Source organism: Chryseobacterium ginsenosidimutans, from assembly GCF_039536845.1.
GTDB classification, from domain to species: domain Bacteria; phylum Bacteroidota; class Bacteroidia; order Flavobacteriales; family Weeksellaceae; genus Chryseobacterium; species Chryseobacterium ginsenosidimutans_B.
Genome location: NZ_BAAAZJ010000003.1, coordinates 1088786 through 1146456, shown reverse-complemented (window position 1 = coordinate 1146456; position 57671 = coordinate 1088786). Strand labels below are relative to the sequence as shown.

The following is a 57671-nucleotide window of genomic DNA, read 5'->3' as shown; positions in this document are numbered from 1 at the left end:
ACCTGCGATTTCGGATATGATAGATTCATAAAACATCATCATGTATGTCGACCGCCATTCAATATTCGTATAAACAAGTGTAAATTTTGTTTAAATCCTATCTCTTTTTTTTCGAATACAAAATGTAATAAGTACTTTTACTGTATCATCTTCAACTTTTGATATATTCGTTTATGTTTAAAAAAAATATCTCTGTTTTTGCCTTTCTTTTTATTTTAAATTCTTGTGGTATTCAGCAAAAAACATGGTCCGAGAATGGTTGGTATGCTTATATAAAAACAAGTTCTGAAAAACAGGAACCGTCAAAAGTATATGAGTTCTCTGATGGAATGATCAAAATGCATGGCGAAAATATTGGCTATCTGATGTCTAAAAAAAGTTATAAGAATTTTGAGCTTTCTCTGGAATACAGATGGAATATGGATGAGAAATACAATAAAGGAAAAGGCAAGAAAAACAGCGGCGTCATGTATAATATTCCTACAGATTCACCTGACAGGATCTGGCCTAAGGGAATTCAGTTTCAAATCAAAGAAAATACGACAGGAGATTTTATCTTCATGGATCAGGTCACTGCAAAAGTAAATGGAAAACTGGTTGAGCCGGGCGCAAGCGTTACTTCTCCAAAATTCTCAGAAAATGAAAAGCCTTATGGCGAATGGAATTCGATCGTGATCAAATCTGTTAATGGAAAAATTACACAATTTTTGAATGAAAAACTAGTGAACGAATGTGTGGAAGCCTCTTCTGCAGAGGGTCGGGTTTCATTAAATTACGAAGGTTCAGCTATTGATTTCAGAAATATCCGATTAAAACAAATCTCAGCAGAGTAAAATTACATTTCTTGCCTGTTGGAACAAATTTTTTGTGACTAAAGAAAACCTGTCCTCAATACGGCTTCATTTTATTCAACTGCTAAACCAAGGATTGTCAGCATCAGTTTATTAAAACATCTAAAAACAAGAAAAAATGAAAAAAGATGACGAAAAATACACCAATTTCAGAATAGCTATTTTCTAAAGAGTATGAAGATGTTTTTTCTCATTTTTACTATGCGTTTCAAACAACTATGATATTTAATTTTGGTGCAGGAACTTATTATTTCACAAAAAAAGGTCAATAGAATGTTCTATTGACCTTTTTATCTGATTTGATAATTACATTTCTTTTAGCCCATTGCTTTCTCATCTGTGAAAAACTGAAAACCGTCTTTTTTCTCGATAAGCTGTAATGGATATAATGTAGGATTGTATTCTCCGTTTAATACTTCATTCAATGCGTGTTTTTTCGACTCACCGAATGCTACAACCAAGATATTTTCAGCCTTATTAATTATCGGTGCTGTCAAAGTGATCCTGAACATTTCCTGTGGTTTCAGATAATATGCATCTACCCATTTTTCACTTTCGTTCAAAACATTTTCGCCCGGGAACAAAGAAGCTGTATGACCATCATCTCCCATTCCCAAAAGAATAAAATCAAAAATACCTTTCTCTCCAAGAATATCTTTAATCTGCTGCTCATATTCTTTAGCGTAGTCTTCAGGTTCAATACCGTCTTTATACATCGGGAAAATATGATCTTTATTAACGGGAACTTTATCAAGAAGTGCTTCAAACGTCATTTTTGCATTGCTTCTCTCATCGTTTAAAGAAACCCATCTTTCATCAACCCAGAAAAAATATACTTTATTCCATTCAATTTTTTCTGCATATTCCTGGGTAGCCAGCAAATTAAAAATGGCTTTAGGAGAAGAGCCTCCACTTAATGCAACAACAAAACGATTGTGTTTCCGAATAGCTTTTTGCGAAAGATCAACAAAAGTATCTGCTGCTTTTGTATATAATGTATTTAGATCATCAAATACTGTAATATTCATTTTCGTCTATTTAAATTTAAAAATTTTATACCCAGCTGTGACCTTGTCTTTCAACCAATGTAAAACTGTCTTCAGGTCCCCAACTTCCTGCTTCATAGTTTGGAAAAGCTGAATCTTTAGTATTTTCCCAGGTTTCCTGTATTGTTTTTACAACATCCCAAGCTTCTTCTACCTGATCCGAACGCATAAATAGGGTAAGATCACCCAAAAGTGCATCCAATAATAAGGTTTCATAAGCTTCAGGAGTATCTTCCTGACAGGCAAAATTGTCAAAGATCATCTCAACCGGCTTTAAAACCAAAGAAAGACCCGGTTTTTTTGCCATAAACTGAAGTCTGATATCCATCAACGGCTGAATATTGATAATCAATCTGTTTGCCGATAAAAGCTGTGAGCTCTCGGAAAATGTGGAATGTGGAAGCGGCTTAAACTGAATCGTAATATAAGAATGCTTTTCTTTCATTTTTTTCCCGGTACGAACGTAAAAAGGAACATCCTGCCATCTTTCATTATCCAGATAGAATTTTACGGCTGCAAAAGTTTCTGTATTGGAATCCTCAGCAATTCCGTCTTCCTGACGGTAGCCTTTGGCTTTCACTCCGTTTATTGTACCTTTTCCATACTGACCTCTTACAGCGTAATGATCAACCTTATCGGGAGAAATTCTGCGAATTGATTTAAGCACATCTACTTTACGATCTCTGATCTCGCCAGATTCCAATGAAGTAGGTGGTTCCATAGCAACCATACACAGGATTTGTAATAAATGATTCTGAATCATATCTCTTAACGCTCCTGTCTGCTCGTAAAAACTACCTCTTGTTTCAACACCAACCTCTTCAGCTACAGTAATTTGCACTGATTCTATGTGTTTACGATCCCACAAAGGTTCAAAAATCGAATTTCCGAATCTAAATGCCAATATATTCTGTACTGTTTCCTTTCCCAAATAATGATCGATACGGTAGATTTGCTCTTCTTCAAAAGTTTCAGCCAATAAACTGTTGAGCTCAATCGCTGATTGTTTATTGTGACCGAAAGGCTTTTCAATAATGATACGATCTTTCTGAGCATCAGAAGCTAACGCTGTATTTTTTATGTGATTTGATATCGTGGAAACAAAATTAGGACCGATTGATAAATAAAATAATCTGTTCCCTCTTTTTCCGTAAACAGTGTCAAACTTTGCTAATTTCTGATGCAGATCTTTGTAAGAATTTTCTTCATCCAACTGATGCTGAAAATAGGTAATATGAGCCTGAAAACCCGCCCAATCTTCTGAAGTTACCTTTTTTCTTGAGAAAAGTTCCAGATTTTCTTTGATATAATTTTTAAAATATTCATCGGTATTATCTGCTCTTCCTAATGCCACAATATTGAAACCTTTGGGCATTCTTCCATCGATGTATAAATTATAAAACGCCGGAAAAAGTTTTCTTTTTGCCAAATCTCCTGTAGCACCAAAAATAATTATTGTTGTTGGCTGCAAGGCTTTATTTTCACTCATTTTTCCTGATTTTAATTATTTATACTTTGCCAAGAAGTGTGAAAAACACCTTCTCTGTCGATTCGCTGATAAGTATGTGCACCAAAGTAATCTCGTTGAGCCTGAATCAAATTCACAGGAAGAGATTCTGTTGTATAAGCATCAAAATAGCCTAAAGCTGTCTGAATTCCTAAGCTTGAAATTCCGTTTGAAGCAGCAAAAGCAGCAGTTTTTCTTAATGAAGATATTTTTTCTTTTACGATAACGGAAATATCCTGATCCAATAAAATATTAGATAAATTTGAATCTTTTGAATAAGCCTCATAAAATTTCTCCAATAAAACCGAACGGATGATACATCCTCCTCTCCAGATTTTCACAACATCTTTTAATGGAATTTCAAATTGATACTCTTCGGAAGCCTTTACCAATAAAGCCAAACCTTGAGCATAGCTGATTAATGTAGCCAAAAACAGGGCCTCCCCTACTTCTTTAATGAATAATTCGATATTTTCCGGGGTTGTAATTTCTTTTTCAGAATATAATTGAGAAGCTTTAACTCTCTCATCTTTGTAAGCTGATAAAATTCTGGAAGTAACGGCAATATCAATGGTCGGTATAGAAACACCGATTTCCATCGCTTGCTCGGAAGTCCATTTTCCGGTTCCTTTTGCTCCTGCTTTATCTAAAATCTGATCAACAAGATAACCATTTGTCAGTGAATCTTTTTGCTTAAAAATATCTCTAGTGATTTCAATGAGAAAAGAATTCATTTCACCATTATTCCATTCTTTGAAAACTTCATATAGCTGATCGTTACTTAGGTTTGCTCCTCTTTTTAGTAAGTCATAAGCCTCACTGATCAACTGCATAATGGCATATTCAATTCCGTTGTGAACCATTTTTACATAGTTTCCGGCAGAACCTTTCCCCATATAAGCTGTACAAGCTTCATTATCTACTTTTGCAGAAATGGATTCCAACATCGGTTGAAGAAGATTGAAAGCTTCCAAATCTCCTCCAGGCATGATACTTGGTCCTGTTCTTGCCCCTTTTTCACCTCCTGAAACTCCCATTCCCATAAAATGAAGATCTTTTGATGCCAGATCGGTAATACGTCTGTCTGTATCTTTGAAATAAGAATTTCCTGCATCAATAACGATATCACCTTTGCTTAAAAGCGGAGTGATATTTCCTAAAACCGCATCTACGGGTTTTCCTGCAGGAACCATAAGAATTATTTTCCGAGGAGTTTCTAATGCAGATACAAAATCTTCTAAAGAAACGGTACCTTTTACATTCATGTTTGAGGTAGCTCCGCCTTCCAGTTCTTTTACTTTTTCTTCATCAAGATCAAATCCTGCGATCGAAAAACCATTATCAGCAATATTGTAAAGAAGATTTCGTCCCATTACTCCTAGGCCAATCATCCCGTAATTATATCTTTCCATTTTATTGATATTATGAATTCTATTATACGGAGTATAAAATTACGCAAATGCTAATTAGGAAAAAAATAAAAGGACAGAAAAAATTTCTTACTTTTTTTCATATTGCTCATTTATAAGGTGATAGTATTTTTGAGAAATTTGTAATATTATTTTTTCTCAACTTATATCGTATAGATTTTTCTTCTTCGAGCCGATATTTTTAAATTAATGTAAGAAATAAAAAATTACATTGAGCATAATCAAAACTTTCCACGAGATCAAAAAGGATTGTTCCTATAAATTTTTAAAAAATTCGCCGAAGAAAAACTTAATATAATCTAAGTAATTTGATTAATCAGAATTAACGTTTATTTCAAACTAAATATTTATCCACCCTAACAAACATTCATTAACAATTGATTTTTAATGAATTAGACTAATTTATAAAATTATTTTTGACTTGTGAAGCTATAAGCACATTTAACACTTATTTAAAATATAAAACTGAATATCAACACTTTAAAATAATTCATTAGTTATTGAATAATATTGTTAACCAATTTTCATTAACGGATATTAAAAAAAATTGTTACTTTTGCTCAAAGGAATAAAAATGTTTTTTACATTTTTATTTATTAATTTAGATACACAAATTATAAAACACTAAAAATCACCTCATGAGAAAAATAATTCTACTATTTATATGTTTGTTCGGTATTTCGGCTTTCGCACAGATTAAAGTGTTGAAAAACGAAACTTTGGTGGAAATTGGTAAAGATAATTCCGTAGGTTTATATAAAAAAGACGATAAGTTTACCATCAATTATCAGGATTTGAATACCGCCAACCTTAATACATTTAGATCTTTTTCTTTCCAGAATTTAAATAAAGATGTTTCCGGTTTATATGAACTTATCGCAAACGGATTTATTGATGCCCCTGAAAGCAATATTGTGCTGGAACTTCCAAATGACATTATCGAGCTGCATTTTGAGAAAAATTACGGAACACCGACTGTTCAGTTCATTCAATATATTAATAAGAACAAAAAATATGTTGGAAAATCACAGCTTCTGAACAAAAAGCAGATTGATAAAATCTTCGGCAAGGCAAACGGAAAATCTGCACTCTATGAGAAGCCTGCTACGATGAATAATATCAATTCTGCCAACCAGGCGACAAGTACAGCATCAACAGCTACTCCTGCAACGAACAGCAAGGACAAGAAATCAAAAAAATAATCAATATTTTTGAAATATTAACTCAACTCATTCCCCCGAATGAGTTTTTTTATTTTTATTTTTGCAAAAAGATCATTACAAATTATGTCTCTTCAAATAAATAATTTAACCAAAAAATTTGGTGAACAATCTGCACTGAACAATATTAATATTTCTATCGATAAAAACGAGATCATTGGTCTTCTCGGACCGAACGGAGCCGGAAAATCCACCTTAATGAAATCTATCGTCGGTGCTTTGAAAATAGATGAAGGCGAAATAATTTTTAATGACAAAAATATTACAGAAAATGAGATTGAAAGCAAGAAAAAAATAGGTTTTCTTCCTGAAAATAATCCGTTGTATCTGGAAATGTATGTAAAAGAATACTTACAATTCGTTGCGAATATTCATAAAATTCCGGCTTCAAGAGTAGATGAGGTTATCGAATTGGTTGGAATTACTCCCGAAAAGTCCAAAAAAATCGGGCAACTTTCAAAAGGTTACAAACAAAGAATCGGTCTTGCTCAGGCAATCATTCATCAACCGGATTTATTGATTTTGGACGAGCCTACAAACGGTCTTGATCCCAACCAGATCGTTGAAATCCGAAATGTGGTGAAAGAAATCGGTCAACAAAAAACGGTTTTGCTTTCGACACATATTATGCAGGAAGTTGAAGCGCTTTGTTCGCGTGTAATCCTTATTCACAAAGGGAATATTTTACAAGATTGTCCAATTGAAGAATTTAAAGGTAAATTTGAAAGTCTGGAAGAAGCTTTTGCAAGTTATACTGCTTAAAAATAAAAAATGCTCCATAGTTTTGGAGCATTTTTCTTTTTATCAATTAATTTAAACGCAAAGATTAATTATTCACACTTTTGATTTTTAGGAAGCAAAGGCAAATGGATTTGCTTCGGGAAGCTTGAAAATAGCTTCATCAAATCAACTTGTTGATTCTTCTTTGCTCACTTAAATGATATATTTAAAATAAAATCTTTGCGTTAAAAAAAATCAAGAATTGTTATCCGGTTTTTCTTCAACTACTGAAACCGTTTCTACATTTTTCTTTTGTATCTGTTCCAAAAGCTGAAGTCCCAACAATCCGCTGATTCCGCCGTTTGCAGAGTCTCCGTTTCCTCCGATCAACACTTCAGGCATAATTCTCACATTCTGACTGGCAATATTTTCCATGATTTTTAATTGAGTAAAATTATTTCCTCCCATTGCTTCTACAGACAATTTGTACGATTCGGCATTCGATTTACCAATTGCCAGAATTTTTTCTGCTTCTGCATTACCTGTCAATGAAATTTGTTCCGCGTTTGCTTTTGCCAGTAATTCAATTTTTTCTGATTCGGCTTTAGCAAGAAGTCTTGTTTTTTCAGCTTCACCGGTTGCCAAAAGTTTCAGTCTGTCCCCTTCAGCATTGGCTTGCAATCTTACAGAATTGGCATCTCCGGTAGCTTTTTTCACGGACGCATCGGCAATTCTTTCGGCAATCCAAACTCCCTGATCTGCTTTTACAATTTCCTTCTGCATATCGGCAACTGCTGTTTCTTTTTCCAAAGCCTGACGTGTTTCCTGAGCCAGCATTTCTGTTTCATAAGTAATTTTCTGTTCTTCAGCTAATTTTCTGTCCGTTAAGGTTTTCATTAAACTTTCCGGAGGAACGATTGCACCAATCAAAGTATCAACTGCGTTGACATTATATTGCTCCAAAACACTGCTGATATGATCTTTTGCAGACTGTTGTCTTTCTTTACGAGTTCCCAGAAAGGCAATAACGTCACTGTCCTGCGCAGAGTTTCTGAAGTAATTTCCAATGGTTGGTTCCAAAACCTGACTTACAAGATTAATCATATTTCCGAAACGGGCAATCACTTTTGGAGCTTCGTAAGTCGGAATATGAATGATCTGAGAAACATCAAGATTGAAAGGGAAACCATCTTTACTTCTCACTGTAATCGTTGAAAGGTTTTTGTCTAATTGGTGAGATTCACTTCTTTCGTAAGCCCAATTTAAGACTAAATTTGTCGTAGGTACAAGCTCAACCTTCATAATATAAGGATTGATCGGATATTTTCCGGGACCAATCGGTTCTGCCCAAACTCCTTTATGACTTTTTTCAACAATATTTCCGTGTTTAAAATCGACTCCGCTTAAATCTTTACCATCTTCACCAACATAACTGATAATCACACCAACATGACCAATCGGAATTTCCGTCATTTTCACCATTTCAACTTTTGTAAACCAAGGATTAAGGAAATAAGAACCCGCCAAAATCACCTGTTCCTGAAGACCTTTGTAACCTCCACTATTTAAAAAAGTATCAACATCCTGAAATTTATTATGATTTTGAATAATTTTACCCGCAATCTGACCTTCTTCTAAAGGACTTCCTTCCATTGTTGTAATAATTCCCACCGCATTATCGGGAATTTGAGTCATATCCGTTAATTCAATTTCAAATAATAACGTATTGATCCTGTAAGAACCCGGAGCAATAATCGCAGTTTGGCGACCTTTTCTCCCTCCATTTTTTAAAAAGGCTTCAGCATCCTGAAAAGAATCACAGTCAACTTTTCTACCGAGAATTCTTCCGGTTTCCAGTTCCATACCGTCTTTTGCGAGTAACAACCCTATTTTTCCTGTAGGAACTACAATGAAAGGTTGAAAATCAATAGAATATTGCCATATCCATTTTGCGAAATAGACTCCCGGAGCTAATGTCTGAGCCTGAAAACCAGCCTCTCCATTGGTTGCGATAATTCTTCCTTCCGGAAGTTCCTGCTTACCGACCAACACAAACTTTTTGGTGACTAATCCTATTTTGTCTTGGGGAACAATGATTAATCCAAAGAAAATTCTTAAAATGAATTTGTAAAAAATTGCGCACAAAAGTGCAATTACAGCCGGAATCATCCAGCCATGAAAACCTAATTCCATAGTTCGTTTGTTTTTATGTTTGATTAAATTTGAAACAGCGATTGCGCTCTATTTTTCAGAATATGAAAAAACAGAGTACGAATTATTTGATAATTCTTTCGAAAAAATTAAGAAACTGAAGGAGGAGAAGTATTAAAAATCGTGAATATGATTTCTGATACTTTTAAAAGAAAAAACTTAAAGTTAATTAGTTTCATTTCAATGGTAAAGGAAAGAGATCCTTTTGTGGTACAAATGTACGCAAGAAAAATATTCAGTTGTTTCGAAAAATGAAATTATTTTTTCACAAAAATTATAATCAACTGAAAATCAATATTATTATTTTTAAATGTCGATAATTTACACTTTCAAAACTCTATTTTTAGTAAGAAAAATATTGATTTAAATTGTAGAAAACAGTAATAATTGGCTTTAAATTTGATGAGATAAAATGTCAACAATAAACATTAAAAAAATGATTAAAAAACTTTTATTCGGAGCGATTTGTATTGCTCAGTTTTCATTAATTCAAGCGAATACTATTAATGAAAATCCAATTTCAAAAGTAAACTATCAAAAAGAACGAGTACCAAAATCGGTTATTATAAAAACTAAAAAATTTAAAATAAAAATCGATAAACAACCCAACGGAAAATATCTTTATCAATCCTGGAGCGTGAATGGAAAAGTAACTACAAAACCAAGCATGATTATTTCAGACGGAGAATTGATTCCTGATGGAACTGGTGGAAACTATTATTACGAATTTAATAATAACGGATATGTTTATCAGATCTGGAGAAATTATTTAACAGATTCTCCTAAAAAAGCACCTTATACTCTGATGGTAGATGATCAAAATGGAAAAACGATTGTAAACCAAGACGGGCAGGTCGTTAAGAATTAACAATAATCACCATTAAATTTCCGAATAATGTCGTTGTTTCTATTATTTTGGTAAATTCACATGATTTTTAAAATGATAGAAACACAATGACATTTACAATCAAATCAAACTTAATCGACGTAGTTTCTAAGGAAACTTATCCTGCAGAAATCGTCATTACAGACAATAAAATCAGTTCTATAAAAAAGATTTCAGAAACTCTGAACACTTATATTTTGCCCGGATTTATCGATGCTCACGTTCATATAGAAAGCAGTATGCTTGTACCTACAGAATTTGCACGCATCGCTGTAAAACACGGAACTGTGGGAACAATTTCAGATCCTCACGAAATCGCGAACGTTTTGGGTATTTCCGGTGTCGAGTATATGATTGACAATGCTCAGCAAGTTCCTTTTCATTTTTACTTTGGTGCTCCGTCTTGTGTCCCTGCAACCAATTTTGAAACAGCAGGAGCAATTATTAATTCTGAAGACATTGATAAATTATTAGACAGAAAAGAAATTGTTTATCTGGCTGAAATGATGAATTTCCCCGGAGTTATTTACAATGATGAAGAAGTTCATAAAAAACTGGCTTCCGCAAAAAGACATAATAAACCTATTGACGGTCATGCTCCCGGTTTAATGGGCAAAGAAATGAAAACTTATTTCAATTCAGGAATAACAACCGATCATGAATGTTTCGGCTATACAGAAGCCTTGGAAAAGCTTCAACACGGTGTAAAAGTAATGATCCGTGAAGGCAGCGCTGCGAAAAATTTTGATACATTAATTCCATTATTAAAAGATTTTCCGGAACAGATCATGTTTTGTTGTGACGATAAACATCCTGATAATTTAATTGAATCTCATATCGATGATCATGTAAAACGTGCTTTAAAACTTGGTCATAACCTGTATGATGTCCTTCGGGCTTCCTCTTATAACGTTGTAAAACACTATAATTTACCCATTGGTTTATTGCAAATCGGCGACAGCGCAGATTTTATTGAAATTGATAATCTTGAAGATTTTACTATCTTAAAAACATATATTGGCGGCAATCTGGTTGCTGAAAATGGTAAATCGTTTATTCCGTCTTTTGAAGCTCCTATCGTTAATAATTTTAATTGCAGCCTAAAACAGCCATCTGATTTTAAAATAAAAAGCTCAGGTGAAAAAATCCGTGTGATAGAAACTTTGGACGGACAGTTAATTACTAACGAAATTCATGCAGAATCATTGGTAATAAATGGTTACACGGAATCAAATCCAGATGAAGATATCCTAAAAATAGCTGTCGTAAACCGTTATCATGATGCACCAATCGCTACTGCTTTCATTAAAAATATTGGATTAAAAAACGGAGCCATAGCTTCCTGTGTCGCACACGATTGCCACAACATAGTGGTTGTCGGAACAAATGATGAGGATATGTGTAAAGCCGTCAATGCAATTATTAAAGCTAAAGGAGGAATTTCATTAGCAACAGAAAATGAAGAAATGGTTTTGGAATTACCTATTGCAGGAATTATGACCGATCTTCCTGCGGAAGAAGTTGCTGAATCTTACATTAAATTAGACAGACGTGCGAAAGAATTAGGGAGTAAATTAAGAGCTCCTTACATGAGTTTGTCTTTTATGGCTCTTCTGGTAATTCCTGAATTAAAATTGAGCGATAAAGGCCTTTTTAATGGAAAAAGTTTCCAGTTTACAGATGTATTTATAAAATAGTTTAAGACAAATTTCTCAGATAATATTTTTATTATTCTTTAATTCTGAAAAAAACTGGCTTTCAGCAAAGCTATCTTTTGCCGCATTATAACCGATATTATAAATCTGTTCCAATCTGTCTTTTTTTCTTTCAAAAGTTCCGTAGCTCGATAAATCCTGAGAAGAAATAAACCAGTCGCAATAATCAAATTTTATTTTTTCGATGCGATATGAGAGTAAATCGTAAGAACGTGAAACGATCGCTTTAATCGTCTTCAGGTCATTAATTTTAATATCATGTGGCGGAGACACAAAAACACCAATCAACCGATCACAATCGTCTCTTATGATATCTGCAGGGAAATTATTGAGAACTCCCCCATCACAAAACATTTCTTCGCCTAAAATATAGGGAGTCGTAATTCCGGGAATAGAACATGAAGCAATAACTGCATCGGTAACCAGAAAATCTTCATCAAAAATCTTTTCTGTTCCGGAAACAAGCTCTGTAGCGACAATTTTGATTTCTTTATTTAAATCTTTAATCTTCATATCCCGAAAAACCGGTTTCAGATAATTGGCAAAAATGACAGACGAAACCAAACCCGGCTGATTAAAAGCAAAATGTTTCCAGTTGAAGAAATACACCGACTGAAAGAAATCCAAAATTTCTTCCGGCTTTTTGCCGATAGCGTAAAGACTTCCTACGATAGATCCGGCGCTGCAGCAAGACAAAATATCTATATCAATATTTTTCTCGCTTAAGAATTTTAAAACTCCTGCATGTGCAATACCTTTGGTACCGCCTCCCGATAAAACAAGCCCTGTTTTTTCAAAGTTCATTGAATAAAAGTAAGAAAACAACCTGATAAAAATTGGTTAATTTTTCTAAATGTGATGATTTTAAAATTATTTTAACACAAATAAATTTATTATTAAATAATTTAATCTTAACGAATTTAAAAATAGCTATTTATTTTTTTGCTCAAGCATTTGTTTAAGCAAAGCGATTTGTTCATCTTTAGACTGGATAAGTTTCTCGTAAATCTCTTTATTTTCATTGTGAAAATGCTCGATTTTTCCGTAAGCATTTGCTGTTTCATTATCACTTTGATTAAAAACTGTTTGGTTTTTTAAATCTAATAAATCCGTGATTTCTGTTTCCAACAATTTAGAAATTGCAAAAAGTCTTTCTACAGTCAATTTCGTTGAATTATTTTCTATTTTAGCATAAGAAGCTTGGTTTATATCCAATTGATTTGCCATATATTCTTGGCTAAAACCTTTAAATTCTCTATACTTTCTAATATTTTTACTGATCATATCATTCATAATAAGAATAAATTAGTCGTAAAAATAATAAATTATTCCTAAAACACAATTTATAATTAATTTATTTTTTTCATTTTTACTCAAACAAAAAACACAAGTGCACAAAATGTTTTTTATAATTTAATTATTAATTTTTAGATTTCAATTAACTATGAAAAAGATTATCTTAGTTGCAGCTTTAGGAGTTGCAGGATTCGTAAGCGCCAAAGGCAATGAAAACGGAAACACTGAAAAAAAGGCAGAAAAAAAAGCTAAAATAGAGCAAAAAACACCGATTAAACAGTGTGGCGTAGCAATTACCTATTGGTCAGGTGGTCAGGTTGTGGGCTATCAAACAGTTTATTCTGATCAACCTAATCTAGCTAGCTGTCAAGCTTGGCAAACAGGAATACAAGTTGCACTTTGGGCAGCAGGATATTGGTTGACAACTCCATAAGTTTAAAATTAATTTACAACCCTTCTAATTCGTTAGAAGGGTTAACATAAAACATTCACATGAAAAAATTTATTTTATTCATTTTATTTATTATTTCAGGATTCTATTTCTCCCAGCAAATACATGTTAGGTATCTAAAAGTATTATCACCATTCACGACCACTCATGAAGATTTGTATATAAAAAACAATCAAATTTTTTCAGTTCAGGATTCGATCGTTGCACAAAATAGATTAACAGATGATTGGACAGTAACCATAAATTTAGATAATGGAAGAAAACCTAATAAACAATATTTTGTTTCAGATATTAATGACGAATCAGAAAGAAACATTTTCTTTACCTCAAGTGTAGATAAAAGAGACTTTTTTATCTTCGATAGAGTTCCAAAACCTGATTGGAAAATTGAGGAAAACCAAACAAAAAAAATTCTAGGTTATAACTGCATAAAAGCAACAGGAATTTTCAGAGGATCAAAAGTAACCGCATATTTTACAAGAGACCTTCCGTATTCTGCAGGACCTTTTAAATTTTATGGATTACCTGGTTTAATTTTAGACATTAGAACCGATAATAAAGATCATGATATATGGAAGGCGGAATCAGTTAATATTAATGATGAAAAATCAATTGTATATAAACCACAATTTTTGAATAAAGAAAAGATTAGTTTAAAAGAATATGTGAATGCCAAAGAAGCTCACATGAACAAGATCTTTGCAAAAGTGACTAATAATTTACCAAAAACAGACGCTAAAATTCAAGTAACAACGAATCAACGCTTTACAGTTGAACAAAAATATGAATGGGAATAAATCCAATCGGATTTAATTTATAAAATAAACCACAGATTTTTATCTGTGGTTTATATTTAAATCAATCTAATGAATCTTCAATTTTTTTCTCGTAATCAGTAAGCAGCTCGTAATATTCAGCATCTTTTTTTATTCTTTTATATCTTTCAAGTAAGTCAGGATATTTTTCAAGCCGTTCTTTCAGAACTTTATCCCTGCCTGATTTTTTAAGCAATTCTCTTTTATCAAGAGTGTAATATGTAGCTCCTGTATTACCGTAAATATTCACATTATATTCCTCTCTCAAAACTAAGATTCTTTTTCCCTGAAATAAAACTTCAAGCATTCTGCTTCCCAATTTCAGTTCGGGAAAACGATCCGAATTAATAAATTTTCTTATTTTTCTATCAAAATCAGTAATTTCAAGATATCTGATTGTTTCTACAGGAACTTTTGTTTTTACTTCATTATTTTCAGTTTTTATATTCTTTAAAAACGTATCTGCTGTGAAGTGGTTCTTTTTGAATGCATAGCTTCCAACAACGTAGGTATTAATTGTATCCTTTGAAGTTTTCAAAACATACTTTGCCGGAAGAGGATTATTAATGTATTCTGTTTCTTCTTGTGAAAATAAAAAAGTAAAACCAAGGATAGACAGTACAGTCAATATTTTTTTCATGAGTCATAGTTTATTAAAAAAGCCCAGATTAAATCTGAGCTTTAAATATATTATTTTTATTGAATTAAATTCTAATTATTAATATACTTTTCAAAAATTCTCGAGAAATCTTTCTGATTATATTTGTCGAAACTATTAGTGTTCCAAGCAAAAATATATTCGTTGATTGCCCTTAATTCCTGACTTTTCGAAACATTTTCCTGCTTTCCTGATGCTACACTTGTTATTGCTTTCTGGATGCTGTCATTAGAAAAATTCAACAAAGAATGATTGTGATGAACTTCCTGCTGAATCGCCAAAAGAGCTTTGTACAAGTCTTTCAGCTGATCGATCTGACCTTTTGCAACGCTTATCATCAAAGGAACATTTCCGATATTAAATGAAATTTCAACATCTAAATCAATCGTTCCTGCAGTTTGCAAAGCAATATTAGAAAAAGGAAACTGATAATATTCGTATCTCTTCAAAACTCTCTTTTTATCCAAAGCACTTGCTCCGTCGATATGAATTAATGCTCTGTTTGTGAAGCAATATTCATCTCTTTTAGATTTAATTAAGAAGAAAATTTTCTCATTATCTTCCGACAAAATATAATCATCAGAATCTACTTTATCATAATCCTGAGAAGGAATAATTTTACCAATATCTCCAAGTCCTAAAGCCTCTGCAGCTAATTTTTTAAACATAGTTTATTTTAATTTGTATTTTATTAAGTGAATAAAATTAAGAAAATAAGTGAGATAAAAGAAAAAAAATTATTGTAGAAAAAGAAAAAACCACAGACAAATCTGTGGTTTTAATAATATTTAAAATTGATTATCTCAAATTAAATGTGGATCACTTCACCGTAAGCAGCAGCAGCAGCTTCCATAATCGCTTCAGAAACCGTTGGATGCGGGTGAATTGACTTAATGATCTCGTGGCCTGTAGTTTCTAATTTTCTAGCAACAACGGCTTCTGCAACCATATCCGTAACACCTTCACCAATCATGTGGCAACCTAACCACTCACCATATTTAGCATCGAAAATAACTTTAACGAAACCGTCTGTATTTCCGTTTGCAGTCGCTTTTCCACTAGCAGAAAGAGGGAATTTACCAACTTTGATTTCGTAACCTTTCTCTTTTGCCTGCTTTTCTGTAAGACCAACAGAAGCAACTTCAGGGTGACAGTAGGTACAGCCAGGAATATTGCCATAGTCGATTTTCTCAACATGAAGTCCTTTGATTTTTTCAACACAAGTGATACCTTCAGCAGAAGCAACGTGTGCCAAAGCCTGAGTCGGGATCAAATCTCCGATCGCATAATAACCAGGAACCGAAGTTTCGTACCATTCGTTTACCAAAACTCTTCCTTTATCTGTCTGGATTCCCACTTCTTCAAGACCGATATTCTCGATGTTTGCAGCAATCCCAACAGCAGATAATAAGATATCAGCTTCAAGAACGATGTTTCCTTTTGCCGTTTTTACGGTAGCTTTTACGCCTTCTCCGCTTGTGTCAACGCTTTCCACAGAAGCATTTACCATAATTTCGATTCCTGATTTTTTCAGAGATTTTTCTAAGTGCTTAGAAACGTCTTCATCCTCTACAGGAACGATGTTTGGCATAAATTCAACAACAGTTACTTTCGTTCCCATTGTGTTATAAAAGTCAGCAAATTCTACCCCGATTGCTCCAGAACCTACAACGATCATAGATTTTGGCTGCTCAGGAAGAGATAATGCCTGTCTGTATCCGATTACTTTTTTACCGTCTTGAGGTAAGTTCGGTAACTCTCTGGAACGAGCTCCAGTAGCGATAATAATGTGAGTTCCTGTATATTCATTTACTTTTCCATCGTTATCTGTAACAGAAACTTTTTTACCTTTCTGAACTTTCGCAGTACCTAAAATGACATCGATTTTGTTCTTTTTCATCAAGAACTCAATTCCTTTGCTCATTTTATTGGCAACTCCGCGGCTTCTCTGAATTACGTTTGGAAATTCAAAGCTGCCTTCTACTTTATTTAAACCATAATCTTCAGCGTGATTGATATAATGAAAAACCTGAGCAGACTTCAATAAAGCTTTAGTCGGAATACATCCCCAGTTAAGGCAAATCCCTCCTAAGTTTTCTTTCTCGATAATTGCAGTTTTGAAACCCAATTGTGCCGCTCTGATTGCAGTAACATATCCACCAGGACCACTTCCGATGACAATAATATCGTAATTCATTAGTTTAAAATTTTTATGCGAATTTAAGGAAAAATATTGGATGTTCCATGTTTCCGGAAATTCATGTCACAATGCACTGTTAATAACAATTCATTTAATTTTAAACAAAAAAGAGAATGCAAAAAGCATTCTCTTTCAATTAATTTTATTTTAAATTAAAAATTTCGTAAAACTGAATGAATAGAATTAAACTATATCAATTTTAATAATTTCTAAGAAAACTCTGTTATTACATTTTTTTAAGCAATCTTTTCTGACTTTGATATTTTTCATTTAAAGCTCTCAACTGCTCCTGTTTCATTTTTTTAGTTGCAACAGGGTGGTTCAGAATTGCTTTCTTTTCTAGATTATATCTTTTGTCCAATTCACGTGATTTGATGTTGACCAACTCACTTTTTGAAGGATGTGGCGGCGGAGCAGGATGCTTTTGTGCCGAAACATTCATTGATAAGCTTACTAATAAAATTGTTGATATAAATAACTTTTTCATAACATTTCTTTTTTTGAATGATTTTAATCAATAACTCATTATTAATTAAACTTAATTCAGATTCAAAGTAAACATTACATATATCATACCAATATTGAAAAAAAACAATTTATTCCACCTCAATATTCTGTTTCAAAGGAAGGTTTTTAGAAGAATTTCCAACCATGATTCTGTACGTTCCTTTTTCTACGGTCCAATTCATTTTTTCGTCTAAAAACTGTAATTCTTTTACAGGAACCTCAATTGAAACTTGCTTGGATTCTCCAGGTTTTAACTCTACTTTTTGAAAACCTTTTAACTCAATAATCGGTCTTGAAACTGAAGCCAATAAATCTTTCACGTACAACTGAACAACTTCACTTCCCGCTTTCGAACCTGTGTTTTTAACCTGAACTTTAGCAACAATTGTTTCGTTTTCAGAATATTTTGTTTTATTCAATTGTAAATCTGAAATTTCAAAAGTTGTATAACTCAATCCAAAACCAAACGGATATAATGGTTCACCGCTCAGATCATAATAATCATTTCCGCGTCCTGTCGGATGATGATTGTACGTCAAAGGCAACTGACCTTCCTCAATCGGAAACGTAACAGGTAATTTCCCGGAAGGATTTTCTACTCCGAAAAGAACTTTTGCAATAGCATTTCCGCCCTCTTCTCCGGGATACCAAACATCTAAAATGGCTCCAACTTTATCTTTCCAATCGGTCGTTTTTATTGCAGAACCGCCGACCAAAACAACGGTTGTTGGTTTATTTAATTTTGAAACTTCCTGAATAAATTGTTCCTGATTTCCAGGAAGACTCAATGAAGATCGATCCTGAAATTCTCCTTCATGAATTCCCGCTGTAACGATGATGTAATCTGCATTTTGAGCTAATTCTAAAGCATCATTAAAATCTTTTTGGTAATCATTTAAACCATAATTCCAGATCAACTCGATGTTGGCTTCTCCTCTATTTTCATGGAATTCAACAACAATATCAGATTTTTGACCTTTCACAAAATCAATATCAACAGTTTTGGTTGAGTAACTCAACTTTTCCCAATTGTCGATCATTAATTTTCCATTTAAATACAATCTGAAACCGTCGTTTCCACGTAATCCAAGCTGATATTTTCCGGAATTTGGAGCCTCCAATTTTCCAGTCCAGCGAACACTGTAATTGTCGGGTTGCAGTTTTTCAGGATTTGGAGAATATAATGTCCATTTGAAATTTAATTGTTCGTCCTGTTTTTCAAAAGCGGGATTTCCTTTTAAATCTGAATTGGAAAAATAATTTCCTTTCAAACCTTTTTGATTTTCTGAAGATAAAAATTCGGTTGGAACGGTGGTGAAACTCTTCAAATTCCAGTCAATTCCTTTTGAATAAGTTATTCCAATATTTTTATTTTTAACGAAGTTTTTAATCCCATCTAAAATACTCACCTTCTTATTTCCCGGTCCGGAATAACCACCTAATCTTGCATCAACAGCATCAGTTCCGACCACTAAAATCTTTTTAACACTTTCAGAAATTGGAAGTGTCTGATGGTTATTTTGAAGCAAAACAAAAGATTCAATGGCTGTTTTTTCAGCTAACGGTTTGTGATTTAATTTTTTTAATTCTGAAATAGCTGCATCAGAGACGTAAGGATTTTCAAACAAACCTAGTTCAAATTTTGCTCTTAAAACTCTCGAAACCGCATCATCAATTCTTTCCTGAGAAATTCTTCCATCCAAAAATGGCGGAATAAACAATTTATAATGATTGTACTCTGTCTGGAAAATCACGTCAAGCCCTGCATTAATCGACTGTGCAGAAGCATCATCGTAATCTTTTGCCGTAAAATGCAACACATTTGCACCACCCACTGCACTTGCGTCGCTGATGATAAAACCTTTAAAATTCCAATCTTTTTTTAATTTTTCGGTCAGCAACCAATGATTGGCTGTTGAAGGTCTTCCGTCAAGCAAATTATAAGAAGTCATCACCGATCGACTTTTGCCCTGTGTGAAGGCTTTTTGAAAAGGAATCAAATGGGTCTCTTCCAGATATCTTTTGCTCCAATGAATTGGATATGAATCTCTTCCACCCTCGCCGACATTCGCTAAAAAATGTTTTGGAGTCGTTATAATTCCCTGATTTTCAAAAGAACTGACAAAATTCACCCCCATCACTGAAGTCAAAAATGGATCTTCACCGTACGTTTCCTCTGATCTACCCCATCGAACGTCGCTCGCTAAATTCACAACCGGTGTCAGAATCTGACGAATCCCTCTTAATCTTGATTCTTTGGCAATCGCTGTCGAAACTTCTTTCATCAACTCAGGATTGAAGGTTGCCGACAAACCGATCGCCTGCGGAAAAGCTGTCGCACCTTCACGCATCAATCCGTGTAAAGCCTCATCAAAAGGGATAATCGGAATACCCAACCTCGATTCTTCCACAAAATATTTCTGAATGGCATTGATCTTTTTGGCTAATCTTTCCGCATCTTCATTTGCGTTATATTTCAACAATTGTCCGGCAACGCCGCCGCCTTGATTTCCTGCACTTACCTGCAATCCAAAGATTCCGTGAGCATATTGATCTTCCGGAACATTGTCTAAATCTCCGGGAATCATGAAACACTGCCAGAATTTTTCTTCAGGTGTCATTCTTTTCAGCAAATCCTGAACTCTGGCTTCGACAGGTTGTTTGGGATCTTTGTATAAAGGTTTTTGAGCAGAAATGAATAGAGAACTCAATAATGAAATTGCTATGATTTTAAAACGAAATTTAAAGCACATAAATAATTTAATTTAATTACTGTTCTTTTGTCTTGAAACAAAAGAACCAAAAATTGCCTCCGTAAAGTCGGCGAATGTTATTTCAAGACTTGGAACTCTCAGCTAAAAATTAAAATTTAATCCTAAAATTCCCAAAACTTGCGCGAATTCAATATTCGTTCTTCGGATCAATATTGGTGTCGCGCTTCAAACAATGGGAATTTCTTAACGGATTAAGTTTTAATTTTCTTAACGCTTCGATTTCCTAGGTCGTTTTAAAGATGGTTTATAGTTACTGTGTAATTTGAATTACACTTGAATATTTTAATTGAGCTCTTTCTTTGGGTAAATTAATCTCAATAGAATTCCCTGATTTTTTCCACTGAATTTTATTGGATAATCCTAAAACTTTCAGAGATTTTGGTTTAAAATTTTCAGGAATTGAAAAAGTGAGCGTTGATGGAGCCTGATAATTTGTTTTTTCATCCAAGTGAAAAACATTTACCGTTTTTCCATCTTTGCTTTGTGTATAATAAAAATTTCCGTCGTGATAAGGTGTCACCGCTCTTGTCGCAAAAACAGCGGACTGATTTTTATCCATCCAACTTGAAATTTCATTTAATCTTTCATAAACAATGGTATCATAATCTCCGTTGGGTCCTGGAGCGATATTCATCAGGTAATTTCCACCTCTCGAAATTATTTTAACTAAAGTTTCAATGATTTTCTGAGACGATTTATAATTGTCATTCGGAACATAAGAAAATGAGTCACCCATTGTAATACAGCTTTCCCACGGAATCGAAAGTGCGTGTTCAGGAACTGCTTGTTCGGGCGTAACATAATTTTCCCATTTTCCGGGAACAGTGCGGTCTACAATGATAATTCCGGGTTGATTTTTCCGAGCCATGGTCCCGATTTTATCCATATCAATATCCTGTTCGACCTTTATGGTTCTCTGCCATTCCACTTTTGGATCGATGGTGTTAAATGGGCGAACCCAACCTCCATCCAACCAAAGAATATCAACTTTACCGTAGTTTGAAGTGATCTCGTTGAGCTGGTTAAATGTGAATTTTTTAAAATTGTTCCATCTTTCAGGATATTTTTTAGGATCGTAGTTCACATTTCTGTCTTTTGGCGGAAAATATGACCACCAATAATCATCAGAATGCCAATCGGGTTTTGAAAAATAAGCTCCGATCTTGAAGCCTTCTTTTCTAAATGTATTGAAAATCTCTTTCGTCACATCCGCTTTTGGATTTTTGGAAAAAGGAGTTTTTCGAGAAGTAATTTTATAATCAGACTGTTGCGTATCAAACATAGTAAACCCGTCATGATGTTTTGTTGTGAACACCACATATTTCATTCCTGCTTTTTTTGCTGCATCGGCCCATTTTTGCGGATTAAATTGAGTCGGATTGAAAGTCGTCTGAAGATTTTCATAGTTTTTCACGTATTCATTGTAAGATTTTCCGTGTTCGGGTTTTCGTTGCGTCCATGATTCGTCTTCAGGACAAAGGCTCCAACTTTCGACAATTCCCCATTGACTGTACGTTCCCCAGTGCATGAAAAGTCCGAATTTTAAATCCTGCCAGTTTTCAAGGTTTTGAACAACAAGCGGATCAGTCGGTTTTTGGTAACCTTCCGAAACATTGTGAGCCTGTGAAAAAAAAGTAGCTGATATAAGAAATGATGAAAGAAATATGGTTTTTGCTTTTTGTCTGATTAACATTGAAGTTTAGTTTTCGCTAATTTAATCATCATTTGTGAACTGGCAAACGGTTTATGCTTCGGAAAATTTTGATTTACATGGATTGTTAATAGGATTTCATTCTATCCTTAAATAAGTCGCCACTTTGTAGCTCATATATTACTTTTACAATTTAATTTTACGTTTTGGCTAAAGCCAAATTGTATTGTTTGACTTTCAAAACGGGCTAAAGCCCGTTCCTATTGATCTTTAACTTGTATTTATTTGTGAAAACATTTGTGCTTTTTGTGTTTAAATCAAATTTTTAAATGTAGATTCGATATTTGGATAAGAAAATTCAAATCTGTTTTTGATTAATTTTTCGGGATAAACATTTCTGCTTTTTAATAATAATTCTGTTTCAGTTTTTAAGAAAATTGACGCAATTTCTAATTGCCAAACAGGCGCGTTAATTCCAAATGGGATTTTCATTTCTTTTCTTAATTTTCTCATGAATTCTTCGTTGGATAAAGGATTAGGAGCAGTTACGTTGATTACTCCGAACATATTTTCATTACCAATAATATATTCGATCGCTTTGCAAAAATCATCAATGTGAATCCAGCTTACGTTTTGATTTCCCCGTCCTTGTTTTCCGCCCAGACCTAATTTTGTGATTAATTTTAACTTCGGAAAAGCACCTCCATTATTGCCCAAAACTATTGAAGTTCGTAAAGCTACTTTTCGTACATTTTCATTTTTAGCAGTAAAAAATTCTTTTTCCCAGCTTTTGCAGATATTCATGGAAAAATCGTCGCCGATGATTCCGTTTTCTTCTGTATTTAATTGTGTTTCTGAGTGTGTGTAAATAGTCGCTGAACTTGCATTTAACCAAACCTTAGGTTTATTGATACATTGATCAACAGCTTGTTGAAGTACTTTTGTACTATCGATTCTTGAAGAATAAATTTCCTTTTTGTTTTTTTCAGAATATCTACAATCAACAGATTTTCCTGTGAGATTGATTAAAACATCTGAGTTTTCAACCCAATTTTTCCATTCACCTAAGGTTTTTGCATCCCAATGAATTTCGTTTTTACGTTTCGGATTTCTTGTTAAAATATAAACTTCATTTCCTTTTTCTGTAAAATATTTTTCAAGGTTTTTTCCGAGGAAGCCAGTTCCGGCGGCGATGATTATTTTCATTTTGGTTGATAGTTGTTGGTTGCAAGTTACTGTTTTTTTGTTGAGATGCTTCGACAGGCTCAGCATGACAGCGCTAGTACTAGCTGTTTTTTTGAAATATATTTTAAGCTAGATATTTTTTAGTTTTGACTTGTATTTCAGAACCTTCTGCAAGCATTACGGAAATTGGTTTTTGATTGTTTAAAAATTCAAAATCGCTTCCGTAGATTTTATTGAAATCAATTTTGAGCTGATGATTTTTAACTATATAACAATTCCATTTTGGATGGCAGACTTCATATTCTGATGTTTTGTTTTCTCTTTTCGTAAAACCGAAATAATGCTCGGTAATAAATTCAAATTCTGAATTATTTTCCATTGGTAACGGTTCGTTTTCAGCGGTGATTTCTATGGAATGCCAACTTTTATCTCTCCAATAGTATTTTATTAACAATTCTCCGTCTTTTTCATTAATAAAATTTTTCATCGGCATTGTTTTGTAATTTTCTTTATAAATTGAATTTGCGACAAAACTTAAAGCAGGTTTCGGAACAATTTCTTTGATGAAAACTACTCCTCTTTTCCATTCGTTTTCTTCTTTTTTCTTTACATAAAATCTCAAATTGACTTCTTCAAAATTTCGATGAAAAGGAATCGGAAGTCCTAATAATTTTGTATTTAAAAACATAAAACCAACTAAACTCACATAACATTTTCCTTTGTAGAAATCGAGTTCTGTGCCTTCGGGAAGATATTTTAATAGAATTTCCGGATTGATTTCGTAGTTGATGATTGCTAATTTTCGCCATTCGGCTTTCAGGAAATTCATCTTTGTGCTGTGTTTTTAATTATTTTATTTCTTTCTAACAAGAAGTTTTTCATATAATTTTTAAGGAAAAATTTGTTAAAAAGTTTCCCGAAAATCCCGCAAGGAGATTCAAATTCAAAAATGTCTATCATCACAGTTGAACCTTCTTTTTCTTTGAAGATGTGCTGATGTTTTAAAAATTTAAATGTCCCTTTCAACATAATATCGGTGAATTCATAAGGCTTTGTCATACTAATAATTTTTGATGTATGAGTCTGATAAATACCCAGATGCTTTGCCCTCCAAGTTACGGTTTCATTTTCTTCAATCAAACCGCTTGTTCTTCCTGCAATCGCTTTTTCTTTTGTTTTTGAAGTTGAATTTTGATGCAGATCAATACTACGAGCCAGATCAAATACCTTACTAATATCGGCTTTGATCATTGTTTCTAAATAGATTTTGGACATGATTAAAAGGTTTGTTTTTTATCTAATTCGGGTAAAACTTTATCAATTCTTTCAGCAAGTTCGGGTAGTTTTATTGTTGGAACTGCGGGAAATAAATGATGTTCCATGTGATAAAACATGCTAAATGTCAATTTATTCTTCCAAAATCCGCGTTGGGTTCTTGCAATGTGTGGGTTTTCGTGTGTATCGTGATGAACTGTCCAGACTGCGAAAAATGCCATTAAAAATTCTCCAAAAAACATAATTAAAATGTGATATATCAAAAAATTAATATTAAAATAAAAAGCAATACATACGAAAACTGAAATTGAAATTAACTCTAAAATCATATTCTTTTTATAATTCTTATTGGCTTTTTTAAATGTGACCCAATGAATTAAAAACATATGTTTTGGACCGTACAAAATCGCTTCGTACCATTTCATTGAAGCAGATTTCCCTTCGTAATCTTCTTCTGAAAGACAGAATTTGTGATGTCTGATATGATTGAATTTCACCGCATGAATGGAAGCCATCATTGACACACTATTGAGATACATTGACAACCAAGTCAGGAATTTCCCTGTTCCCAACGAGTTGTGAAAACCATTATGAACCTGTCTGAGCGCCGTCAGAAAATAGAATCCTGAAAACGGAAGCGCCAACCAATAATATCCTTTGTAAGCCAAAAACAAGGAAATAAAAAGCCAGGGCAAACTGATGTTATTTTCTATCAACATTTCTTTGATGGAAAGCTTTTTGAGATCTTTCCATTCTACTTTTTTTGTGAGTTCAAGGTGATTCATTTTTTAGTTCTTTAAAAATTTAACCAAATAATTATTGCTAAAGCCGTCATTCTGAAAAGTGTCCAGGAAATTGTCGGAAGATAATTTAATTTTAAAATTTTACATCTTCTCAAATGTTCCAGAAACATTATGGAAACTACTATTCCGAAATAAATAATGTAGAAACTTGCATTTAAATTGATAAATAAAGTCGGGATTAAAAGCAACGTTCCTATTAAAGAAACTGTCATCATATTTCCCAGATAATTCCAAAATTTTTCTTTTAAATATGCCTTTAAAAATGAGGTTTGCCAAGTAATTTGACCTAAACAAACTATAAATTCTCTCAAAAAATTATGTTCCAGATTCAATCCTGATTTTGCTGTAAACAAGCTCAAAATATAGGCTGAGAAAAATACGACGAATGTGATGTATGAAATTCTGTATTTCAAATTAAAATCAGGAACACAAGATTGGTCTGTATCATCTTTTTTTGATGGAATAATCTGTTTTCGATTATAAGAAACAAAAGAATAGAGCTTTTTGAAAAACCAATAGAGAGGTTGTACTCTGGCAATTTTTTCCAATAATGGAAAGGAATTTCCAATAATTAATAACAAACTATCTAAGCCGTAAATCACTTCGTTTTTGTTGTGATCGACTAAAGCGATTTCGTTTTTTGCACGGTTGAAATCTATTAAATTTTTATTCTTCAATGATAATTCTGTAAAGGCTTCTCTTCCGTTTTCATCCAACATTCCTGCTTTCATAAATCCTTTTGAATAGATGTTGCACATCGGACATTCGTTGTCGTAGATGAGGGTGTGGTTTTTAAGAGTTTTCATTGTGTTTATTTTATGTTAAGTTCAGATTTTTTCATTGTTTTGTAACAGTCATAAATATATAAAATCGGCATAATTACAGGCAGACCTACCAGAATATAAAGAGAATATAGGACAGATAAATCTGTTTCCAAATTATGTCCGAACCATAACGACCACACAGGAATAATAAATATTCTATGTATTTTAAAATAAATTGTTTTATTCTTGAAAAACGTCTTTATCATAATACTGACGAGCTGAATTCCATAAATGATGTAAAAGAAGTAAAATACTGCAAAGTCATTATATTCTTTACCCAACGGCAACAACAAAATGAAAAGAGCTAGAACTGAGGCGATAAATTGGATATAAAAATCGATTTTAAGGAAAGTTTTCATGGCTATAAATTTTAAAGGTTCAAAAAATCTCCTCTTGTTCTTTTGTTCTGGATTTTGAATGTGAAATACATCCAGATTTTAAATATCAGTGTTTTCATTTTCTATTTTTTTATCTTTGTTCATGGCGTGTTTACGACCTTTTAAGAATAATAGTAAGTTCAAAAGCATCATTATTCCAAGATAAATTGAGAATCCTCCTATTTTCTGGCTTAGTGCGACTACTAATCTTTCAACGGTTTCAATCTGGAAAAACTCAATGATACAAAGGGCAAAACCAATGTTTAAAAGGTAAAAACCAATTTTGAAAAGAGAGTTTGTTGCCATTGCGATATCTTCTTTCTGATGAAAAATATCAATCATGAAGGTCTTAGAATTTTTAAATAAAAACTGAGAAACCAAAATGGTAAGTGCGATTACAATTGGTAAATAGATCATGTATGCCTGAAAGTTGTACGTTGTGATAAGGATTGTTGCATTCATAGTATTATTATTTTATAGTTAAATTTTTTCTTAAAAAGTAAAGAGCGAAAATATTCATAAAGTGTAAAAAGCAAAGAATCAAAGTGATATAACCTATTCTAATTGAGGTAACCGTTAAAACCTGTTCCATAGAATTTACTTTTCCCCAGTTTGTCAAACTAATTGCGATATAGCCGAGATTGATCAAATAATAGCATCCTAAAAGTATCCTGTTGATCGTAAGACAAAGATTAGCATCGTGAATGAGGTAATCCAGATAATACTTTCCTGCATTATAGCATCTTCTTCCAACATCAATCGTGATGTACGAACTGATAGAAAGAAAAAGCAGATATGAAATTATATTGAACATTTTGTATATATTATAGTTTCAATAATTTTTGAAAATTTGTTTTAAAAAAAATCTATTCTTCCTTCTTAGTCTCAATTAAATAAAAACCATAAATTAAATAGTAAATATTAAAAAGTACTCCCCCAATTCCCATAAAGTAAAACGCAAACTCTATTTTAGAATCTACACTTAGTGCGGTTATAAAATACAATGTGAGGAAAAATAAAACAACTCCAAAGAAATAGTAGCGATGGAACCTGCTTGCAATGAGAGATATTCTTATTAAAAAACCCAACAAATTTGAAACTCCGACAAAGAAAAGTGCAATAAAAAAATCTGTTCCCTGAGCGTTTTGAGTATAATCAAAAATAATATACAATAGACTTCCAAAACTTAATATTGTTTGAAATATCACTTCTGCTTTTAAAATATTGAGTTTCATATTTTGAGGTTTTAATTTTTAATATTATTATACTTTCAATAATTTTCAAAAATTAGATTGAAATAAAAAAGAATTTGATGTCCTTTATTTTAATAAATTGATGATCTTCCCGACCAGCAAGTGGTCATCAATTTTGATCGCGAGATCCATAATATTGTTGATTTTTCCTGTTACGGAACTGAAATCATCCATTAATTTGATGAATTCTTTTGCCCCTTGAATCTTTGCTTATCATAATATCCTGCAAACCTTCCTATAAAAAAAATAAAATACAATGGAATAAAATAAATTGGTATTGACATAACAATATAGGTAAGACCCTCTAATCCTAAACCAATCATTAATCCACCTAAAATAACCATACTTAATAATACCAAGAATAGCTTTCCCGCAATTTTTTTTGAATATTCATTTGCTTTATATTCTATATTATATCCCCAAATTAAAAATATGGTTACAGGAACTATTAAAATAATGATCATCCAATATTTGCCTTTACTTACCAAGTGAAACCAAGCCAATAATATTATTAAAATAACAAAAATGCTTGTGATGTACAAATGTTTTTGAAAAAACGTTTTCATATATATTATACTTTCAATAATTTTTGAAAATTTATTTAAAATAAAAAAGGATTTTAATGTCCTTTCTATTTTAATAAGTTGGTGATCTTCCCGACCAGCCAGTGATCATCACTTTTTATTGCGAGATCCATGATATTATTTATTTTTCCTGTTACGGAACTGAAATCATCCATTAATTTGATGAACTCTTTTGCTCCTTCAGAATCTTTATCTTCAATGTTTTTAAGTTCTTCTAAAAAAGAAATTACAGGTTCAATCTCTCTTTTTCTACGTTCTTTTGTAATCTGTTTGAATAAATACCAGACATCTTTTTCGGCCAAAAAATATTCTTTCCTTTCACCTTTTACGAATTCTTTTTTTACAATTCCCCAATCCATTAAAGCGCGAAGATTCATATTGGCATTTCCTCTTGAAATTTCAAGCTGCTCCATCACCTCATCGGTAGAAAGTGCTTTACCACTTGCCAAAAGTAAAGCGTGAACCTGCGCCATCGTACGGTTGATTCCCCAATTGGTAGCGAATGTTCCCCAAGTCTGAATGTATTTTTCTTTAGCTTCTGAAAGTTGCATTTTGTTGTACTTTTTATTTCTAATACAAATGTAATAATAATTTTCGAACTTTCAATAATTTTTGAAAGTTTATTTTAAAATAAAACAGACACCCTTTCGAATGCCTGTTTTATTATACCTAATTTTTAATAATTTTAAACGTATCCCATTGTTTTCCATATTTACATCTCATTAAATAAACACTTTGAGGATAAGATGTAATATCAATTTTACTTGTTCCTTTTAGCAATTTTTCTTTTCTGATTAAAATTTTGCCACTGAAATCATATAAATACAATTCATCAATTGGCTTATTAGATTGAATATTAATTAAACCTTTCGTAGGATTTGGATAGATTTTAACCTTTGGATTTTCTTCATTTTCTATTTCAACCTCAATCTTTTTATTAATATATTTATTATTTGAAGATGACTGACAAGATGGTATTGTTGAGCGCTGCAAAATAAGTCTTAATAAAAGGTCATTTAATTTTTCAACTTCATAAGAGTCTGTTGTCGGTTCAATATGGTTATTCCCAATTCCACTATGATTCGTAAGGAATGTGTAGGTTCCATTTGTAAGTAAAGCAAACGTTCTCATGATATATTCTGTTTGCTTATCTGTATCACTCGCCGCTAAAGGAATAATTGTAATGCCTTTTTGAGCTGCCAATTTTATTTTTTTGTAAATTTTATCAATATTTTCTTCAGAATAATGTGGCGATGCATCCAGAATTAAAAACATAATTTTTGTAGAATTTCCTTTGCTCCAACTAAGTTTATCTATAGAAGAATCCAACGCTTCGACCACAGCTTCGGGAGTATCACCTCCTCCTCCGGCGCTTTGTTTTTTAATAAAATCCACCAGATTTTCAGCTTTATTGGAAAAATTAAATTCTTTAGTTACATATTCATCACCATGATCTCTGTAAAATACCGAACCGTACCGAACATCAGTAGTATTTTGAAGTTTTTTCTCTACTTTTTGTAATACATCCAATAATTCTGCCTGCAAATAAGAAATCTCGTCACCCATCGATCCGGTTGCGTCTACCACAAAAACCAGATCCAAATTTCTTTTTTGAAGACATGGTGCATCGATTGTAATTATATTTTGACCCTTCTTGAATAAATTTGCATTAGCTGACAAAGTGTTTCCTTTTTCGTCTGTTATAGAATATTTTTTTGATAAAGATTGATAATCCGTTCTCGGTGCAATCCATAATTCAGCGTTGCCTTTATTATCAGAAACGGCTTCCCAAATAATTTCTTTCTTGTCATTCAACAACTTTAATTTTTTACCAATAACAGGTTTTTTATTTTTATTAACTAATTGAACCGAAATTCTTTTATCGGGAAAAAATTTCCATTGATTCTTATAATCTGATAAAACGGGAATTGCCATATCCTGCCAGTAATTCCATTTTGAGAAATCATTTACTTCTCCAGCTGTAAGTTTTCCTGCTTCTGGAAATTCTTCATTTGTCTTTACTTTTTTACCTTTTGTTTTAGATTTACTAATTTTTAATCCAGATGTTGTAGATGCTATTTTCATTTCAGCAGCAGATGAACTTGGAGAATATGAAATTTCCTCTGCCGTCACAGTTTTCGGTTTCGGGCAACCATTATATTCGGGTAATCCCGGAACTGTAGGACACGCATCGTCTTTATCCAAAATTCCGTCACCATCCGTATCCGGCCATGGACAACCGTTATTTTCAGCTGGTCCCGCAACAGTTGTGCAAGCATCATCTTTATCAATAACACCGTCACCATCTGTATCCGGCCACGGACAACCGTTATTTTCTAAAACTCCAGCTACATCCTTGCAGGAATCATCTTTATCAGGAACACCGTCACTATCCATATCCGGCCATGGACAGCCTTTATTTTCAATCGGTCCTGCGATTTCCGGGCATTTATCCCGTCTGTTTTTTATTCCGTCCTGATCTTTGTCTTTTTTAATGCTTAATTTTTGTGGTTCTTTTTGCTGATCTGAAACGCTTTTGGTTTTACACGCCATCAATAAAACCAAAGCCAATATTGTAGTTCCTAGTTTTTTCATAATTATTATTTTTCTGAAAATATAATTGATTTTCTGTTTCTCTATTTAAAGGATGCAGATTTTCAAAAAAGTTTCAGTTGAGTTGATCTTTTTTTAATTAAAGCTGAATTTTGGCTTTTAGTCCTTTATCCCAAAATTTTGATTCAGGCAATAGAATAAAAAAAAGAAACCTCCGAAGAAATTTCTTTTTTCAGATTTATATAAAATGGTTATTAATTTTAATGATTAGGAATTACTTTTTGGGTAAATCATCTTTAAGAAGTCTTTTCAATTTTCTCTTTTCTTTTTTAGAAATATCTTTTGTTTCAATTAAAATAGCTCCGTTTACAGCCTTGTTTCCAAAAAGTGCAACAGCTTTCTCACCTTTAAAAACTCTTATTGCTATTATTTTTTTAGGGTCTAAATTTTTAAATGCCTCTGCATCACTGGAAATCCCATTAATAATATACAACGGATTGGTATCTGCCATAAAAGAGCCTTGACAGCTAATTGAAATATCCACTTTTCCTGAACCCGGCGTTCCGGAAATCGAGTTGATACTTACTCCGGGAATACCTCCTCCTCGGATTGTATTGATATCTGCCTTACTCCCAATTCTGTTTCCGTATCCTGAATTTATGGCAACCGGTTGATTCGTTTTTAAATACCCTTTATTGTAAGCAAGAATTTGCGGTTCCTGTACCTGTTCTTTAAGATCAAAAACAGTATTTGGATAAGCCACTTCCGCAGTATCTGCAACAGCATTTAAATCAGACATTTTCTTTCTGGTAGATGAAGCCAGAGAATTCACCATTGAAGATTTTTCTTTTTTGATGCCCATTGCAATCACTTCTTCAATGTTTTGTCTTTTCAAAGTATCCACAGCTCTTCCTTCCAATGCAGGTGTAGCGTCTTCATGAGAAGCTTGTGATCCTGCCATTTGATAAACCGGAGAAGATAATGGAGGTGCTGCATAAACAGTCGGAGCCGGTTGATAAGCAATTGTCGCAGTAGGTAATGGTAAAATATCATTTTGAATATTTGCTTTTACCATACTGTCGACCTTTTGAATATGTTCAGGAACAACAGTTGTTGTATTTTTTTGAGGAATTACGATATTTTGAGCAACTATGGGTTTTGTAATTTCCGCGTTTTCTTTTTTATTATTAAAGTAAAAAATTCCTGAACCGATCAATAAACTGGCAGCAATTCCGTAAGGAAGCCACATTGGAACGGTTTTCTTCTTTTGTTCTTTTTTATCTAGTCTTTCCTCAACTTTAGCCCAAACTTTATCGAACCCAGGAAAAGTCGCAGGTTCTTCTAAGGTTTTAGAAGCCTCGTTGAAAGTTTTATCTATATTATTATTTTCCATTGTTTTAAAAGTTTAAATATTTTGATTTACCAAAAGCTCCTGAAGTTTTTTTCTGGCAAAATTGAGTTGAGATTTTGATGTTCCTTCACTGATAGAAAGCATCACAGCGATTTCTTTGTGAGGATAGCCCTCAATAGCAAAAAGATTAAAAATAGCTCTGCAACCTTCCGGAAGAAAGTTTAACAGGTTTAAGATATCTTTTTCAAACGAAACATTTTCCATTGCAAAATCAGAATAAATGACATGATCTTCTTCTAAAGAAATATGCAGTTCTTTAGTTGATCTTAATTTCTGTAAACATTCATTCACAGCAATTTTTCTCGCCCACGCTTCAAAAATATCCGGATTCTGAAGCTGGCTCATTTTTGTAAAAATTTTATAAAAACTGTCCGCCAGAACTTCCTCGATATCTTCGTCATTTTTCAGATAACGTTTGCAAACCGAGTACAGTTTTCCAGCCATCTTTTCGTAGACTTTCCGCTGCGCATTGCGGTCGTTCCGTTGACATTCTATTAGTAACTCTCGTTCCATAATCAGGCTTTATACTTCTATAGATGCAAAAAACTTCAAACAGGTTGGAAACATCTTAAACTTTTTTAAAAATTAGTGAAAAATTTTGAATGGAACAAAGAAAGCCAAAATTTTGAGAAGCACCTTTATATTGATTTTCAACAGTTTTAGCATGAAAATTTAACTTTTAATAATTACCTAATAATACATTTGCTTTATGATCTCATTTCAGCCTTACTGTCTTTTAAACCTTTTCATAAAAAATCCAATATTAAATTTAACTTTTCCCTTTGTAACGAATCTGTAATATGAACGACTATTCATATAAATAATCATTTTATTGTAATGAAAAATATAAAAATTACTTCATTACTTTTTGTTTTGTCTGCAGGAAGTATGATGTTTGCTCAGGATGACTTAATCAACAAGCTAAAAAACAATCAGTCTCAAAATGCTAATTTTCAGTTCACAATGTTGAAAGACGTGGGTGTAACTTCAGTAAAAAACCAAGGTTCTTCAGGAACTTGCTGGAGCTATTCAGGGAACTCTTTCCTGGAATCTGAAATGCAGAGAATGGGTAAAAAACCTGTTGATTTGGCAGAAATCTTCACTGCAAGAAATTCTTATCATGATAAAGCAAAATTATATGTTCTAAATAACGGAGCGATCAGTTGGGGAGACGGAGGTGAATTGCACGATGTTGTCAACATGTATAAAAAATACGGTGCAGTTCCTCAAGATGTTTATACCGGATTAAAACAAGGACAGACTTTGAACAATTTCTCTGAAATGCAGGGTAAATTGAAGCCGGTTTTAGACAGCTTGGTTCAGGCTGCAACAAAAGGAAAACTGAGTGACAACTGGATGTCTTCTGTTGATGCAATTTTAGATCAATATTTAGGAAAAGTTCCTACCAACTTTACTTATGAAGGAAAAAACTATACTCCTCAAACATTTGCTAAGGAAGTTGTAGGCATCAATCCTGAAGATTATGTGGAAATTTCTTCTTATAAAGATTATCCTTATTATCAGAAATTTGTAGTTCCGATTCCTGATAACTGGAGCCACGATTCCGACTGGAATGTTCCTATGAAAGATTTAACAGCAATTATCGATAACGCTGTAAACAAAGGATATTCTGTAGGCTGGGCAACAGATGTTTCTGAGCCTTATTTCTCTTATAAAAACGGTGTAGCTTATGTTCCGGATGTAGATTTGGATCAGATCACTGCGGAAAATAAAGGAACTCTATTCACAGAGCCGAAAAAAGATAAAGCGATCAACGAAGATATGCGTCAAAAAGCGTTGAATAACCTTTCTACAACGGATGATCACGGAATGCACATCGTAGGATTAGCAAAAGATCAGTCTGGAAAAGAATATTATATGGTGAAGAATTCCTGGGGTGTAACGAATGATTTCGAAGGTTATCTTTACGTTTCGAGACCTTATGTTGAGTACAAATCCACTGCGATTCTGATTCACAAAGATGCACTACCAAAAAGCATTAAAAGACAATTGAAGCCAACTAAAAATATTGGTTTATAAAAATGCATCACTCTTGTCATTAGAATATGACAATTTTAGATATTTAAATCTGTTAAAAACCGTTTTCAATTTTTGAGAACGGTTTTATTTTTTATAATATTTAAATTTCACACAATAATCTACACAAAGTTTGTCTTTCCGTAGGAATCTAAAATAGCTTGGAAAGATTCGCGCTTAAATCCTTCCAGAATGACAACTTGATGGAAATCTTAATGTTAAAATTTTAAGACATCAAAAAACCAAAAACCGCTTCAAAATTACTCCTGAAGCGGTTTCATTTAAAATAATTGAATAGGTAAAATTTTATAAAATAAAGTGAACCGTTAATGGTTAATTTTGCTTTACCAGTGAATAGTCAAGTGTCAATTAGAAAAGTTGTAAAATAAAATTGACAGCAAAACAAATTACCGATTAACAATTCACAATTTGTTTTTTAATAAAGAGTTGCCAGACTTTCTGCAGAAAAATCAAGAAGTTCTTCTGTTTTTCCTTCTTTAATTTTTGTTACCCATTCCGGATCCTGTAACAATGCACGACCGACAGCAACCAGATCAAAATCTCCTCTTTCCAGTCTTTTTGTTAGTTCTGTTAAATCAGCTTTTTCAGTTCCCTGCCCTGCAAATGCTCCCATGAAATCTCCTTCAAGACCTACAGAACCTACTGTAATTGTTGGCTGACCTGTGATTTTTTTAGCCCAACCTGCAAAGTTCAGATCAGACCCTTCAAATTCTGCTTCCCAGAAACGTCTTTGTGAACAATGGAAAATATCTACTCCCGCTTCTTTTAGTGGCAATAACCACTCTTCCATTTCCTCCGGAGTATTTGCCAGTCTTGACTTATAATCCTGTTGTTTCCATTGAGAAAGACGGATAATAATTGTGAAATCTTCGCCAACCGCAGCTCTGATCGCTTTTACTACATCAACTGCAAATCTGCTTCTTTCTTTTACTGTTTTTCCACCATATTCGTCAGTTCTGGTATTGGTAACTTCCCAGAAAAACTGATCAATTAAATAACCATGAGCTCCGTGAATTTCTACAACATCAAAACCTAAATCTTTAGCCGATTTTGCAGAAGCTGCAAACTGAGCAATGGTATCCTGAATATCTTCCAACGTCATCGTAGAAGCTTTTTCCATATCAACCAAAGGATAATCTGCAGAACTTCTTGTATCTCCAACGTGCCAGATCTGAGGTCCCATTTTTCCGCCATTTTCATGAACAGCATCGATTACGTTTTTCCATCCGTTTAATGCCTCTGTTCCGTAGAAATCAGGAATATTCTGCATATTTTTTGATCCCGGTCTGTTGATCACAGTTCCTTCCGAAAGGATCAATCCAACTTCTGAAGCTGCTCTTCTTGCATAATAATCTGCAATATTTTGTGTAGGAACTCCGTTGTCAGATTGTGCTCTGGTCATCGGTGCCATTACGATTCTATTTTTAAGCTCTAAATTTTTGTATTTAAAAGGTGTAAATAATGATTCTGTACTCATCTTTAAAATTACATTTTATAATTGTTACACAAAGTAACTAATAATAGTTCATATTTGTATCTTATAAAGAAAAAAAGTGGTAACTTTGCAGTAACTTACATTAGTAACTTAAAAGTAACAATTCTTTTAAACAAACTTATTCACATGAAAAAGAACGAGTTAATGCAATACAGTTGCCCTTTAGGTAAGGCAATGTCTGCTTTGGGAAGCAAATGGAAACCAATTATTGTATTGGTGATAAAAGACCGAAAACTGCGTTTTGGAGAGCTTGCAGCACGCATTCATGTAATTTCCAGAAAAGTATTGACCGACCAGTTGAGAGAAATGGAAGCCGACGGATTGGTAATAAGAGAAGAGTTTAGAGAAATTCCTCCAAGAGTTGAGTATTCGCTGACAGAAAAGGGATTAGCATTGCTTCCTATCCTGTATTTATTGGAAGAATGGGAAACGAAATATCATGTTTATGATCCTGAGAAAGAGAAGGATTGTAAGATGATTATGGAAGAGAAGAAAATACGGAAGACTGTTGTTTTATAATCTTTTTAATTTTAAAGAATTTCATTAATCTGGGTTTCTAAATCTTTAATACCATCAAATTTTTTAAGCTTAATTTGTTTATTTTGTAAATTCAGTGCAGTTATAATTTCTAAAATTAATTCTAAAGGTTCAACTTCATAGCCAAATAAATTTTGGTCAAAATTTGTTCCTACAATTAATCCGTCACTGCTCATTCCTATACACCAATTTTCTAAAAATTCAGATAAATTTAATTCATCAATTTCATATTCACTCCATTCATTTTTAATACAAGATTTTGCAATAGCTTTATCCGACCAGAAACAAATGATTTCAACTGGATTACCGTCTTCATCTTCTATCTCATTTGATGAGGAAGTAGCATAGCCACGATCATTTTTTAAGGCATAAACAATTTCATTTTCTGAAACTTTTTTAACAAAATTTTTGTGGCGATTTTCTAAAGTTATTTGATCTTGTATCATTTTAGATTTTTTTATTTGAAATCTAAATTTACACATTATTCATTATTTTAAACAAAAAAACCGCTCCCCAAAAGAAAGCGGTTCAATTTTATCTAAAAATCTCAATTAAAATATCGCAGGATATTTCTGAGGATTTGTTTCATTAAACATTGCGTAGATTCTTTCAACCATATCATCTGCAGACGGCTTACTGAAATAATCTCCATCACTCGCATACGCAGGTCTGTGATCGTTTGCAGCAATCGTCAACGGATCTGAATCTAAGAATCTGAATGCTTTTTGTTTCTCTAAAATCTGTTGAAGAATAAACGCTGAAGTTCCGCCTTCCACATCTTCGTCGATAACGACCAATCTGTTGGTTCTTTTTACACTTTCAGCAATTTCATTCGTTAAATCAAAAGGAATTAATGATTGAACATCAATAACTTCCGCAGAAATTCCTAATTTTTCAAGTTCTTCTGCAGCTTCCATTACAATTCTCCAAGTCGAACCGTAAGTTACCAACGTTACATCTTTTCCTTCTTTTGTAACTTCAATTTTTCCAACAGGAACAGTGAATTCACCCAAGTTATCAGGTTGTTTTTCTTTTAATCTGTATCCGTTCAGACATTCAACAATTACAGCAGGATCGTCGCTTTTAAGCATCGTGTTGTAGAATCCTGCAGCTTTTGTAAGGTTTCTTGGAACTAATACCAAAATACCTTTTGAAAGATTCAGAATTCCCGCCATCGGAGAACCTGAATGCCAAACTCCTTCTAATCTGTGACCTCTCGTTCTGATGATTACAGGAGATTTCTGACCACCTTTTGTTCTGTACTGAACCGTCGCCAAATCATCACTCATTCCCTGTAAACAGTACAAAATATAATCTAAATACTGGATTTCAGCGATCGGTCTTAAACCTCTCATCGCCATTCCTATACCTTGACCAAGAATTGTTGCTTCACGGATTCCTGTATCTGCAACACGAACGTCACCGTATTTTTCCTGCATTCCTTCAAGACCTTGGTTTACGTCACCGATATTTCCGGCATCTTCACCAAATACTAAAGTTTCAGGATATTTTTCGAAAATTTTATCGAAATTATTTCTTACCACTACCCTTCCGTCAACGTCTTCGGAACTGTCAGAATAGATTGGCTTGATTTCTTTTACATTTTCAGCTTTCCACTGAGACTGAGAGTATAAATGAGAAGAATAATTGTCTTTTTCAACCTCAAAAATCTCGTTGTATTTCTGCATCAATTGGTTTCTTTCCGCAGAATTTGTCCCTCTTGTCGCCAATAAAGATTTTCTTACCAAATGGAAAACATCTTTCTTAGCTTTTGAAACTAATTTATTGAATTGATTAATATAATTTTCAATTTCAGCATTTTGTCCTTTAAGATTTTCAACCAAAGGCAACACTGAACCGATTAAATCCGTAATGGTTTTCTGATAATTTTCCCAAGCCGCTTTTTGTCCGGCTTTTACAGTTCTTTTAGCTTCTTCATCGATAGCGTCTAATTCTTCATTTGCGGTGATAATTTCTTCTTTACCGTCAATTTCGATTGAGTAATTTAAAATCCATTCTCTGAATTTCACCAATCCGTCAAACTGAGATTCCCAAGCTAAACGATCTTCATTTTTATATCTTTCATGAGAACCTGAAGTTGAGTGACCTTGAGGCTGCGTCACTTCAATTACGTGAACCACCACAGGAACACTCTCCATTCTTGCAAACTGCTCTGCTCTTGCATAAGCATCCAATAATGAAGGATAATCCCAAGCTTTCACCTGAATAATCTCGCAACCTTGGTTTTCGCCCTCTTTTCTTTGGAAACCGCTTAACATTTCAGAAATGTCAGCTTTTGCTCTCTGATTTTTTGTAGGAACTGAAATTCCGTAACCGTCATCCCAAATCGAAACAATCATCGGAACCTGAAGTGCACAAGCTGCATTCAGCGTTTCCCAGAAATGACCTTCTGCTGTGGAAGCATCTCCGATTGTTCCAAAAGCGATTTCGTTCCCTTCTTTTGAGAATTTTTCAGAGCCGTCGAATTTTACTGATTTATATATTTTTGAAGCCTGAGCCAATCCTAATAATCTCGGCATTTGCCCTGCTGTCGGAGAAATATCCGAAGAAATATTTTTCTGAGCCGTCAGATCTTTCCAGCTTCCGTCTTCATTTAAACTTCTTGTAGCAAAGTGACCATTCATCTGTCTTCCCGCTGATGCAGGCTCTCTTTCAACATTTGTATCTGCATACAACTGAGCAAAGAAACTCTCAACAGTTAAAGCATCTACAGCCAATGCAAAAGTCTGATCTCTGTAATATCCCGAACGGAAGTCTCCATTTTTGAAAACTTTCGCCATTGCAAGCTGAGGAAGCTCTTTCCCATCCCCAAAAATACCAAATTTAGCTTTTCCTGTCAGAACTTCTCTTCTGCCCAAATAAGACATTTCACGAGAGATTCTTCCTAATTTATAGTCTTCAAGTATCTGATTTTTAAAATCTTGAAAGGAAATCTGCTGAGTTTCAATATAGGTTGTTTGCATAGCCAATATAAAAAATTTTTAGTTTTCGAAGTATTTTGCTAATATACACTTTTTAAATTAATTTTAATTTTTAATAATCTTTTTTAAAAATTTGATAATAAAAAAAATTGTGTTTATCTTAGAATAAATTTGTAAATGATGGAAAAAAAATCAACTCATATTCTAAATGCATCGAGTAATTTACTGGGATTTTCTTTAGTGATTATCACGTCATTAAAGATCTCTAAGATGAGTCAGAGTACACATTTGGATGAGTTTGCAGGAATTGCGTGTCTGTTTTTCACGTTCAGCTGTTTCTTTTCGTTTCTGGCGATAAGATCGAAGCAGGAAAAACGCTCAGACAGGTTTGAGAATATTGCGGATTATTTATTTTTAATCGCTTTATTTTGCATTGTTTTAGCTGTTATTATTGTAACAATGAAAGTTATTTAATTTTTAGAATTTTCTTTCAATTACATAATCCAGCATAATTAATAAAGATTTTTTCGGCTCGGAGTCAGGAAATTCATTTAGAATATCTTTTGCTTTTTGTTGGAAATCCTTCATTACTTTAATTGCATAATCCAAACCTCCTGAACTTTTAACGAAATTAATTAACTCTTTTACACGTTTCTGATCGTTATTATAACGTTTGATTGTGTTAAAATAGTATTTTTTGTCTTTTTCGTTTGCAATTTGTAATGTATGAATCAAAGGCAAGGTCATTTTTTGCTCTTTAATATCAATTCCTACAGGTTTTCCGATCACGTTTGAACTTAAATAATCGAAAAGATCATCTTTAATCTGGAAAGCCATTCCTGTATATGTTCCAAACTTCATCATTTTTTTAGCTAAATTTTCATCTGCATTATTTGATAAAGCTCCGATTTCACAACATGCAGCAATTAATGTAGCAGTTTTCTGACGGATAATTTCATAATAAACATCTTCTGTAATATCCAGTTTCCTAGCTTTTTCCAGTTGAAGAAGCTCACCTTCAGACATTTCTCTGATAGTTCTTGAAATCACTGCAAGCAAATCGTAATCTTTATGATCTGTAGATAATAATACCGCTTTGGACAATAGGAAATCACCTACCAAAACTGCGATTTTATTTTTCCATAAAGCATTAATAGAGAAAAAATTACGACGCTTAAAACTTTCATCCACCACATCATCATGAACCAAAGTTGCTGTGTGAATCAACTCAATCATGGAAGCTCCACGATAGGTTTTTTCGTTAACGTCACCGACTAGTTTTGCACAAAGAAATACAAACATGGGACGCATCTGCTTCCCTTTTGTAGTAACGATAAAACGAGTGACCTTATCTAATAAAGGTACTTTACTCTGCATCGATTCATAAAACTTTTGCTCAAAAAGTTTCATTTCTTCATTGATGGGTCGCTTGATTTCTTCTACAGTGTTTGCCACAATCTACGAATGATGGTAAATAATTATTAATATCACAAAGATAATTTTTTTCAGTCAATTTTAAGAGAAATTAATGTTTGAGTTTACCTTTTGGGATAAAATACAGGCTTTGTTTTGCACCTCCCAACGGAGAATGAAACTTTTCTCCGGAAATATAAACTCCCGTTTCATCAACTGCAATTCCTTCAATCTGTCCGATGGATAAAGCACTTCCAAGGTAATAATGTTCCGGTTTTTCTTTAAAAAACATACCGGATTCAGCTTCATTAAAGATCTCTAAAAACACCTCAGTTTTCTTCGTATAGCCTATTAAATATAGTTTTTTATCAAAATAAGAAGCATCTGTTACTATAAAATTTGTTTTAAAAGACTCTATTTTTTCTGCTTTTTGTTTTTCTGAAATTTCTGGATCAATACTATAATGTGTTGTCGATTTTGCACTCCACTCTTTAGTGAAAATATGAATTTTTCCATTTAAATAAATCATCGCTTCCGCATCAAAATCGGTTGATAAGTTTTTTGGAATAAATTCTGTTTGTTCGGGATATTCAAAGGAAATTATTTTAAGAGAATCGTTTTTCAATGAATTATTTTCAAAAGGAACTTTATAAATCTCTAAGTCTCTCCTCGTTCCGCTATTATTTCCAAAATCTCCGATGTAAAAGTTATTTCCGTCGTTTGTTAAGGCTTCCCAATCTTTATTTTTCCCATTAATTTTTAAAACATTGATAATTTCACCTGACGTTTTATCCAATTCAAAAATTTCGGGCGTATTTCCACTATCGTTAAACGTAAACAGTTTTTCATTCAAAATACTTAATCCTGAAGTTTCCTGAATTTTTTCATTTAAATAACTGATTCTGTATTTTCTTATCTTAGGAAAATCTGTTTGCTGAGAAAATGAAAATGTGAAAGTTAAAGTTGCTAATATTAGGAAAAGCTTTTTCATGAAGTAAAAATAATGCTTTCTTTTTAATTTTTTTAAACACAAATTGCACTAATATTTTGCACAAATAATCACTAATTTATGCTTTTAGTTTGAAGAATTTAAGCGCTATAATTGAAATTCTTCCTTCGTCAGAATGACAAAGCAACGTTTTAATTTAATCCTGTAAGTTTTTAAGTTTTGGCTGAAGCCAAATTGTTATTCTTTAAAAGTGAAAGCGGGCTAAAGCCCGCTCCTATTGATATTAATTTAAAAATTTTGTAAAATTTGTTTTTAAAAAATCAAGCTGATTTTTTCTGCTTCTGTCTTTTCGCCTGTCTTTCTAAATGTTCTTTTTGATATTGCCTTACGGTTTTTCCGGCTCCATCATGTCTCCATCCCGGAGAATTGAAAATATAGTTGATTCTGTCTGAGAATTTTAAATTCGGTTGCTTAATATCCTTCCAGATTTTCCGCCATTCATAGAAAAGAACTGTATCCGGTTTATTATCGGGCATTTTTGGGTAAATTCCATATTTTACAGGGACACTGGGATCTTCTTTTTCGAAAGTTCCGAAAATTTTATCCCAAATAATCAGGCACATTCCCATATTTCTGTCCAGATATTTAATATTACAACCATGATGAACACGGTGATGAGAGGGTGTTACCAGGATATATTCCAGAATCCCCATGCTTTTTACAGTCTGCGTATGAACCCATGTCCCGTAAACCTGTCCTATCGCATAAACAACCATAATATGCCAAGGATTAAAGCCTAAAAAAGCCAACGGAGAAAAATACAAATATCTGTAAAGCGGTTGTAGAACCGGACTTCTGAAACCTGTCGTCAAATTGAAATATTCTGAATTATGATGCGTAATATGAACCGCCCAAAATGCTCTGGAATGATGGTCAACGTAATGTAAAACATAGTAAGCAAAATCCGTAATTACAAAACAGATCAGCCAATACCAAACCGTAAAATCCCAGGAAAAAAGTCTGTGATCATAAAAGAAAAACATCACACCCATTGCAAAAACCTTCATGACAAGATCCAGTCCGAAGTTCATCAAAGCAAGATAAATACTTGTTGCAACGTCTTTTCCGTTATATAATTTAGCCTCTGAAATATGACTGTAAATCATCTCAGCTAAAATAACTGTGGCATGTACAGGAATAGACCAAGCATAGACACTTTCCAACCCGTCTTCACCTATAAAATAATCCATCATTGTACAATAGTTTAGTACAAATGTAAGATTTTAAGAAATTGTTAAGAATTAATTTTGATTTTTTTAAGGAAAATTTAATCTGCATTTTTATTTGCCAACTGACCGCAAGCTGCATCAATATCGCCTCCTCTACTTTTACGGATCATTACGGTAATTCCTGCATTTTCAAGCTGACGAACGTAATTTTCTTCCGCCTGTTTGTTGCATTGGTCGTATTTTCCGTCACCGATTGGGTTATATTGAATTAAATTAACCTTAGAAGGAACCTGTTTACAATATTTAATCAAAGCCTTGATATCTTCATCTCCATCGTTAATACCTTTCCAGACACAATATTCAAAAGTGATGACAGAACCTGTTTTTTTGTACCAATACTGAAGAGATTCCATAATATCCGTTAAAGGAAATTTATCGGAAAACGGCATGATCTCGTTACGTTTTGACTCAATTGCTGAGTGAAGCGATAACGCTAATTTCACACGCAATTCATCATCTGCCAACATTTTGATCATTTTCGGAATTCCTGATGTAGAAACGGTAATTCTTCTCGGAGACATTCCCAAACCTTCCGGCTGGGTGATTTTTCGGATGGCTTCCACGACGTTTTTATAATTCATCATCGGCTCTCCCATTCCCATAAAAACGATGTTGGTAAGCGGTCTGTTGAAGTACATTTTGCTTTGACTGTCAATTAAGGCAACCTGATCTACGATCTCCGCAACTTCAAGATTTCTCATTCTTTTGAGCCTTGCTGTTGCGCAGAATTCGCAGTTTAATGAGCATCCAACCTGGGAAGAAACACAAGCTGTCGTTCTTGTTTCTGTAGGAATTAATACAGATTCCACCAATAAACCGTCATGAAGTTTCACTCCGTTTTTGATGGTTCCGTCTGTACTTTTTTGCAGCTGATCAACAGAAACAGGGTTGATGGTATATTCTTCGGAAATTTTTTCGCGAAGATTTTTCGAAAGATTCGTCATTTCATCAATCGAATGGAGATTTTTACTCCACAACCAATCATAAACCTGTTTCGCACGAAACGGTTTTTCTCCCAAAGACTGAAAATAATCCTGGAGCTGGTCTAGTGATAAAGTACGAATATCTTTCATTTATTTAGTTGATAGTTAATGGTTGATAGTTGTCAGTAAATAGCATCAAAAACCATCAACTGACAACCAACAACTTGCAACTTTATTATAAAATTAACATTGCATCTCCGTAAGAGTAGAATTTGTACTTCTCTTTTACGGCTTCTTCATATGCGTGCATTACGAACTCTCTTCCTGCAAACGCTGCAATCATCATTAATAATGTTGATTTTGGTGTGTGGAAGTTTGTAATCATCGTATTAGCAACTCCGAAATCGTGAGGCGGATAAATGAATTTGTTTGTCCATCCGTGGAATGCAGAGATTTTTTTATTTGAAGAAACAGAAGTTTCCAATGCTCTCATCGTTGTTGTTCCAACAGCACAAACTCTTCTGTGGTGATTAACAGCATTGTTAATGATATCAGCATTTCTTTCGTCGATGGATACTTCTTCTGATTCCATTTTGTGTTTAGAAAGATCTTCAACTTCAATCGGGTTGAAAGTTCCTAAACCAACGTGAAGTGTAATTTCAGCGAAGTTGATTCCCTTGATCTCCAGTCTTTTCATCAAATGCTTAGAGAAGTGAAGACCTGCAGTAGGTGCAGCAACCGCTCCTTCCACTTTAGCATAGATTGTCTGATATCTTTCAGCATCTTCCGGTTCTACGGCTCTTTTGATGTATTTTGGAAGTGGAGTTTCTCCCAATTCTTTCAATTTGGATCTGAATTCTTCATAAGGACCGTCGAATAAGAATCTCAACGTTCTTCCTCTTGAAGTTGTATTGTCGATAACTTCTGCAACCAAAGATTCATCCTCAGTAAAGAATAATTTGTTACCGATTCTTATTTTTCTTGCAGGATCTACCAATACGTCCCAAACTCTGGTTTCTTTATCCAGTTCTCTTAAAAGGAAAACTTCAATTTTAGCACCGGTTTTTTCTTTATTTCCATAAAGACGTGCAGGAAAAACTTTAGTATTGTTAAAGATAAACAAATCTTCCTCATCAAAATAATCAACAACATCTTTGAACAATTTGTGCTCGATGGTTTGTGTCTTTCTGTCCAAAACCATTAATCTCGCTTCGTCTCTATGTTCTGATGGATGTTCTGCTAATAATTCCGCAGGAAGATCAAAATTAAAATCTGATGTTTTCATTTTTTAAATTACGGTTTAAAAATTATTGAAATTACAAGGTGTAATTTTCGGAGTGCAAATATACGACATGAAACGCCCCTTTGTCAAGTATTATTTACATTCATTCAAAATTAATTTTAAATAAAATAAAAAAACCGTGATATTACGGTGATTTTCCAAAACAAAAAAGTGTATTTTGGCGAATTAGAAAAATCATAAACTATGAGTAAATATTCAATCGAAGCTTTTGTAAACGAAACAAAAGAGAATCCACAAGAAAGAGATTATTTCGAACTTGAGAAGCCCCAACTTCTGGAAATCAACCTTAATAACCAATCTGTATGGACGAAAATCGGCAGTATGGTTGGCTACATCGGAAATATAAAATTCGAAAAACAAGGAATGCTTTCCGGTGGATTGGGAAATCTTCTGAAAAAAGCCATTAGTGGTGAAGGTGCAAGATTAATGAAAGCCGAAGGAACAGGAAAACTTTACGTTGCTGACTCAGGGAAAAAAGTTCGTATTCTTCACCTTAACAATGAATCTGTTTGTGTAAATGGAAATGATGTTTTGGCCCATGAACAAAGTATTAAAAATGACATCACCATGTTAAAAAGTGTTGCAGGAATGATGTCTGGAGGATTATTTCAGGTTAAATTATCCGGAACCGGTCACATTGCGATCACAACTCACGGTGATCCTTTAACCTTATTGGTAACTCCCGAAAATCCTGTTTTCACAGATCCAAACGCTACAGTGGCATGGTCTGGAAATTTAAGCCCTGAACTGAAAACTAATGTTTCCTTCAAAAGTTTAATCGGAAGAGGAAGCGGCGAAGAGTTTCAGATGAAATTCTCCGGAAGTGGATGGGTTTTGATTCAGCCTTATGAGGAAGTTTACAGAATTGAAAAATAATTAACTTAAATGTGTAAGTAATTCTTTAAATTTCGCTTTTAAATAATCAGCAACATGAAAAATATTCTTATTGGCGTATTAACTTTGACTTTTACCTTAAGTTATTCTCAAATACAAAAAGTGGAAGAAGTGATTAATTCTTCTGTAAAAAAAGACAATTTCAATGGTGCTGTATTATTAGCTCAAAACGGAAAAACAGAATTACTTACCTATAAAGGTCTTTCCAACAGACATTACAATATCAGTTTTTCCGACAATACTAAGTTTCATATTTTTTCACTTACCAAAACTTTCACGGCAACCCTTATCATGCAATTGTATGAAAGAGGAAAAATAAATCTGGATGCAACAATATCAACTTATTATCCTGAATATAAAGGTGAAGCCGGGCAAAAAGCAACTATCAGAAATCTATTAACTTACAGCAGCGGGAGGGAAAATAAAGATATCAGTACTCCGGAATTCATTCATCAGGCTTATGACAATACGATATGGAATCTGGATGATTTTATAAATACTTATTTATCCGGAAAACTTATTGATAAACCGGGAACAAAGTTTAGTTATAATAATGGTGACTATATTTTGCTAGGTAAAATTATCGAAAAAATTTACAAAAAATCTTTTGAAGAAGTTTTAAAAGAACAAATTTTAGTCCCGCTTAAAATGCAAAACACAGGACTTCTTCATCATAATGACATCATCGAAAATATTGATGACGGATATACCGCAGACAACTCTGATGTTTTTGCTCTTCATACACCTACAAACACGTATATTGATAATTTTTATTCTGCCGGAGCAATGTATTCTACGCCGAAAGATCTGCTGACTTTTGATCAGGCAATTTTCAAAAATATTTTATTGAAAAAATCTACTTTAGATATTATGCTGACTTCCAGTAAAAATCTTGAAGATACTGCATTAGGTTTTTGGGTATATCCTAAAAGTTTTGGAAATATCAATACTTTATTTGTGGAACGTCAGGGAGAAGGATACGGCCACAGCGCTAATTGGGTGCACTTACCAGACAAAAATCTCACCCTTATCATCTTATCAAATACAAAAGATATTAAATATCTGAATAAAATGAGAGAAAAAGTAATTTCAGCATATTATGGGCAATAAAATTGGTTTTTAAATTACAAAAACTCTAAAATACCTTTCCATTCCTCCAATTTCTTTTCAAAGGAAACCGTATGAAGCGGACTTGTTGAAGGTAATAAAAATGCAGGAATTTTATAATTTTTCCCTAAAATCTTTTGTAGATTTTTGTAAGACTTTCCGCCATTGCAAAATATAGCTTTAATATTCGGATATGTTTCTAAAAGCCCTGCAATCTGATTAGCTTCTTCGTTTTTTATTTCAGAATCGAGACTTCCCTTTCTTTCGCAGGAATCGATAACATCCCAAAGCGCAATATTGTGTTTCTTTAAAATATTGATTCTTTCAGCGTAATCTTCTGTAAATTCTTCATTAAACAATTCAAAAATAATCTTCCAGAATTTATTTTGTGGATGCCCGTAATATTGCTGTTTTTCCAAAGATTTTACTCCGGGAATTGAACCTAAGATTATGATTTTAGAATCATTATCAATGATTGGCGGAAAAGAAGAAATTCTGTTTTGCATGATTCAAATATATAAATTTTGGCTAAAGCCGTTTACATTACAAAAAACAAAAAGCGGGCTAAAGCCCGCTCTTATTGATATCTTACAGAATAATTTATTTTAATTATCCGTTCTTAATTTTTAATTTTTAAAGTGTTTCCTTCAACCAATCAAAAAATTCTCTCTGCCAAACCAAACCGTTTTGCGGATGCAGTACCCAGTGATTTTCGTTCGGGAAATAGACTAATTTAGATTTTAAGCCTCTTAATTTCGCTGCCTGGAAAGCTTCCTGACCTTGTTCGTAAGGAACACGGAAATCAATTCCACCCTGAACGATCATGATTGGCTTATTCCATTTGTCAACAAAATTACTTGGATTGAATTCTGTATATGCTTTTGGCTGTGGCTTTTCCCACGGAGAACCCAAATCCCAGTTGGCAAACCAAAGTTCTTCCGTTGTCAGATACCAGGATTTCATATCAAATAATCCGTCATGAGCGATGAAAGTTTTGAATCTGTTTTCGTGAATTCCAGCCAACATAAATACACTGTAACCACCATAACTTGCTCCAACAGCCGCTACTCTATCTCCATCAACATACGGTAAAGTTTTCGCAAAATCTGTTGCTGCCAAATAATCTCTCATTGGCTGTCCTCCCCAATCTCTTGAGATTTCTTCATTCCATTTTGTTCCCCAACCCGGCATTCCGCGACGGTTAGGTGCTACAACGATGTATCCGTTGGCTGCCATTAAAGCAAAGTTCCATCTTACGCTGAAAAACTGTGTTAATGCAGATTGCGGGCCTCCTTGACAATATACTAAAGTCGGATATTTTTTGTTCGGATCAAAGTTTGGTGGATAGTGGAACCACACTCCCATTTCTTTTCCGTCAGAGGTTTTTACCATTTTTAATTCAGATTTTCCTTGCGCTAATTTAGAATACATGTCTTTGTTAGCTTCGGTAACCTGCTTCATTTCTCCGTTTTTAAGATTTACAGAGAAAATATCGGTTGCGTGATTGATGTCTGTTCTTCCCACTAAAAGTGAAGTTTTATTGTCTGTGAAAATTTCATTGACGTCAAAATCACCTTTTGTAATTTGCTGGACTTTAGCATTTTTTGGATCTAAAGAAAATAACTGCTTTGTTCCTCTGAAAGCTGCTGTGAAATAAATTGACTTAGAATCTCCGCTCCAGAAAACATCTCCTGAAACACTTTCATCCCAACCGCTTGTAAGATTTGTTGTTTTTCCTGACTTCCAGTCTAAGATTTTGATGTCATTTTTATCTGCTTCATAGCCATCTCTCGCCATACTTTGCCATGCTAAAGATTTTCCGTCAGGACTGAATTTTGGATTTACATCGTAACCTTTATTTGATTCAGTTAAGTTTTTTGTTGTTCCTGAAGCTAAGTCGTAAGCAAAAATATCGGTATTTGTGCTTGTTGAATATTCTTTACCACTTTTAGGTTTCGTAACATATAAAAGCTGTGCGGAATCAGGACTCCAGATGAAATCTTCCGCTCCACCGAAAGGTCTTTGCGGGGAATCCCACATTTTTCCTTCCAATAAATCTTTTGCAGATTCTACTTTATCAGAAATATTTACTACAAAAACATGATTGTATTTCCCTTCATTGAAGTAATCCCAATGTCTGTGATTCAAATCTGTGTAAATTTGTGCGGTAGTTTTTGGAGTATCGGAAAATTTGTCTTTCCCCATTACTTTTTCCACCAAAACCTGTTTGCTGAAAGCTATTTTTTTACCATCAGGTGAAATGACAACATTGTCTGCTTCACCGATCGTATAAAATTCTGTCCATGTTTTTCCGCTGTCTTTTGAAAGGAAAATTTTATCTCCTTCCTGAGCGTAAATCCCATTTTTATCCCATTGAATAAGGGCTTTTTTACCCAAATCAATTTTGGTGGACTGATTATTAAGAACATTTAAGAAATAGTTCTCATTTTTTGTTTTTTCTGTTTTAAGATCTGTCTGTCCGACCTTATAAATAAGCGAAGACTGATCGGGAGAAACTGCCTGTACTCCTACTTTTTTCAAAGTCCAAAGAATTTCAGGCGTCATTACTTGTTGTGCATTCATTAAGAGCGGAGCTGCCAAAGCCAGCAGACTGTACTTAAGTTTCATATATTGATTCATTTTTTACGACTTTTAGAATTACATCATCTCAAAGTCTTAATTTATTCAAAGATTGCCAAAGTTATGTAAATGTGTTTACATTCAATTAATGAAACCTTTATAATTTTTTATTAATTTTGCTTGTAACCATCAAACTAAATTTCCATGAAAAAAATTTTACTTTCTGCATTAATTTTTACCTCTATTTTGTGTTCTTCGCAAATTAATATGAGTCCTGTGACGCACTACAATGATCCTTATCTTGTGACAGTTTCAGGAAGCGGAACAATTTATTATACAACCGACGGAAGTACGCCGACATTAAGTTCAAGTTCTGCAGCGAACAGCGTACAAATATTAATTGACAGCAATAAAGAAATCAAAGCATTTGTGGTAAACTCCGGAACGACCTCATCTGTTTTCAGCAAAAAATATTATACGGGAGCAATTCCTACTGCAACTATGTATTTCAAAATGCCTTCAAACTGGGCGACAGGAAGCTGTGCAATGATAGAAATGGTAAACCCAAACGCAGTCAATGGATTTGCAATTGACAGTTTGTGGCCAGGATTTCCCATGACTAATACAGGATGCGAAAATTGGTATAAAGTAACCCGAAATTTTGAAAATGGAACTGTAAGTTTCAACAACTGTTCTCCTTTTCCAAGTATTCCTCAGACGATCACTACCAATACAGTTCCTGTAAATGGGGTGATCTATTATGACTTTACAAACGGACCGATCAGCAATCCGCCTTCATGTTTATTTTTAGGGACAAATGAGACTAAAAATAATCCGATTACTTTGGTTAAAATTTATCCTAATCCGGTTTCAGATATTTTAAAAATTAGTTCTGATATTGATTTTAAAGAATACGAAATAGTAGATATAAGCGGAAAAACAATTTCTAAAGACCGGCTTTCATCTAAAGAAATTCCGATCAGTCATTTATCTACAGGAAATTATTTTATAAAATTAAAAGATGAAAACAGGAATACAATTCTTTTAAAATTTATCAAGAAATAAAAAAAATAAAACCGTCAACTAATCATTGACGGTTTTTTATAATTTAATATAAATTTTAGCTTAACATCTAATCCTTATCAGAGAACATTGAGTTCGCAAGCGAAGTAACAATAGAAAGCAAAATGCTGAAGATAAGCGCCCATAGAAAACCATCTACCTGCATACTGTCGATAAAGTAATCTGCTATCAGAATAATTATTGCGTTGATTACCAAAGCAAATAATCCTAAAGTAATGATCGTCAAAGGCAGTCCGAAAAGACTTAGTACAGGCTTCACAATTAAGTTTAAAATACCCAAAACAATTGCGAAAATGATTGCCCCTCCAAATCCTGTAAAGTGTACTCCCGGCAAAATCATTGTTAAAAGATAGGCAACAATTGCTGTCACAAGAAGTCGGATAATTAAGTTCATAGTATTGATTTTTTTAATGTTTACAGGCTTTGGTGTGCAAAACTTATTCCAATTATTTATCAGAATTCATGATAAATAAAAAAGGTGTTATTTTATCTTCATCATTGTAACCAGAGAAGTCGCCACATGACTTTCAGATTTTCCGTTTTCATCGACCGTATAAATTTCTGTTCTGATAACACTGATCTTTGCGCCGCCTTTTATCACATAAGATTTTGAAACCAAAGCATCACCAATTGCTGGTCTTAAATAATTGACCTTCAATTCTACTGTCACAACATAACAATCTTCTGCATAATGGCTTACCGCAGCATACCCTGAAGAAACATCAACTAAGGAAGCGATCATTGCGCCATTGAACATTCCTGCTTTTCTGGTCATTAAATCCATTTTGGGAATTTTCATGGAAATGAAATCGGTGTCTATTTCCAGTAATTCTGCTTTGTAGAATTGTAACGTTTCGGAACGGTTGAAGCTGTCGGTGATGAGTTGCTTTTTTTCTGGCGTCATTGATTATTATTTGGATTGTAAAGATAATGAAAGTAGTTTAGATGTCTCGAGAGCCTTAGCATGACATTCCCAATACCAACTGTTCTTATTAAAGCATATTTTTTAGCATTGTCATGCTGATAAGAGAATATTTGCAGTACTGTCATGCTGAAGCTCTCGAAGCATTTTATCTTAAATTAAATTAGTTCAATAGAATCTGGAAATTTTCATCCAAAGACAAAATACCTTCGGTTAAACTTTCTGGATGTGTAGTGAAACCCTTTAATTTTGAAGTTTTTCCTTTTAAAGCTAAATCCATTAACTGTTTATCCGAAATCTTTTTACCGAAAATTTCAAAAGTCACTTTAAAGCCACAATTTTTAAAATCAGAACAGCCGACAGCGGTTTTTCCTTTCATCAGATTGTGTTCTTTACACTTCGGACATTTGGTTTCTTCCCAGGATTGGAGCTCTTTTTTTATGGCAGGTTCGCGCTTTTTCTTTTCTTTAACCTCTTCTTTTTCTTCATGCAGCGTGAAGACTTTTGCTTTTCCGTAAACGACTTTTTTGGTCAATTCCGTTACCATTTCAATCAATTCTTCCTTAAATTGATTGGCTTCATATTCGCCGCTTTCAATTTTACGGAGTTTTAATTCCCATTCTCCCGTTAATTCCGGACTTTTCAGCAATTCATCTTCAATCGTGTCGATTAATTGAATTCCGGTTTGCGTAGCAATCAGGTTTTTTCTTTTCTTCTCGATATATTTTCGTTTGAAAAGAGTTTCTATAATGTTGGCGCGGGTTGAAGGTCTTCCGATTCCGTTATTTTTCAACATTTCCCGAAGTTCTTCATCATCAACCTGTTTTCCGGCGGTTTCCATTGCTCTCAGAAGTGTCGCTTCCGTATAAGGTTTTGGCGGTGATGTTTTCCCCTGATGAATCATCGGATCGTGTGGCCCGGTTTCTCCAACGGTGAATTCAGGAATCGTCTGCTCTTCTTCCTTCTCTTTTTCTTTGTCCGTGGGTTCTTCCTTAGCATCTTTCGCATAAACAGCTCTCCAACCCGGCTCAAGAACCTGTCTTCCGCTTGTTTTAAAAGGAATGGTTCCCACCTGTCCTTCAACCAACGTATTTGAAATTTTACATTCGGGATAAAACACAGCAATGAAACGTTTTGCAATCAGGTCATAAACCAATTTTTCTTCCCTTGTCAGGTTTTGAGAAGGCGGAATTTCAGTAGGAATAATCGCATGGTGATCGGTCACTTTTGCATCATCAAAAACAGCTTTTGACTTTGGAATCGGTGCTTCCAATAAAGGCGCAACCAGTTCCTGATAGAAATGCATTTTACGAAGAATCCCTTCTATTTTAGGATAAAGACTTTCAGATAGATAAGTTGTATCAACACGAGGATAAGTCACGTGCTTTTTCTCGTAAAGACTTTGAATATACTTCAAAGTACTGTCTGCCGAATAACCGTATTTTTTGTTGGCTTCCACTTGAAGTCCCGTTAAATCAAAAAGTCTTGGATTTTTTTCTTTTCCTTCTTTAATTTCAAAAGAAACGATCTCAAAAGGATTTTGCTTTAAATATTCTAAGCCTTTTTCGGCACGATCTAATGTTTTTAAACGGTCGATCGCAGCATTGAAAATAACGTCACGGTATTTAGTTTTGAGCTCCCAATATTCTTCGGTCGTAAAAGCATCAATCTCTTTCTGACGCTGAACGAGCATTGCTAACGTCGGAGTCTGCACTCTTCCGATGGAAAGAACCGCTTTATTTCCGCCAAACTTTTTCGTGAAAAGTCGAGTCGCGTTGATTCCCAATAACCAGTCTCCTATTGCTCTTGCATTTCCTGCGAGATAGAGATTTTTGTAATCTTCGGCAGGTTTTAATTTTTGAAAACCTTCTTTAATCGCTTCTTCGGTAAGAGACGAAATCCACAGACGCTGAACAGGTTTGTTGCATTTTGCTTTCTGCAGTACCCATCGCTGAATCAGCTCTCCCTCTTGTCCCGCATCCCCGCAATTGATGACCTCATCACATTCTTCGACCAATCTTTCAATGACCTTAAACTGATTTTCAACGCCTTTATTTGGAATTAATTTGATTCCGAAATTCGCCGGAATGATTGGCAGCAAAAACAGATTCCACGATTTGTATTGCGGACCGTAATCGTGAGGTTCTTTAAGAGTGCAAAGATGTCCGAAAGTCCATGTCACACAATAGCCGTTTCCTTCCATATAGCCTTGTTTGGGCATGGTTGCGCCCAATACTTTGGCGATATCTCTGGCAACACTGGGTTTTTCGGCAATACAAAGTTTCATGAATATTCGGAATTATTGAAAGGGTTGCAAAAATCGGGATTTTTTTTGGATTTTGGATGAAGTTGTGGGTAACTAATTAATATTGATGAGTAAAAGTTACAGTTTGATTGTTGGCTTTTAAAGCATTGATCGCTTTATTGAGGAATAAACTGTATGTTTATAGTGGCAAAAATATTCTTTGAGGGAGCAAAAAGTATAATTAAGTTTTTGTAATACCTATCTATTAATAAACCCACCAAAATTTGACGGGCTTTGTTTTATTTTTGGTTTTGTAGAAGAACTCTGAGTTTTATTAAATTTCCATCGAACAGGAGCTATTCTGGCTTTTTCAAATAAAGCTCATTCCAAAGTTTTACTAAATCTTCTGCATATCTTCCCATGATTGGAATTGCTTTTCCATTTTCTATTTTATAATATTTTTCAGGGAATTTGTATTGTTTTAATTGGGCAATTTGCTCTTCAGTTATATTATTTGGTAAATCAAATTCAACCGATTTGTCAAACATTATATTTTCCGGGACAAATTTATCAGGTTTGTAATAATGTTCATCTCCAATTTTTATTGGACTTGCCCATTTTCCGTTTGCTGTTTTGTAAATAGGAAAAAAGAAATCTTTAATTAAATCTCCACAATATTTCCCAATAAAAATTAATACATTTTCATAATTTCTAAAATCATATTCATACAGGCTGTTATGATCATACGCCGTAAAAATTATTGATGAATCGGGATAATGATCGGAAAATTCCTGCTCAATTTTATACTCAGCTTTATATTCACTATCCAACGACAGACCACAGTATTTAGATTGATCTACAGATGTCACATCTATTTTTTTTCCTACAAAAGCATATAGTTTTGACGGGACTTTTTGATCACATTTTTTATACGGAATACAAGGTGCAGGTGCTAAAATTACTTTTATATTATTTTTAATTATATCCGCAACTTTATATTTTTGCGTTGCATATCGTGGTTTATAAAAATATAATGTATCAATAAGTTTTGCAGTTATCGAATAATTTCCATCAGGAAAATCAGGTGAGGTACTGAAATTTTTCACTAGTTCATCATACTTATTCCAGTTTTCACTTTTAAATTTTTTATCTGTAAATGCTTTATCTCTGAACTTTCGTACAGTATCATTAACAGTAATTCCAATAATGTTGTTTATTTTTAAAGAATCTTTAGCAATGCCTCGAACAGTAACTGTTTGAGATTTGTAAAATGGAGCAGTTAAAAATATTAAGATTAGATATGTTTTAAAAAATAACTTATTCATATTTCATCATTTATAGAAGCCTCTTTTCAGAGGCTTGTTTTATTGCTTTGTAAAAATCAGATTATCTGTTTCAGGCAAATAAACTGTTTTATCTGCATTAGCAGGACAATCATCTCCAATAGAAGTACTGTTAGGATTATAATCCCAAGATATTTGAGTAGAATTAAGTTTTTTTAAAGTTACTTTACCCCATCCAACTCCACAATTAGTTCCATAATAATATAATATTACAGAATTTTCAGAAGGACTTGTACCAATACTATATAGCTGATTTGAAGAACTATTTTGAGTATTCTGTAAAATTGATCCACTGATGTTTTTTACGATATATTTTATCACTAAAGCATCACGATAAAATTGCTTGTTAATTCTTTTCTCCAATTTATTTTCTTCTTTTGTGATAAGTAATGTAATCTCATTACCCTCAAAATTCGCCTTATAAGTTCCTATAAATGAATTTAATTCATTGTTTAAATCTTTTATATGTGCATTGTTAGGAATATCATCTAACGCTGTATTCATTGGCAATATTTGCTGTGATTTACAAGAAACCACAGCAAATATTATTAAAAACAAAACACTTTTCATCATTGTTTCGTGAAAATTAGATTATCTGTTTCAGGCAAATAAACTGTTTTGTCTGCATTAGCAGGACAATCATCTCCCACGGAAGTACTGTTAGGATTGTAATCCCAGGATATTTGGGTAGAATTAAGTTTTTTTAAAGTTACTTTGCCCCATCCAACTCCGCAATTAGTACCAGTATAATATAATATTACAGAATTTTCATATGGTCTCGTATTTATACTATATAATTTGTTAGTTTGAATAGTTTGGTTTTGCGTGTCTTGTAAAGTTACACCTAAACTATTTTTAACAATATATTTTATAATTAATGCATCCATATAATATGTTTTTCCTGTACTTTTCTCTAATTTATTTTCTTGTTTTGTAATATAGAATGTTATTTCATTTCCTTCAAAATTTGCTTTATAAATTCCTACATATGGATCTAATTCATGATTTAAATCTTTTAAATAAGCTCCTTGTGGGACATTTTCGAAAAAAGTATTTAATGGATATTGTTGTCCTTTGCAAGAAAAAGACAACAGTATAATTGATAATAAAAATATATTTTTCATAAGTGTGTTTGGTTAAAAAGCCTCCGAAGAGGCTTATCATTACTGCTTTGTAAATACCAAATCTGGTGTCTTAGGTAGATAAATTGTAGTATCAGCTCCATTGGGACAGTTGAGATTTGTTAGAATTACACCTTCTGGTTGATATCTCCATTTTACATGTGTTGCATCTACTAATTTCAAATCAACATCTCCCCAACCATATTGACAATCGCCTCCTGAATAGATAAATGAAATCACTTGATTTGGAAAAATTGCAATGCTTTCAATATTAGAATTTTGTACAGTTAAGTTCATTGTACTTTTTATTATTGTTCCTTGAGAACTTTTTATACTATATCGAATAAATAATACATCTTTGTAATAAATATTTGTTCCCAATTTCGTGTAATGATGATCAACTTTATCCACTTTAATGGTTATTTCTTTGTTGTCAAATGTAGCTTTCCAAGTTCCAATAAAAGGTAGCAGTTCATTATTGATATCTTTCAAATAAGAGTAATTAGATACCGTTTCATAATCAGTGTCTAATGAGTAAGTTTGTTGTGCCTTACAAGAAAAAGATAACAGTATGATTGATAATAAAAATATATTTTTCATAATTGTGCAAGCTAAAAAAGCCTCCGAAGAGGCTTATCATTACTGTTTGGTAAATACTAAGTTAGGTGTCTTAGGAAGATAAATAGTAGTATCAGCTTCATTAGGACAGTTTTTATTGGTTAGAATTACACCTTCCGGTTGATAATTCCACTTGATATGTGTTGCATCCACAAATGTCAAATCAACATCTCCCCAACCATATCTACAATCACCGCCCTGATATACAAAAGATATAAGATTTTGATTGGGAAAAGTAACATCACTTTTAATTTTCGCTTCTGTTATGGGTAAGTTCATTGTACTTTTTATTATTGCTCCTTGAGCGTTTTTTATACTATAACGAATAAATAATACATCCCTGTAAAAAACCTGTGTTCCTGATTTTATATAGTGATAATCAACCTTATCAACTTTAATGGTAATTTCTTTATTGTCGAATGTGGCTTTCCACATTCCAACAAAAGGCATTAATTCATTATTAGTATCTTTCAAATAAGCATTATTTGGAATCGTTAAAAAATTTGTGTTTAGAGGATAAATCTGTTGTGCTTTGCAAGAGAAAGACAATAGTATAATTGATAATAAAAATATATTTTTCATAATTGTGCAAGCTAAAAAAGCCTCCGAAGAGGCTTATCATTACTGTTTGGTAAATACTAAGTTA

The 57671-nt window shown here is 33.3% G+C and carries 56 protein-coding genes and 1 pseudogene; 13 read left to right on the top strand and 44 right to left on the bottom strand.

Annotated elements, in window-relative coordinates:
• The first annotated feature begins 173 nt into the window (after nucleotides 1-173).
• Nucleotides 174-833, top strand: a complete 660-nt coding sequence (locus ABD745_RS05370) for a 3-keto-disaccharide hydrolase (protein ID WP_344826367.1) — start codon at nucleotides 174-176, stop codon at nucleotides 831-833.
• Nucleotides 834-1168: 335 nt separating this feature from the next.
• Here ABD745_RS05370 and pgl read toward each other — a convergent pair whose 3' ends face one another.
• The 3 genes from pgl to gndA are packed head-to-tail and all read right to left on the bottom strand — an operon-like array spanning nucleotide 1169 to nucleotide 4816.
• Nucleotides 1169-1879: a 6-phosphogluconolactonase gene (gene pgl, locus ABD745_RS05365; protein ID WP_344826364.1), complete on the bottom strand. Its 711-nt coding sequence runs from the start codon at nucleotides 1877-1879 to the stop codon at nucleotides 1169-1171.
• A 25-nt stretch (nucleotides 1880-1904) separates the two neighbouring features.
• Nucleotides 1905-3386: a glucose-6-phosphate dehydrogenase gene (zwf, locus tag ABD745_RS05360; protein WP_344826361.1), complete on the bottom strand. Its 1482-nt coding sequence runs from the start codon at nucleotides 3384-3386 to the stop codon at nucleotides 1905-1907.
• A gap of 11 nt (nucleotides 3387-3397) precedes the next feature.
• Nucleotides 3398-4816 (bottom strand): NADP-dependent phosphogluconate dehydrogenase, encoded by a 1419-nt coding sequence (gene gndA / locus ABD745_RS05355; RefSeq protein WP_344826358.1) that lies wholly within the window; start codon nucleotides 4814-4816, stop codon nucleotides 3398-3400.
• 656 nt (nucleotides 4817-5472) lie between these two features.
• On the opposite strand from gndA, the gene ABD745_RS05350 reads away from it, so the two are divergent.
• Nucleotides 5473-6036 carry a hypothetical protein gene (locus ABD745_RS05350; protein ID WP_344826355.1) on the top strand — a complete coding sequence of 188 codons (564 nt, stop codon included), beginning with the start codon at nucleotides 5473-5475 and terminating at the stop codon, nucleotides 6034-6036.
• Nucleotides 6037-6120: 84 nt separating this feature from the next.
• Complete coding sequence (locus tag ABD745_RS05345) at nucleotides 6121-6816, top strand: ABC transporter ATP-binding protein (RefSeq protein WP_344826352.1); 696 nt, start codon at nucleotides 6121-6123, stop codon at nucleotides 6814-6816.
• A gap of 213 nt (nucleotides 6817-7029) precedes the next feature.
• Here ABD745_RS05345 and ABD745_RS05340 read toward each other — a convergent pair whose 3' ends face one another.
• Nucleotides 7030-8967 (bottom strand): SPFH domain-containing protein, encoded by a 1938-nt coding sequence (locus ABD745_RS05340; RefSeq protein WP_344826348.1) that lies wholly within the window; start codon nucleotides 8965-8967, stop codon nucleotides 7030-7032.
• A 454-nt stretch (nucleotides 8968-9421) separates the two neighbouring features.
• Between ABD745_RS05340 and ABD745_RS05335 the strand changes: the two genes are divergently transcribed.
• Together ABD745_RS05335 and ade are read left to right on the top strand one after the other, a co-directional pair.
• Entirely contained in the window at nucleotides 9422-9853 is a 432-nt protein-coding gene (locus ABD745_RS05335; RefSeq protein ID WP_344826345.1) for a hypothetical protein, read from the top strand.
• Nucleotides 9854-9939: 86 nt separating this feature from the next.
• A complete protein-coding gene (gene ade / locus ABD745_RS05330) occupies nucleotides 9940-11568 on the top strand; it encodes an adenine deaminase (protein WP_344826342.1) in 1629 nt (542 codons plus the stop codon).
• Between the two features lie 15 nt (nucleotides 11569-11583).
• Here ade and ABD745_RS05325 read toward each other — a convergent pair whose 3' ends face one another.
• Both ABD745_RS05325 and ABD745_RS05320 read right to left on the bottom strand, forming a co-directional pair.
• The gene (locus ABD745_RS05325) at nucleotides 11584-12390 is read right to left on the bottom strand and encodes a patatin-like phospholipase family protein (RefSeq protein WP_344826339.1); all 807 of its coding nucleotides are present in this window, start codon (nucleotides 12388-12390) and stop codon (nucleotides 11584-11586) included.
• A gap of 126 nt (nucleotides 12391-12516) precedes the next feature.
• Entirely contained in the window at nucleotides 12517-12879 is a 363-nt protein-coding gene (locus ABD745_RS05320; protein ID WP_344826336.1) for a helix-turn-helix transcriptional regulator, read from the bottom strand.
• A 151-nt stretch (nucleotides 12880-13030) separates the two neighbouring features.
• On the opposite strand from ABD745_RS05320, the gene ABD745_RS05315 reads away from it, so the two are divergent.
• Both ABD745_RS05315 and ABD745_RS05310 read left to right on the top strand, forming a co-directional pair.
• Nucleotides 13031-13315 (top strand): hypothetical protein, encoded by a 285-nt coding sequence (locus ABD745_RS05315; RefSeq protein WP_344826333.1) that lies wholly within the window; start codon nucleotides 13031-13033, stop codon nucleotides 13313-13315.
• 59 nt (nucleotides 13316-13374) lie between these two features.
• The gene (locus ABD745_RS05310; RefSeq protein WP_344826330.1) at nucleotides 13375-14130 is read left to right on the top strand and encodes a GLPGLI family protein; all 756 of its coding nucleotides are present in this window, start codon (nucleotides 13375-13377) and stop codon (nucleotides 14128-14130) included.
• A gap of 61 nt (nucleotides 14131-14191) precedes the next feature.
• Here the strand turns inward: ABD745_RS05310 and ABD745_RS05305 are convergent, their stop codons facing one another.
• The 20 genes and pseudogenes from ABD745_RS05305 to ABD745_RS05210 all read right to left on the bottom strand — a co-directional run bounded on the left by ABD745_RS05305 (nucleotide 14192) and on the right by ABD745_RS05210 (nucleotide 32716).
• On the bottom strand, nucleotides 14192-14788 hold the full coding sequence (locus tag ABD745_RS05305; RefSeq protein ID WP_344826327.1) for a hypothetical protein: 597 nt from the start codon (nucleotides 14786-14788) through the stop codon (nucleotides 14192-14194).
• Between the two features lie 71 nt (nucleotides 14789-14859).
• Nucleotides 14860-15474, bottom strand: coding sequence for a PH domain-containing protein (locus ABD745_RS05300; RefSeq protein WP_047400304.1), 615 nt, complete (start codon nucleotides 15472-15474; stop codon nucleotides 14860-14862).
• 140 nt (nucleotides 15475-15614) lie between these two features.
• Nucleotides 15615-17003: a dihydrolipoyl dehydrogenase gene (lpdA, locus tag ABD745_RS05295; RefSeq protein ID WP_344826322.1), complete on the bottom strand. Its 1389-nt coding sequence runs from the start codon at nucleotides 17001-17003 to the stop codon at nucleotides 15615-15617.
• Nucleotides 17004-17232: 229 nt separating this feature from the next.
• The gene (locus ABD745_RS05290) at nucleotides 17233-17493 is read right to left on the bottom strand and encodes a hypothetical protein (RefSeq protein WP_344826319.1); all 261 of its coding nucleotides are present in this window, start codon (nucleotides 17491-17493) and stop codon (nucleotides 17233-17235) included.
• Between the two features lie 109 nt (nucleotides 17494-17602).
• Nucleotides 17603-20224: a glycoside hydrolase family 3 N-terminal domain-containing protein gene (locus ABD745_RS05285; protein WP_344826317.1), complete on the bottom strand. Its 2622-nt coding sequence runs from the start codon at nucleotides 20222-20224 to the stop codon at nucleotides 17603-17605.
• Nucleotides 20225-20537: 313 nt separating this feature from the next.
• Nucleotides 20538-21980, bottom strand: a complete 1443-nt coding sequence (locus ABD745_RS05280; protein WP_344826315.1) for an alpha-L-fucosidase — start codon at nucleotides 21978-21980, stop codon at nucleotides 20538-20540.
• A gap of 270 nt (nucleotides 21981-22250) precedes the next feature.
• A complete protein-coding gene (locus ABD745_RS05275; RefSeq protein WP_344826313.1) occupies nucleotides 22251-23144 on the bottom strand; it encodes a TIGR01777 family oxidoreductase in 894 nt (297 codons plus the stop codon).
• A gap of 103 nt (nucleotides 23145-23247) precedes the next feature.
• Nucleotides 23248-23952, bottom strand: coding sequence for a YqjF family protein (locus tag ABD745_RS05270; protein ID WP_344826311.1), 705 nt, complete (start codon nucleotides 23950-23952; stop codon nucleotides 23248-23250).
• Nucleotides 23949-24398, bottom strand: a complete 450-nt coding sequence (locus tag ABD745_RS05265) for an SRPBCC family protein (protein ID WP_344826309.1) — start codon at nucleotides 24396-24398, stop codon at nucleotides 23949-23951. Before ABD745_RS05265 ends, ABD745_RS05270 begins: the two co-directional genes overlap by 4 nt.
• A gap of 2 nt (nucleotides 24399-24400) precedes the next feature.
• The gene (locus tag ABD745_RS05260) at nucleotides 24401-25183 is read right to left on the bottom strand and encodes a fatty acid desaturase (protein WP_344826307.1); all 783 of its coding nucleotides are present in this window, start codon (nucleotides 25181-25183) and stop codon (nucleotides 24401-24403) included.
• Between the two features lie 11 nt (nucleotides 25184-25194).
• The gene (locus tag ABD745_RS05255; protein ID WP_344826305.1) at nucleotides 25195-26007 is read right to left on the bottom strand and encodes a DCC1-like thiol-disulfide oxidoreductase family protein; all 813 of its coding nucleotides are present in this window, start codon (nucleotides 26005-26007) and stop codon (nucleotides 25195-25197) included.
• Between the two features lie 455 nt (nucleotides 26008-26462).
• Complete coding sequence (locus ABD745_RS05250) at nucleotides 26463-26864, bottom strand: hypothetical protein (RefSeq protein ID WP_344826302.1); 402 nt, start codon at nucleotides 26862-26864, stop codon at nucleotides 26463-26465.
• Nucleotides 26865-26871: 7 nt separating this feature from the next.
• The gene (locus tag ABD745_RS05245) at nucleotides 26872-27216 is read right to left on the bottom strand and encodes a hypothetical protein (RefSeq protein WP_344826299.1); all 345 of its coding nucleotides are present in this window, start codon (nucleotides 27214-27216) and stop codon (nucleotides 26872-26874) included.
• A 52-nt stretch (nucleotides 27217-27268) separates the two neighbouring features.
• Nucleotides 27269-27637, bottom strand: coding sequence for a hypothetical protein (locus ABD745_RS05240; protein WP_344826296.1), 369 nt, complete (start codon nucleotides 27635-27637; stop codon nucleotides 27269-27271).
• Nucleotides 27638-27828: 191 nt separating this feature from the next.
• A complete protein-coding gene (locus ABD745_RS05235) occupies nucleotides 27829-28221 on the bottom strand; it encodes a hypothetical protein (RefSeq protein WP_344826293.1) in 393 nt (130 codons plus the stop codon).
• A 65-nt stretch (nucleotides 28222-28286) separates the two neighbouring features.
• Nucleotides 28287-28790 carry a GbsR/MarR family transcriptional regulator gene (locus tag ABD745_RS05230; protein WP_072410050.1) on the bottom strand — a complete coding sequence of 168 codons (504 nt, stop codon included), beginning with the start codon at nucleotides 28788-28790 and terminating at the stop codon, nucleotides 28287-28289.
• A 118-nt stretch (nucleotides 28791-28908) separates the two neighbouring features.
• Nucleotides 28909-30324, bottom strand: coding sequence for a VWA domain-containing protein (locus tag ABD745_RS05225; RefSeq protein ID WP_344827208.1), 1416 nt, complete (start codon nucleotides 30322-30324; stop codon nucleotides 28909-28911).
• Nucleotides 30325-30357: 33 nt separating this feature from the next.
• Nucleotides 30358-30729, bottom strand: a pseudogene (locus tag ABD745_RS05220) (thrombospondin type 3 repeat-containing protein); the annotation flags it as partial.
• 337 nt (nucleotides 30730-31066) lie between these two features.
• Nucleotides 31067-32185, bottom strand: coding sequence for a TonB-dependent receptor (locus ABD745_RS05215; RefSeq protein WP_344826282.1), 1119 nt, complete (start codon nucleotides 32183-32185; stop codon nucleotides 31067-31069).
• A 12-nt stretch (nucleotides 32186-32197) separates the two neighbouring features.
• Nucleotides 32198-32716: an RNA polymerase sigma factor gene (locus ABD745_RS05210; RefSeq protein WP_344826279.1), complete on the bottom strand. Its 519-nt coding sequence runs from the start codon at nucleotides 32714-32716 to the stop codon at nucleotides 32198-32200.
• 324 nt (nucleotides 32717-33040) lie between these two features.
• On the opposite strand from ABD745_RS05210, the gene ABD745_RS05205 reads away from it, so the two are divergent.
• A complete protein-coding gene (locus ABD745_RS05205; protein WP_344826276.1) occupies nucleotides 33041-34243 on the top strand; it encodes a C1 family peptidase in 1203 nt (400 codons plus the stop codon).
• A gap of 433 nt (nucleotides 34244-34676) precedes the next feature.
• Here the strand turns inward: ABD745_RS05205 and ABD745_RS05200 are convergent, their stop codons facing one another.
• Entirely contained in the window at nucleotides 34677-35738 is a 1062-nt protein-coding gene (locus ABD745_RS05200; RefSeq protein ID WP_344826273.1) for an NADH:flavin oxidoreductase, read from the bottom strand.
• 144 nt (nucleotides 35739-35882) lie between these two features.
• Between ABD745_RS05200 and ABD745_RS05195 the strand changes: the two genes are divergently transcribed.
• Nucleotides 35883-36275, top strand: coding sequence for a winged helix-turn-helix transcriptional regulator (locus ABD745_RS05195; RefSeq protein WP_344826270.1), 393 nt, complete (start codon nucleotides 35883-35885; stop codon nucleotides 36273-36275).
• A gap of 11 nt (nucleotides 36276-36286) precedes the next feature.
• On the opposite strand, the gene ABD745_RS05190 is transcribed toward ABD745_RS05195, so the two are convergent.
• Complete coding sequence (locus ABD745_RS05190) at nucleotides 36287-36739, bottom strand: DUF2750 domain-containing protein (protein ID WP_344826267.1); 453 nt, start codon at nucleotides 36737-36739, stop codon at nucleotides 36287-36289.
• Nucleotides 36740-36844: 105 nt separating this feature from the next.
• On the bottom strand, nucleotides 36845-39277 hold the full coding sequence (locus tag ABD745_RS05185) for an alpha-ketoacid dehydrogenase subunit alpha/beta (protein WP_344827205.1): 2433 nt from the start codon (nucleotides 39275-39277) through the stop codon (nucleotides 36845-36847).
• Nucleotides 39278-39412: 135 nt separating this feature from the next.
• Between ABD745_RS05185 and ABD745_RS05180 the strand changes: the two genes are divergently transcribed.
• A complete protein-coding gene (locus tag ABD745_RS05180; protein WP_344826264.1) occupies nucleotides 39413-39709 on the top strand; it encodes a hypothetical protein in 297 nt (98 codons plus the stop codon).
• Nucleotides 39710-39712: 3 nt separating this feature from the next.
• On the opposite strand, the gene ABD745_RS05175 is transcribed toward ABD745_RS05180, so the two are convergent.
• From ABD745_RS05175 to queA, 5 genes are all read right to left on the bottom strand, one after another.
• A complete protein-coding gene (locus ABD745_RS05175; protein WP_344826261.1) occupies nucleotides 39713-40690 on the bottom strand; it encodes a polyprenyl synthetase family protein in 978 nt (325 codons plus the stop codon).
• Nucleotides 40691-40760: 70 nt separating this feature from the next.
• Nucleotides 40761-41639 carry a hypothetical protein gene (locus tag ABD745_RS05170; RefSeq protein WP_344826258.1) on the bottom strand — a complete coding sequence of 293 codons (879 nt, stop codon included), beginning with the start codon at nucleotides 41637-41639 and terminating at the stop codon, nucleotides 40761-40763.
• A gap of 278 nt (nucleotides 41640-41917) precedes the next feature.
• Nucleotides 41918-42850: a sterol desaturase family protein gene (locus ABD745_RS05165; RefSeq protein WP_344826255.1), complete on the bottom strand. Its 933-nt coding sequence runs from the start codon at nucleotides 42848-42850 to the stop codon at nucleotides 41918-41920.
• Nucleotides 42851-42924: 74 nt separating this feature from the next.
• Nucleotides 42925-43959: a dual-specificity RNA methyltransferase RlmN gene (gene rlmN / locus ABD745_RS05160; RefSeq protein WP_047400338.1), complete on the bottom strand. Its 1035-nt coding sequence runs from the start codon at nucleotides 43957-43959 to the stop codon at nucleotides 42925-42927.
• Between the two features lie 85 nt (nucleotides 43960-44044).
• Nucleotides 44045-45094, bottom strand: a complete 1050-nt coding sequence (queA, locus tag ABD745_RS05155) for a tRNA preQ1(34) S-adenosylmethionine ribosyltransferase-isomerase QueA (RefSeq protein ID WP_344826249.1) — start codon at nucleotides 45092-45094, stop codon at nucleotides 44045-44047.
• A gap of 201 nt (nucleotides 45095-45295) precedes the next feature.
• Between queA and ABD745_RS05150 the strand changes: the two genes are divergently transcribed.
• Nucleotides 45296-45988, top strand: coding sequence for an AIM24 family protein (locus tag ABD745_RS05150; protein ID WP_047400341.1), 693 nt, complete (start codon nucleotides 45296-45298; stop codon nucleotides 45986-45988).
• A gap of 54 nt (nucleotides 45989-46042) precedes the next feature.
• A complete protein-coding gene (locus ABD745_RS05145; RefSeq protein WP_344826245.1) occupies nucleotides 46043-47116 on the top strand; it encodes a serine hydrolase domain-containing protein in 1074 nt (357 codons plus the stop codon).
• A 14-nt stretch (nucleotides 47117-47130) separates the two neighbouring features.
• Here ABD745_RS05145 and ABD745_RS05140 read toward each other — a convergent pair whose 3' ends face one another.
• Complete coding sequence (locus ABD745_RS05140; protein WP_344826242.1) at nucleotides 47131-47619, bottom strand: DNA-deoxyinosine glycosylase; 489 nt, start codon at nucleotides 47617-47619, stop codon at nucleotides 47131-47133.
• A gap of 127 nt (nucleotides 47620-47746) precedes the next feature.
• A complete protein-coding gene (locus tag ABD745_RS05135; RefSeq protein WP_344826239.1) occupies nucleotides 47747-49741 on the bottom strand; it encodes a S9 family peptidase in 1995 nt (664 codons plus the stop codon).
• Nucleotides 49742-49897: 156 nt separating this feature from the next.
• On the opposite strand from ABD745_RS05135, the gene ABD745_RS05130 reads away from it, so the two are divergent.
• Entirely contained in the window at nucleotides 49898-50758 is an 861-nt protein-coding gene (locus tag ABD745_RS05130) for a T9SS type A sorting domain-containing protein (protein WP_344826236.1), read from the top strand.
• Nucleotides 50759-50825: 67 nt separating this feature from the next.
• Here the strand turns inward: ABD745_RS05130 and ABD745_RS05125 are convergent, their stop codons facing one another.
• The 8 genes from ABD745_RS05125 to ABD745_RS05090 all read right to left on the bottom strand — a co-directional run bounded on the left by ABD745_RS05125 (nucleotide 50826) and on the right by ABD745_RS05090 (nucleotide 57607).
• A complete protein-coding gene (locus ABD745_RS05125) occupies nucleotides 50826-51170 on the bottom strand; it encodes a phage holin family protein (RefSeq protein WP_344826233.1) in 345 nt (114 codons plus the stop codon).
• Between the two features lie 87 nt (nucleotides 51171-51257).
• Nucleotides 51258-51680, bottom strand: a complete 423-nt coding sequence (locus ABD745_RS05120) for a PaaI family thioesterase (protein ID WP_344826230.1) — start codon at nucleotides 51678-51680, stop codon at nucleotides 51258-51260.
• 181 nt (nucleotides 51681-51861) lie between these two features.
• Nucleotides 51862-53985, bottom strand: a complete 2124-nt coding sequence (locus ABD745_RS05115) for a type IA DNA topoisomerase (RefSeq protein ID WP_344826227.1) — start codon at nucleotides 53983-53985, stop codon at nucleotides 51862-51864.
• A gap of 314 nt (nucleotides 53986-54299) precedes the next feature.
• Nucleotides 54300-55268, bottom strand: coding sequence for a hypothetical protein (locus ABD745_RS05110; protein WP_344826224.1), 969 nt, complete (start codon nucleotides 55266-55268; stop codon nucleotides 54300-54302).
• Nucleotides 55269-55307: 39 nt separating this feature from the next.
• On the bottom strand, nucleotides 55308-55859 hold the full coding sequence (locus ABD745_RS05105; protein ID WP_344826221.1) for a DUF6705 family protein: 552 nt from the start codon (nucleotides 55857-55859) through the stop codon (nucleotides 55308-55310).
• Nucleotides 55856-56410, bottom strand: coding sequence for a DUF6705 family protein (locus tag ABD745_RS05100; RefSeq protein ID WP_344826218.1), 555 nt, complete (start codon nucleotides 56408-56410; stop codon nucleotides 55856-55858). The genes ABD745_RS05105 and ABD745_RS05100 overlap by 4 nt, the downstream gene beginning before the upstream one ends.
• Before the next feature lie 39 nt (nucleotides 56411-56449).
• Nucleotides 56450-57007 carry a DUF6705 family protein gene (locus ABD745_RS05095; RefSeq protein ID WP_344826215.1) on the bottom strand — a complete coding sequence of 186 codons (558 nt, stop codon included), beginning with the start codon at nucleotides 57005-57007 and terminating at the stop codon, nucleotides 56450-56452.
• Nucleotides 57008-57046: 39 nt separating this feature from the next.
• Nucleotides 57047-57607, bottom strand: coding sequence for a DUF6705 family protein (locus ABD745_RS05090; protein ID WP_344826212.1), 561 nt, complete (start codon nucleotides 57605-57607; stop codon nucleotides 57047-57049).
• Between the last annotated feature and the right edge of the window lie 64 nt (nucleotides 57608-57671).

Coding starts and splice junctions, on each gene's coding strand:
- ABD745_RS05370 (WP_344826367.1), top strand. CDS start 174: ATGTTTAAAAAAAATATCTCTGTTTTTGCCTTTCTTTTTATTTTAAAT.
- pgl (WP_344826364.1), bottom strand. CDS start 1,879: ATGAATATTACAGTATTTGATGATCTAAATACATTATATACAAAAGCA.
- zwf (WP_344826361.1), bottom strand. CDS start 3,386: ATGAGTGAAAATAAAGCCTTGCAGCCAACAACAATAATTATTTTTGGT.
- gndA (WP_344826358.1), bottom strand. CDS start 4,816: ATGGAAAGATATAATTACGGGATGATTGGCCTAGGAGTAATGGGACGA.
- ABD745_RS05350 (WP_344826355.1), top strand. CDS start 5,473: ATGAGAAAAATAATTCTACTATTTATATGTTTGTTCGGTATTTCGGCT.
- ABD745_RS05345 (WP_344826352.1), top strand. CDS start 6,121: ATGTCTCTTCAAATAAATAATTTAACCAAAAAATTTGGTGAACAATCT.
- ABD745_RS05340 (WP_344826348.1), bottom strand. CDS start 8,967: ATGGAATTAGGTTTTCATGGCTGGATGATTCCGGCTGTAATTGCACTT.
- ABD745_RS05335 (WP_344826345.1), top strand. CDS start 9,422: ATGATTAAAAAACTTTTATTCGGAGCGATTTGTATTGCTCAGTTTTCA.
- ade (WP_344826342.1), top strand. CDS start 9,940: ATGACATTTACAATCAAATCAAACTTAATCGACGTAGTTTCTAAGGAA.
- ABD745_RS05325 (WP_344826339.1), bottom strand. CDS start 12,390: ATGAACTTTGAAAAAACAGGGCTTGTTTTATCGGGAGGCGGTACCAAA.
- ABD745_RS05320 (WP_344826336.1), bottom strand. CDS start 12,879: ATGAATGATATGATCAGTAAAAATATTAGAAAGTATAGAGAATTTAAA.
- ABD745_RS05315 (WP_344826333.1), top strand. CDS start 13,031: ATGAAAAAGATTATCTTAGTTGCAGCTTTAGGAGTTGCAGGATTCGTA.
- ABD745_RS05310 (WP_344826330.1), top strand. CDS start 13,375: ATGAAAAAATTTATTTTATTCATTTTATTTATTATTTCAGGATTCTAT.
- ABD745_RS05305 (WP_344826327.1), bottom strand. CDS start 14,788: ATGAAAAAAATATTGACTGTACTGTCTATCCTTGGTTTTACTTTTTTA.
- ABD745_RS05300 (WP_047400304.1), bottom strand. CDS start 15,474: ATGTTTAAAAAATTAGCTGCAGAGGCTTTAGGACTTGGAGATATTGGT.
- lpdA (WP_344826322.1), bottom strand. CDS start 17,003: ATGAATTACGATATTATTGTCATCGGAAGTGGTCCTGGTGGATATGTT.
- ABD745_RS05290 (WP_344826319.1), bottom strand. CDS start 17,493: ATGAAAAAGTTATTTATATCAACAATTTTATTAGTAAGCTTATCAATG.
- ABD745_RS05280 (WP_344826315.1), bottom strand. CDS start 21,980: ATGTTAATCAGACAAAAAGCAAAAACCATATTTCTTTCATCATTTCTT.
- ABD745_RS05275 (WP_344826313.1), bottom strand. CDS start 23,144: ATGAAAATAATCATCGCCGCCGGAACTGGCTTCCTCGGAAAAAACCTT.
- ABD745_RS05270 (WP_344826311.1), bottom strand. CDS start 23,952: ATGAATTTCCTGAAAGCCGAATGGCGAAAATTAGCAATCATCAACTAC.
- ABD745_RS05265 (WP_344826309.1), bottom strand. CDS start 24,398: ATGTCCAAAATCTATTTAGAAACAATGATCAAAGCCGATATTAGTAAG.
- ABD745_RS05260 (WP_344826307.1), bottom strand. CDS start 25,183: ATGAATCACCTTGAACTCACAAAAAAAGTAGAATGGAAAGATCTCAAA.
- ABD745_RS05255 (WP_344826305.1), bottom strand. CDS start 26,007: ATGAAAACTCTTAAAAACCACACCCTCATCTACGACAACGAATGTCCG.
- ABD745_RS05250 (WP_344826302.1), bottom strand. CDS start 26,864: ATGAATGCAACAATCCTTATCACAACGTACAACTTTCAGGCATACATG.
- ABD745_RS05245 (WP_344826299.1), bottom strand. CDS start 27,216: ATGTTCAATATAATTTCATATCTGCTTTTTCTTTCTATCAGTTCGTAC.
- ABD745_RS05240 (WP_344826296.1), bottom strand. CDS start 27,637: ATGAAACTCAATATTTTAAAAGCAGAAGTGATATTTCAAACAATATTA.
- ABD745_RS05235 (WP_344826293.1), bottom strand. CDS start 28,221: ATGAAAACGTTTTTTCAAAAACATTTGTACATCACAAGCATTTTTGTT.
- ABD745_RS05230 (WP_072410050.1), bottom strand. CDS start 28,790: ATGCAACTTTCAGAAGCTAAAGAAAAATACATTCAGACTTGGGGAACA.
- ABD745_RS05225 (WP_344827208.1), bottom strand. CDS start 30,324: ATGAAAATAGCATCTACAACATCTGGATTAAAAATTAGTAAATCTAAA.
- ABD745_RS05215 (WP_344826282.1), bottom strand. CDS start 32,185: ATGGAAAATAATAATATAGATAAAACTTTCAACGAGGCTTCTAAAACC.
- ABD745_RS05210 (WP_344826279.1), bottom strand. CDS start 32,716: ATGGAACGAGAGTTACTAATAGAATGTCAACGGAACGACCGCAATGCG.
- ABD745_RS05205 (WP_344826276.1), top strand. CDS start 33,041: ATGAAAAATATAAAAATTACTTCATTACTTTTTGTTTTGTCTGCAGGA.
- ABD745_RS05200 (WP_344826273.1), bottom strand. CDS start 35,738: ATGAGTACAGAATCATTATTTACACCTTTTAAATACAAAAATTTAGAG.
- ABD745_RS05195 (WP_344826270.1), top strand. CDS start 35,883: ATGAAAAAGAACGAGTTAATGCAATACAGTTGCCCTTTAGGTAAGGCA.
- ABD745_RS05190 (WP_344826267.1), bottom strand. CDS start 36,739: ATGATACAAGATCAAATAACTTTAGAAAATCGCCACAAAAATTTTGTT.
- ABD745_RS05185 (WP_344827205.1), bottom strand. CDS start 39,277: ATGCAAACAACCTATATTGAAACTCAGCAGATTTCCTTTCAAGATTTT.
- ABD745_RS05180 (WP_344826264.1), top strand. CDS start 39,413: ATGATGGAAAAAAAATCAACTCATATTCTAAATGCATCGAGTAATTTA.
- ABD745_RS05170 (WP_344826258.1), bottom strand. CDS start 41,639: ATGAAAAAGCTTTTCCTAATATTAGCAACTTTAACTTTCACATTTTCA.
- ABD745_RS05165 (WP_344826255.1), bottom strand. CDS start 42,850: ATGATGGATTATTTTATAGGTGAAGACGGGTTGGAAAGTGTCTATGCT.
- rlmN (WP_047400338.1), bottom strand. CDS start 43,959: ATGAAAGATATTCGTACTTTATCACTAGACCAGCTCCAGGATTATTTT.
- queA (WP_344826249.1), bottom strand. CDS start 45,094: ATGAAAACATCAGATTTTAATTTTGATCTTCCTGCGGAATTATTAGCA.
- ABD745_RS05150 (WP_047400341.1), top strand. CDS start 45,296: ATGAGTAAATATTCAATCGAAGCTTTTGTAAACGAAACAAAAGAGAAT.
- ABD745_RS05145 (WP_344826245.1), top strand. CDS start 46,043: ATGAAAAATATTCTTATTGGCGTATTAACTTTGACTTTTACCTTAAGT.
- ABD745_RS05140 (WP_344826242.1), bottom strand. CDS start 47,619: ATGCAAAACAGAATTTCTTCTTTTCCGCCAATCATTGATAATGATTCT.
- ABD745_RS05135 (WP_344826239.1), bottom strand. CDS start 49,741: ATGAAACTTAAGTACAGTCTGCTGGCTTTGGCAGCTCCGCTCTTAATG.
- ABD745_RS05130 (WP_344826236.1), top strand. CDS start 49,898: ATGAAAAAAATTTTACTTTCTGCATTAATTTTTACCTCTATTTTGTGT.
- ABD745_RS05125 (WP_344826233.1), bottom strand. CDS start 51,170: ATGAACTTAATTATCCGACTTCTTGTGACAGCAATTGTTGCCTATCTT.
- ABD745_RS05120 (WP_344826230.1), bottom strand. CDS start 51,680: ATGACGCCAGAAAAAAAGCAACTCATCACCGACAGCTTCAACCGTTCC.
- ABD745_RS05115 (WP_344826227.1), bottom strand. CDS start 53,985: ATGAAACTTTGTATTGCCGAAAAACCCAGTGTTGCCAGAGATATCGCC.
- ABD745_RS05110 (WP_344826224.1), bottom strand. CDS start 55,268: ATGAATAAGTTATTTTTTAAAACATATCTAATCTTAATATTTTTAACT.
- ABD745_RS05105 (WP_344826221.1), bottom strand. CDS start 55,859: ATGATGAAAAGTGTTTTGTTTTTAATAATATTTGCTGTGGTTTCTTGT.
- ABD745_RS05100 (WP_344826218.1), bottom strand. CDS start 56,410: ATGAAAAATATATTTTTATTATCAATTATACTGTTGTCTTTTTCTTGC.
- ABD745_RS05095 (WP_344826215.1), bottom strand. CDS start 57,007: ATGAAAAATATATTTTTATTATCAATCATACTGTTATCTTTTTCTTGT.
- ABD745_RS05090 (WP_344826212.1), bottom strand. CDS start 57,607: ATGAAAAATATATTTTTATTATCAATTATACTATTGTCTTTCTCTTGC.